General features: G+C 53.3%; 51 protein-coding genes and 3 pseudogenes (2 of these 54 running past the window's edge). 34 read left to right on the top strand and 20 right to left on the bottom strand.

Annotated features, from left to right (window positions below; genetic code table 11):
* Together CWI71_RS01250 and rpmE are read right to left on the bottom strand one after the other, a co-directional pair.
* Positions 1-58: the start of a malic enzyme-like NAD(P)-binding protein gene (locus CWI71_RS01250; protein ID WP_126753428.1), read on the bottom strand. 1,187 nt of this gene lie to the left of the window's left edge; only the first 58 of its 1,245 coding nucleotides appear in the window; the start codon lies at positions 56-58; the stop codon falls past the left edge of the window.
* A 269-nt stretch (positions 59-327) separates the two neighbouring features.
* Positions 328-549: a 50S ribosomal protein L31 gene (gene rpmE / locus CWI71_RS01245; RefSeq protein WP_126753427.1), complete on the bottom strand. Its 222-nt coding sequence runs from the start codon at positions 547-549 to the stop codon at positions 328-330.
* Positions 550-711: 162 nt separating this feature from the next.
* Here rpmE and priA point away from each other — a divergent pair, with 162 nt between their 5' ends.
* The 7 genes from priA to CWI71_RS01210 all read left to right on the top strand — a co-directional run bounded on the left by priA (position 712) and on the right by CWI71_RS01210 (position 8,891).
* Entirely contained in the window at positions 712-2,943 is a 2,232-nt protein-coding gene (priA, locus tag CWI71_RS01240) for a primosomal protein N' (RefSeq protein WP_126753426.1), read from the top strand.
* Positions 2,944-3,017: 74 nt separating this feature from the next.
* Positions 3,018-4,760: an arginine--tRNA ligase gene (gene argS, locus CWI71_RS01235; protein ID WP_126753424.1), complete on the top strand. Its 1,743-nt coding sequence runs from the start codon at positions 3,018-3,020 to the stop codon at positions 4,758-4,760.
* A 2-nt stretch (positions 4,761-4,762) separates the two neighbouring features.
* Positions 4,763-5,308: an SPOR domain-containing protein gene (locus CWI71_RS01230; protein WP_126753423.1), complete on the top strand. Its 546-nt coding sequence runs from the start codon at positions 4,763-4,765 to the stop codon at positions 5,306-5,308.
* An 82-nt stretch (positions 5,309-5,390) separates the two neighbouring features.
* Positions 5,391-5,927 carry an ATP-dependent protease subunit HslV gene (hslV, locus tag CWI71_RS01225; protein ID WP_126753422.1) on the top strand — a complete coding sequence of 179 codons (537 nt, stop codon included), beginning with the start codon at positions 5,391-5,393 and terminating at the stop codon, positions 5,925-5,927.
* Positions 5,920-7,251, top strand: coding sequence for an HslU--HslV peptidase ATPase subunit (hslU, locus tag CWI71_RS01220; RefSeq protein ID WP_126753421.1), 1,332 nt, complete (start codon positions 5,920-5,922; stop codon positions 7,249-7,251). The genes hslV and hslU overlap by 8 nt, the downstream gene beginning before the upstream one ends.
* A gap of 104 nt (positions 7,252-7,355) precedes the next feature.
* Positions 7,356-7,841, top strand: coding sequence for a ribonuclease E activity regulator RraA (gene rraA / locus CWI71_RS01215; protein ID WP_126753420.1), 486 nt, complete (start codon positions 7,356-7,358; stop codon positions 7,839-7,841).
* A gap of 3 nt (positions 7,842-7,844) precedes the next feature.
* Positions 7,845-8,891 (top strand): formimidoylglutamase, encoded by a 1,047-nt coding sequence (locus CWI71_RS01210; RefSeq protein ID WP_126753419.1) that lies wholly within the window; start codon positions 7,845-7,847, stop codon positions 8,889-8,891.
* On the opposite strand, the gene hutI is transcribed toward CWI71_RS01210, so the two are convergent.
* On the bottom strand, positions 8,873-10,081 hold the full coding sequence (hutI, locus tag CWI71_RS01205) for an imidazolonepropionase (protein WP_126753418.1): 1,209 nt from the start codon (positions 10,079-10,081) through the stop codon (positions 8,873-8,875). The two genes, CWI71_RS01210 and hutI, sit on opposite strands and share 19 nt — an antisense overlap.
* Positions 10,082-10,174: 93 nt before the next feature.
* Here hutI and hutC point away from each other — a divergent pair, with 93 nt between their 5' ends.
* From hutC to hutH, 3 genes are read left to right on the top strand one after another with little or no spacing between them, the layout of a single operon-like run.
* On the top strand, positions 10,175-10,870 hold the full coding sequence (gene hutC, locus CWI71_RS01200; RefSeq protein ID WP_126753417.1) for a histidine utilization repressor: 696 nt from the start codon (positions 10,175-10,177) through the stop codon (positions 10,868-10,870).
* A 39-nt stretch (positions 10,871-10,909) separates the two neighbouring features.
* Complete coding sequence (hutU, locus tag CWI71_RS01195; RefSeq protein WP_126753416.1) at positions 10,910-12,586, top strand: urocanate hydratase; 1,677 nt, start codon at positions 10,910-10,912, stop codon at positions 12,584-12,586.
* Complete coding sequence (gene hutH / locus CWI71_RS01190) at positions 12,586-14,121, top strand: histidine ammonia-lyase (protein WP_126753415.1); 1,536 nt, start codon at positions 12,586-12,588, stop codon at positions 14,119-14,121. The genes hutU and hutH overlap by 1 nt, the downstream gene beginning before the upstream one ends.
* On the opposite strand, the gene CWI71_RS01185 is transcribed toward hutH, so the two are convergent.
* Genes CWI71_RS01185 through CWI71_RS01170 form a run of 4 tightly spaced genes read right to left on the bottom strand, consistent with a single transcriptional unit; the run spans position 14,118 to position 16,591 of the window.
* The gene (locus tag CWI71_RS01185) at positions 14,118-14,369 is read right to left on the bottom strand and encodes a TraR/DksA family transcriptional regulator (RefSeq protein ID WP_126753414.1); all 252 of its coding nucleotides are present in this window, start codon (positions 14,367-14,369) and stop codon (positions 14,118-14,120) included. The genes hutH and CWI71_RS01185 overlap by 4 nt on opposite strands.
* Before the next feature lie 19 nt (positions 14,370-14,388).
* A complete protein-coding gene (locus tag CWI71_RS01180; RefSeq protein WP_126753413.1) occupies positions 14,389-15,288 on the bottom strand; it encodes a bifunctional GNAT family N-acetyltransferase/hotdog fold thioesterase in 900 nt (299 codons plus the stop codon).
* A gap of 3 nt (positions 15,289-15,291) precedes the next feature.
* The gene (dtd, locus tag CWI71_RS01175; protein WP_126753412.1) at positions 15,292-15,738 is read right to left on the bottom strand and encodes a D-aminoacyl-tRNA deacylase; all 447 of its coding nucleotides are present in this window, start codon (positions 15,736-15,738) and stop codon (positions 15,292-15,294) included.
* A complete protein-coding gene (locus CWI71_RS01170) occupies positions 15,698-16,591 on the bottom strand; it encodes a virulence factor BrkB family protein (protein WP_126753411.1) in 894 nt (297 codons plus the stop codon). Before CWI71_RS01170 ends, dtd begins: the two co-directional genes overlap by 41 nt.
* A 110-nt stretch (positions 16,592-16,701) precedes the next feature.
* Between CWI71_RS01170 and CWI71_RS01165 the strand changes: the two genes are divergently transcribed.
* From CWI71_RS01165 to CWI71_RS01150, 4 genes are read left to right on the top strand one after another with little or no spacing between them, the layout of a single operon-like run.
* Positions 16,702-17,424 carry an SDR family NAD(P)-dependent oxidoreductase gene (locus CWI71_RS01165; protein WP_126753410.1) on the top strand — a complete coding sequence of 241 codons (723 nt, stop codon included), beginning with the start codon at positions 16,702-16,704 and terminating at the stop codon, positions 17,422-17,424.
* An 11-nt stretch (positions 17,425-17,435) separates the two neighbouring features.
* Positions 17,436-18,080: a DUF2959 domain-containing protein gene (locus tag CWI71_RS01160; RefSeq protein WP_126753409.1), complete on the top strand. Its 645-nt coding sequence runs from the start codon at positions 17,436-17,438 to the stop codon at positions 18,078-18,080.
* Positions 18,077-18,589: an NADPH-dependent FMN reductase gene (locus CWI71_RS01155; RefSeq protein ID WP_126753408.1), complete on the top strand. Its 513-nt coding sequence runs from the start codon at positions 18,077-18,079 to the stop codon at positions 18,587-18,589. The genes CWI71_RS01160 and CWI71_RS01155 overlap by 4 nt, the downstream gene beginning before the upstream one ends.
* 6 nt (positions 18,590-18,595) lie before the next feature.
* Entirely contained in the window at positions 18,596-19,093 is a 498-nt protein-coding gene (locus CWI71_RS01150) for an MgtC/SapB family protein (RefSeq protein WP_126753407.1), read from the top strand.
* On the opposite strand, the gene CWI71_RS01145 is transcribed toward CWI71_RS01150, so the two are convergent.
* On the bottom strand, positions 19,090-19,716 hold the full coding sequence (locus tag CWI71_RS01145) for a TetR family transcriptional regulator (protein ID WP_126753406.1): 627 nt from the start codon (positions 19,714-19,716) through the stop codon (positions 19,090-19,092). The genes CWI71_RS01150 and CWI71_RS01145 overlap by 4 nt on opposite strands.
* Before the next feature lie 193 nt (positions 19,717-19,909).
* Here CWI71_RS01145 and CWI71_RS01140 point away from each other — a divergent pair, with 193 nt between their 5' ends.
* Genes CWI71_RS01140 through CWI71_RS01130 form a run of 3 tightly spaced genes read left to right on the top strand, consistent with a single transcriptional unit; the run spans position 19,910 to position 22,428 of the window.
* Positions 19,910-20,206: a DUF3081 family protein gene (locus CWI71_RS01140; protein ID WP_126753405.1), complete on the top strand. Its 297-nt coding sequence runs from the start codon at positions 19,910-19,912 to the stop codon at positions 20,204-20,206.
* Positions 20,207-20,227: 21 nt separating this feature from the next.
* On the top strand, positions 20,228-20,875 hold the full coding sequence (gene trhA, locus CWI71_RS01135) for a PAQR family membrane homeostasis protein TrhA (protein WP_126753510.1): 648 nt from the start codon (positions 20,228-20,230) through the stop codon (positions 20,873-20,875).
* A 2-nt stretch (positions 20,876-20,877) separates the two neighbouring features.
* Positions 20,878-22,428: a sensor domain-containing diguanylate cyclase gene (locus CWI71_RS01130; RefSeq protein ID WP_126753404.1), complete on the top strand. Its 1,551-nt coding sequence runs from the start codon at positions 20,878-20,880 to the stop codon at positions 22,426-22,428.
* Between the two features lie 9 nt (positions 22,429-22,437).
* Here CWI71_RS01130 and typA read toward each other — a convergent pair whose 3' ends face one another.
* The gene (gene typA, locus CWI71_RS01125) at positions 22,438-24,282 is read right to left on the bottom strand and encodes a translational GTPase TypA (protein ID WP_126753403.1); all 1,845 of its coding nucleotides are present in this window, start codon (positions 24,280-24,282) and stop codon (positions 22,438-22,440) included.
* A 99-nt stretch (positions 24,283-24,381) separates the two neighbouring features.
* The gene (locus CWI71_RS01120; RefSeq protein ID WP_126753402.1) at positions 24,382-27,093 is read right to left on the bottom strand and encodes a putative bifunctional diguanylate cyclase/phosphodiesterase; all 2,712 of its coding nucleotides are present in this window, start codon (positions 27,091-27,093) and stop codon (positions 24,382-24,384) included.
* Positions 27,094-27,218: 125 nt separating this feature from the next.
* Here CWI71_RS01120 and CWI71_RS01115 point away from each other — a divergent pair, with 125 nt between their 5' ends.
* The 9 genes from CWI71_RS01115 (at position 27,219) to CWI71_RS01075 (ending at position 39,302) form a co-directional block, all read left to right on the top strand.
* Entirely contained in the window at positions 27,219-28,181 is a 963-nt protein-coding gene (locus CWI71_RS01115) for an efflux RND transporter periplasmic adaptor subunit (RefSeq protein WP_126753401.1), read from the top strand.
* Positions 28,168-31,314, top strand: a complete 3,147-nt coding sequence (locus CWI71_RS01110; RefSeq protein WP_126753400.1) for an efflux RND transporter permease subunit — start codon at positions 28,168-28,170, stop codon at positions 31,312-31,314. Before CWI71_RS01115 ends, CWI71_RS01110 begins: the two co-directional genes overlap by 14 nt.
* Before the next feature lie 284 nt (positions 31,315-31,598).
* A complete protein-coding gene (gene glnA, locus CWI71_RS01105) occupies positions 31,599-33,011 on the top strand; it encodes a glutamate--ammonia ligase (RefSeq protein ID WP_198678702.1) in 1,413 nt (470 codons plus the stop codon).
* Between the two features lie 54 nt (positions 33,012-33,065).
* A complete protein-coding gene (locus CWI71_RS01100; RefSeq protein WP_126753399.1) occupies positions 33,066-33,650 on the top strand; it encodes a DUF4124 domain-containing protein in 585 nt (194 codons plus the stop codon).
* Complete coding sequence (gene glnL, locus CWI71_RS01095; RefSeq protein ID WP_241967571.1) at positions 33,637-34,740, top strand: nitrogen regulation protein NR(II); 1,104 nt, start codon at positions 33,637-33,639, stop codon at positions 34,738-34,740. The genes CWI71_RS01100 and glnL overlap by 14 nt, the downstream gene beginning before the upstream one ends.
* Positions 34,741-34,743: 3 nt before the next feature.
* Complete coding sequence (ntrC, locus tag CWI71_RS01090) at positions 34,744-36,144, top strand: nitrogen regulation protein NR(I) (protein ID WP_126753398.1); 1,401 nt, start codon at positions 34,744-34,746, stop codon at positions 36,142-36,144.
* A 76-nt stretch (positions 36,145-36,220) separates the two neighbouring features.
* A complete protein-coding gene (locus CWI71_RS01085) occupies positions 36,221-36,898 on the top strand; it encodes a response regulator transcription factor (protein ID WP_126753397.1) in 678 nt (225 codons plus the stop codon).
* Between the two features lie 9 nt (positions 36,899-36,907).
* Positions 36,908-38,257 (top strand): sensor histidine kinase, encoded by a 1,350-nt coding sequence (locus tag CWI71_RS01080; protein ID WP_126753396.1) that lies wholly within the window; start codon positions 36,908-36,910, stop codon positions 38,255-38,257.
* Between the two features lie 16 nt (positions 38,258-38,273).
* Positions 38,274-39,302, top strand: a complete 1,029-nt coding sequence (locus CWI71_RS01075) for an alpha/beta fold hydrolase (protein ID WP_126753395.1) — start codon at positions 38,274-38,276, stop codon at positions 39,300-39,302.
* Here the strand turns inward: CWI71_RS01075 and fieF are convergent.
* The 3 genes from fieF to CWI71_RS01060 are packed head-to-tail and all read right to left on the bottom strand — an operon-like array spanning position 39,229 to position 42,113.
* The gene (gene fieF / locus CWI71_RS01070) at positions 39,229-40,197 is read right to left on the bottom strand and encodes a cation efflux pump FieF (RefSeq protein WP_126753394.1); all 969 of its coding nucleotides are present in this window, start codon (positions 40,195-40,197) and stop codon (positions 39,229-39,231) included. The genes CWI71_RS01075 and fieF overlap by 74 nt on opposite strands.
* Positions 40,197-40,661 carry a tRNA (cytidine(34)-2'-O)-methyltransferase gene (locus tag CWI71_RS01065; protein WP_126753393.1) on the bottom strand — a complete coding sequence of 155 codons (465 nt, stop codon included), beginning with the start codon at positions 40,659-40,661 and terminating at the stop codon, positions 40,197-40,199. Before CWI71_RS01065 ends, fieF begins: the two co-directional genes overlap by 1 nt.
* The gene (locus CWI71_RS01060; protein ID WP_126753392.1) at positions 40,662-42,113 is read right to left on the bottom strand and encodes a type 2 periplasmic-binding domain-containing protein; all 1,452 of its coding nucleotides are present in this window, start codon (positions 42,111-42,113) and stop codon (positions 40,662-40,664) included.
* 149 nt (positions 42,114-42,262) lie between these two features.
* On the opposite strand from CWI71_RS01060, the gene CWI71_RS01055 reads away from it, so the two are divergent.
* Positions 42,263-43,930: a type 1 glutamine amidotransferase family protein gene (locus CWI71_RS01055; protein ID WP_126753391.1), complete on the top strand. Its 1,668-nt coding sequence runs from the start codon at positions 42,263-42,265 to the stop codon at positions 43,928-43,930.
* A gap of 9 nt (positions 43,931-43,939) precedes the next feature.
* Here the strand turns inward: CWI71_RS01055 and pyrE are convergent, their stop codons facing one another.
* From pyrE to rph, 3 genes are all read right to left on the bottom strand, one after another.
* Positions 43,940-44,584 (bottom strand): orotate phosphoribosyltransferase, encoded by a 645-nt coding sequence (gene pyrE / locus CWI71_RS01050; RefSeq protein ID WP_126753390.1) that lies wholly within the window; start codon positions 44,582-44,584, stop codon positions 43,940-43,942.
* 112 nt (positions 44,585-44,696) lie between these two features.
* A complete protein-coding gene (locus CWI71_RS01045) occupies positions 44,697-45,926 on the bottom strand; it encodes a hypothetical protein (protein WP_126753389.1) in 1,230 nt (409 codons plus the stop codon).
* Positions 45,927-46,012: 86 nt separating this feature from the next.
* Positions 46,013-46,726, bottom strand: coding sequence for a ribonuclease PH (gene rph / locus CWI71_RS01040; protein WP_126753388.1), 714 nt, complete (start codon positions 46,724-46,726; stop codon positions 46,013-46,015).
* Between the two features lie 143 nt (positions 46,727-46,869).
* Here rph and CWI71_RS01035 point away from each other — a divergent pair, with 143 nt between their 5' ends.
* The 3 genes from CWI71_RS01035 to CWI71_RS01025 all read left to right on the top strand — a co-directional run bounded on the left by CWI71_RS01035 (position 46,870) and on the right by CWI71_RS01025 (position 49,459).
* Complete coding sequence (locus CWI71_RS01035) at positions 46,870-47,733, top strand: YicC/YloC family endoribonuclease (protein ID WP_126753387.1); 864 nt, start codon at positions 46,870-46,872, stop codon at positions 47,731-47,733.
* Positions 47,734-47,924: 191 nt separating this feature from the next.
* Entirely contained in the window at positions 47,925-48,833 is a 909-nt protein-coding gene (locus CWI71_RS01030) for a DUF5655 domain-containing protein (protein ID WP_126753386.1), read from the top strand.
* Positions 48,834-49,033: 200 nt separating this feature from the next.
* Positions 49,034-49,459 (top strand): hypothetical protein, encoded by a 426-nt coding sequence (locus CWI71_RS01025; RefSeq protein ID WP_126753385.1) that lies wholly within the window; start codon positions 49,034-49,036, stop codon positions 49,457-49,459.
* Between the two features lie 368 nt (positions 49,460-49,827).
* Here the strand turns inward: CWI71_RS01025 and CWI71_RS01020 are convergent.
* Both CWI71_RS01020 and CWI71_RS12045 read right to left on the bottom strand, forming a co-directional pair.
* Positions 49,828-50,055, bottom strand: a pseudogene (locus CWI71_RS01020) (hypothetical protein); the annotation flags it as partial.
* 96 nt (positions 50,056-50,151) lie between these two features.
* A pseudogene (locus tag CWI71_RS12045) lies at positions 50,152-50,295 on the bottom strand (ATP-binding protein); the annotation flags it as partial.
* On the opposite strand from CWI71_RS12045, the pseudogene istB reads away from it, so the two are divergent.
* The 4 genes and pseudogenes from istB to CWI71_RS01000 all read left to right on the top strand — a co-directional run bounded on the left by istB (position 50,252) and on the right by CWI71_RS01000 (position 55,613).
* Positions 50,252-50,794, top strand: a pseudogene (gene istB, locus CWI71_RS01015) (IS21-like element helper ATPase IstB). The pseudogenes CWI71_RS12045 and istB overlap by 44 nt on opposite strands.
* 408 nt (positions 50,795-51,202) lie before the next feature.
* Complete coding sequence (locus CWI71_RS12040) at positions 51,203-51,562, top strand: hypothetical protein (RefSeq protein ID WP_198678701.1); 360 nt, start codon at positions 51,203-51,205, stop codon at positions 51,560-51,562.
* 50 nt (positions 51,563-51,612) lie between these two features.
* On the top strand, positions 51,613-52,395 hold the full coding sequence (locus tag CWI71_RS01005) for a nuclease-related domain-containing protein (RefSeq protein ID WP_126753383.1): 783 nt from the start codon (positions 51,613-51,615) through the stop codon (positions 52,393-52,395).
* Positions 52,396-52,496: 101 nt separating this feature from the next.
* Positions 52,497-55,613 (top strand): DUF3427 domain-containing protein, encoded by a 3,117-nt coding sequence (locus tag CWI71_RS01000; RefSeq protein WP_126753382.1) that lies wholly within the window; start codon positions 52,497-52,499, stop codon positions 55,611-55,613.
* A 42-nt stretch (positions 55,614-55,655) separates the two neighbouring features.
* Here the strand turns inward: CWI71_RS01000 and CWI71_RS00995 are convergent, their stop codons facing one another.
* Together CWI71_RS00995 and CWI71_RS00990 are read right to left on the bottom strand one after the other, a co-directional pair.
* Positions 55,656-57,365 carry a class I SAM-dependent methyltransferase gene (locus CWI71_RS00995; RefSeq protein WP_126753381.1) on the bottom strand — a complete coding sequence of 570 codons (1,710 nt, stop codon included), beginning with the start codon at positions 57,363-57,365 and terminating at the stop codon, positions 55,656-55,658.
* A gap of 86 nt (positions 57,366-57,451) precedes the next feature.
* Positions 57,452-57,671, bottom strand: partial view of a HEPN domain-containing protein gene (locus tag CWI71_RS00990; RefSeq protein WP_126753380.1) — the end only. Its footprint extends 428 nt past the window's final position; 220 of the gene's 648 nt are visible here — the last part of the coding sequence; its start codon lies beyond the right edge, outside the window; it ends in the stop codon at positions 57,452-57,454.

The following is a 57,671-nucleotide window of genomic DNA, read 5'->3' as shown; positions in this document are numbered from 1 at the left end:
TCTTTCCCGGGGTTGGATAGGCGTGGTAGTCGAGCGCTTGCTTGCGAAAATCAGACATGGATGTACGAACCCTCTTACTGAAACGTGACTGCTAGAGCCAACATTCATTTTGTGAATAAAAGCCATTGTAGAGGTTCAGACACGAATAACAAATCTTACCTGATGCCCAATAGGTGTGGCGAAGTTGCTGACAGGTAAGCAAATTGCAAAGTAGTTTAAAAATACACCGCTGTGGAAGGGGTGCTGACAAAGGGATAAAGCGAATGAGGGAAAGAAAAAAGGCGCCTTTTGGCGCCTTTTTCTGAATTTGGTGTTAAACCATCGTTTTTACGATGATTTCTTACCACCCAACACGCTGAAACGCTTGTTGAATTTGTCGATACGACCACCAGTATCCATAATACGCTGCTTACCAGTGTAGAACGGGTGGCACTCAGAACAAACGTCAAGGTGCAATTCGCCACCTTTAGTTGAGCGGGTAGTGAACGTGTTGCCACATGAGCAAGTTACGTTCATTTCTTCGTACTTAGGATGAATTCCTGATTTCATAAGGGTTACCTCAATTGGGCCGCATCGCCATCCGATCCAGTGCCGGACACCATACGTGGTTAATAACGAATAATTAGGGCGCGGATTCTACCCGAACCCGGGCCAATGATCAAGCTTAGGATCGCGCTTGCGCGCAAGCTCGCATGACCGCACAATAACCCTATGACCAAGGCCTCAGCTTCCCATCACACTGCTGTTACCGACGCCGCCGAACAGGTGGTCAGCGTTGCGGTTCCGGTACCTTTGGCGCGCAGCTTCGATTATAGCTGCGTGCAAGTGCCTGCGCGCGGGGTACGGGTGAAAGTGCCCTTCGGTAACCGTGCGCTGGTGGGTTTTAGCCTGGGAAGCCCGGCAAGTGAAGCAACAGCGGCCTCCGCCGAATACAAGTTAAAGCCTGTCGCTGAAGTGCTTGACGACGCGCCGCTCTTACCTGAGGCGGTATGGCAGTTATTACATTGGGCCGCTGATTATTATCAACACCCGTTAGGAGAGGTGCTGGCCCATGGCCTGCCGGTGCTGCTGCGTCAGGGCGAGCCGGCCAGTTACCAGACCACGCAGGGGTATCGTGTGACCGCAGCCGGCGCCGAACTCGAGCTGAATGAGCTGCGCCGCGCGCCGCAGCAGCAACGTCTGTTAGCAGCGCTGCGCAACCAGCCACTTCTGCGCCGCGACATTACCGCGCAGGAATTCTCTGGGGCGGCATTGAAAGCACTGCAGGATAAAGAGCTTATTGAGAGCTTCCAGCATAGCCCGCAAACTGACTCCGACTGGTCATTCGCAATAGGCAGTGAGCCATTGCAGCTGAACCCCGAACAGGCACTGGCGGTCGCCGCCATTGGTGCGGCGAGCAAGCCGCAGACCTACCTGCTTGAGGGCGTGACCGGGAGTGGCAAAACCGAAGTCTATTTGCAGGCCATGGCTGACGTATTGCGCAAAGGTAAACAGGTGCTGGTACTGGTGCCGGAAATTGGACTGACCCCACAAACCCTAAGGCGCTTCCAGAAGCGCTTTGCCGTACCTATTGTAATGTTGCATTCGGCACTGACGGATCGCGAGCGACTTGATGCCTGGCTGGAAGCCAAAAACGGCGGTGCTGCCATCGTGATCGGCACGCGTTCGGCGATTTTCACGCCTTTTCAGCGCCTGGGCATGATAATTGTTGATGAAGAGCACGACAGCTCGCTCAAACAGCAGGAAGGTTTTCGCTACCATGCCCGAGACCTTGCTGTGGTGCGCGGTCAAAAAGAGCAGGTGCCGGTCATTCTGGGTTCAGCAACACCGTCGCTGGAAAGCATTAATAACGTGGCGCAAAAACGCTATGCCCACCTTGAGCTCACCCAGCGTGCCGGCGGCGCACGACTGGCGCGGCAAACAGTGGTGGATATCAAGCAGCTGCCCCTCAAAGGCGGCTTATCGGTGCCTCTGATCGAGCAGATGCGTAAAGAGCTGGAGCGCGGGCAGCAGGTGCTGGTGTTTTTAAACCGCCGCGGCTATGCCCCGGCACTACTATGCCATGAGTGTGGCTGGCTAGCGCAGTGCCGTCGCTGCGACGCCTACTACACAGTGCATCAGCGCCAACAGATGTTGCAGTGTCATCACTGTGGTGACCAGCAACGCTTGCCGAAACAGTGTTTTGATTGCGGCTCAACGCAGCTTGTTGGCCGCGGCACGGGCACCGAGCAGCTGGAACAAACACTGGCGGAATTATTTCCCGACTATCCGGTGTTGCGCATTGATCGCGACAGCACCCGGCGTAAAGGCAGTCTGGCCAAGCATTTAACCGATGCTGCAGAAAACAAATATCCGATTCTGGTGGGCACGCAGATGATCGCCAAAGGCCACCATTTTCCGCACGTGACGCTGGTGGCGCTACTGGATGTCGACGGCGCGCTGTACAGCTCGGATTTTCGCGCCGCCGAACGTCTGGGACAACTCATTACCCAGGTGGCAGGCCGCGCTGGCCGGGCCAGCGCGCCGGGAACCGTAGTATTGCAGACCCATCATCCGGAACATGATCTGTTGCAGGATCTTATTCACAATGGCTACAGTGCCTTTGCCCGCTCGCTGTTGCGCGAGCGGCAGCTAACCCAGTTGCCGCCGTTTGCCCAATTGGCATTGTTCAGGGCCGAGGCGCATGATCCGCAGCAGGCGCAGGCCGCACTCAACGCCATTGCCGCCTTGCTGCCCGAGCACCCGGAGGTATTTGTGCTGGGTCCGATGCCAGCGGTGATGGAGCGCCGCGCCGGGCGCTATCGTTACCAGTTGTTGGTGCAGTGCCAGCAACGCGGGTTACGCCAGCAATTGTTGCAGCACACCTTGCCCAGACTCAGCAGCTTGGTTGAATTACGCCGCGTCCGCTGGTCGTTGGACGTAGACCCACAGGACTTTAGCTAGTAAAATGCTGCGGTTTTCCCCGAATTGCATATAAATGACAGTAAAAACCAGTTAATGATAAAGGTTGGACGTAAATGAAAGAGCAGTTGGAGCAATTATTGGCGGCCGCGGTGGCCCAGTTACAAGAGCAAGGTACCCTGCCGGCTGACATCAGCCCGCGTATCCAGCTTGACCGCCCGCGCGATAAAAGCCATGGCGACTTTGCCACCAACCTGGCGCTGATGCTGGCCAAACCCGCAGGCACCAACCCCCGTGCGTTAGCCGAAGCACTCATTGCTGCGCTGCCGGAAAATAGCCTGATTGCCGAAGCAAATATTGCCGGCCCCGGCTTCATTAACTTTGTCATTAGTCAGGATCAATTACTCGAGCAGCTAGAAGCTGCCTACCAGGACGCTCAGGTCGGTGTAAGTGCCGTCGATCAACCGCAACGCGTAGTGATTGATTACTCCTCGCCGAATCTGGCCAAAGAAATGCACGTCGGTCACCTGCGCTCAGCCATTATTGGTGACGCGGTCGCACGGGTGTGTGAGTTTCTGGGCCATACGGTCATCCGTCAGAACCACGTAGGTGACTGGGGCACGCAATTTGGCATGCTGCTAGCGCACATGGAAGAGCTGGAAGGTAACGAGCTGGCGATGGAGCTGAGCAACCTGGAAACCTTCTATAAAGCCGCCAAAAACCGTTTCGACGAAAGTCCCGAATTTGCCGACCGTGCGCGCGAGCTGGTAGTTGCCCTGCAATCAGGTGACGAAAAATGCCTGCGCTTATGGCAGCAATTTATTGATGTTTCACTCAGCCACTGTCAGGAAGTATACGACCGTTTGGGCGTGAAGCTGACCCGTGAAGATGTCATGGCCGAGAGTGCCTACAATGACGACCTGCCACAGGTGGTTGAAGATCTGCGTGAACAAGGGTTGTTGGTCGAAGATCAGGGCGCGCAGTGTGTGTTCCTGGAAGAGTTCAAGAATAAAGAAGGCGAAGCCTTGCCCGTTATCGTGCAGAAGTCAGGTGGCGGCTATTTATATGCCACCACGGATCTGGCCGCCGTGCGCTATCGGCAGAACGTACTGAAAGGCGACCACCTGATGTACTTTGTTGATCAGCGGCAGGGCCTGCACTTTCAGCAAATCTTTACGCTGGCGAAAAAAGCTGGTTTTGCCCGTGACGATCTGCAAATGGACCACTACGGTTTTGGTACCGTGATGGGTAAAGATGGGCGTCCTTATAAAAGCCGTGAAGGCGGCGTAACCAAGCTGGCCGATTTGTTAGATCAGGCCGAAGCACGTGCGCTGGCGCTGGTGCAGTCAAAGAACCCGGATCTGAGCATGGAAGAGCAGGCGCAGGTCGCCAAAGTGGTCGGCATCAGCTCAGTGAAGTACGCCGATTTGTCGAAAAACCGCACCAGCGACTACATTTTTGACTGGGACACCATGCTCAGCTTCGAAGGCAACACTGCGCCTTATTTGCTGTATGCCTACACCCGGGTCATGAGCGTATTTAACAAAGCGGGCGTGCAGCCCGACAGCCTGACCGGTGAGTTTGTACTAGAAGACGAGCGTGAACTGGCATTGGCGAACTTGCTGGTACGCTTTAACGAAGTAGTGCACAGCGTCGCCAACAAAGCCATGCCGCACTTTTTATGCGGTTACCTGTTCGACCTGGCTGGCGCCTTCTCAAGTTTTTACGAAGCTTGCCCGATTTTGCAGGCCGAAGATGATATGGTGAAACAAAGTCGCCTGAAACTTGCCGCCTTAACGGCAAAAACTTTACGTCAGGGCTTAGAGCTGCTGGGTATTGAAACGCTGGATAAAATGTAAGCATGGATTACGCCAACCGTAAACGACCGCCACAACGCAAGTCCGCAAAGGGCAAGAACAACCGCAAAGCACCTCAGCGTCAGGTGCCTTGGGGCATTGTGGTATTGGCGATTGTGTTGGTGGTGGCGCTGGTGCTGGGCTTACGTTTTATTGCCGGGGGCAATCCAGACGCCCCGGCGACCACGACCGAGGTGCCAGCCAGCACGCCGCAACCGACGGCGGAGCCGATTCCGGAAAAACCGGAAGAGCGCTGGCAGTACATTGAAGAGCTGGAAAACCTTGAGGTTGAAGTCGATGTGCCGGAGCGTGAGCTGGGTCCACCGAAACTGATGCAATGCGGTTCGTTCCGTAAGCAATCCGATGCCGAGCGTCTGCGCGCAGCTATTGCCATGCAAGGGCTCGAGTCAAAAATCTATCCCTCCAACGGCGGCACCTGGTACCGCGTCGTGTTAGGTCCTTATGAGACCAAACGCGCCGCAGAAGCGGATCGCCATACCCTGCAACGTGCCAATATTCATGGCTGCCAGATCTGGAACTGGAATCTGTAAGCTCGATTCTTTCTGGCGTAGCCATTGAAATTGCCAATTCCGCCCTCATTAAAGTTTGCATAGCAACGAAGAGGACGTAATTGTGACTACGATAGTTTCTGTCCGCCGCGGTGACAAAGTGGTCATCGGCGGCGATGGCCAGGCCACCCTTGGCAACACCGTCATGAAAGGCAACGTGCGTAAAGTGCGCCGGTTGCACAACGACAAAGTCATCGCTGGTTTTGCCGGCGGTACCGCCGACGCTTTCACCCTGTTTGAACGCTTTGAAGGCAAGCTCGAGCAGCACCAGGGCAACCTGGCAAAAGCAGCGGTTGAGCTTGCCAAAGAGTGGCGTACCGACCGTGCGCTGCGCCGCTTAGAAGCATTACTGGCGGTGGCGGACAAGCACACCTCGCTGATTATTTCAGGTAATGGTGACGTCATTCAGCCGGAAAACGATCTGATTGCCATCGGTTCCGGTGGCCCCTACGCGCAAGCAGCCGCGCGGGCGCTGATGGAAAACACCGATCTGAGCGCGCGTGAGATTGTTGAAAAAGCACTGACCATTGCTGGTGAGATCTGCATTTACACCAACACCAGTCAAACCATTGAAGAACAGGAGTCTGTGGCCGATGTCTGATATGACCCCCCGTGAAATTGTTGACGAGCTGAATCGTCATATTATTGGCCAGGACAACGCCAAGAAAGCCGTCGCCGTGGCCCTGCGTAATCGCTGGCGTCGCATGCAGTTAGAAGATGAGCTGCGCCATGAAGTCACGCCGAAAAACATTCTGATGATTGGTCCAACCGGTGTCGGTAAAACCGAAATTGCCCGGCGTCTGGCCAAGCTTGCGAATGCGCCTTTCATTAAAGTGGAAGCGACGAAATTCACCGAAGTTGGCTATGTGGGTAAAGAAATTGAGTCGATCATCCGCGATCTGACCGATACCGCCGTGAAACAAACCCGCGAGCAGATGATGAAAAAAGTACGTTTTCGTGCCGAAGAAGCGGCCGAAGAACGTATTCTGGATGCCTTGCTTCCGCCTGCCAAAGGTTGGGCCGATGAAGACAAGACTGAGCGCGAGCAAAGCAATACGCGCCAGGTGTTCCGTAAGAAACTGCGTGAAGGTCAGTTGGACGACAAAGAAATAGAGATCGATCTGGCAATGCCACAGATGGGCGTCGAAATTATGGCACCGCCGGGCATGGAAGAGATGACCTCGCAGTTACAGAACATGTTCCAGAATCTTGGCAAAGATAAAAGCAAGCCACGTAAGCTGAAAATTAAAGATGCCTTTAAGCACCTGGTCGAAGAAGAAGCGGCCAAGATGCTGAACCCGGAAGAGGTAAAAGAGCAGGCACTGAACTCCGTCGAGCAAAACGGTATTGTGTTCCTTGATGAGGTCGACAAGATTTGTAAGCGCGCTGACACCAGCGGGCCCGACGTGTCACGCGAGGGCGTGCAGCGTGATCTGCTGCCATTGGTGGAAGGTACCACAGTGTCCACCAAGCACGGCATGGTGAAGACCGATCATATTCTGTTCATTGCCTCAGGCGCGTTCCAGATGTCAAAACCATCGGATCTGATCCCTGAGCTACAGGGCCGTTTGCCGATCCGCGTTGAGTTGGATGCCCTGACCAGCGGTGACTTTGTGCGGATTCTGACCGAGCCGAATGCGTCATTGACCACGCAGTATATTGCCCTGATGAAAACTGAAGGCGTCAATGTGGAATTTACCGAAAATGGTATTCAGCGCATTGCCGAAACCGCGTTTCAGGTCAATGAGACTACCGAAAACATCGGGGCGCGGCGTCTGCATACGGTGCTTGAGCGCTTGATGGAAGACGTATCGTTCCGTGCCAGTGACCTGCAGGGTGAGACCATTTGCATCGACGCTGAGTATGTCGATATGCATCTGGGCAAACTCGCGCAGGACGAAGATTTGAGCCGCTTTATTTTATAGCGGCTCGAAGCCCCGACTTTTCTTTTGCGGCGGCTAAATAGGGGCTATACTGTGCCTGAAACAAACCTTCTCAATTCAATGATGTAACAGGCAGGGGAACGGCAATGGAATACAATACTTCGGAGCTTTGCGATCTTTACCCTGACATGGTCGACGTCGTCGAACCCATGTTTGTGCACTACGGTGGACGGGTGTCGTTCGGCGGCCAATTGGTCACGGTGAAATGCTTTGAAGACAAGGGTGTTATCGAAGAGGTGGTGCAACAATCCGGAACTGGCAAAGTTCTGCTGATTGACGGTGGTGGCTCAAGCCGCCGCGCCCTGATCGATATTGCTGTTGCCGAGCTGGCGTTTGACAACGACTGGGAAGGCATCATCTGCTATGGCGCCGTCCGTGATGTCGACGCGCTGGATGAACTGGACATTGGCATTATGGCGCTGGCTTCGATTCCTGTGGGTGCCACAGCTGAGGGCGTCGGTGAAGTTGACGTCGCGGTGAACTTTGGTGGCGTGACCTTCCTGCCTGAAGATCATATTTACGCCGACACCACCGGGGTCATCCTGTCGCCTGAACCACTTGATATTGAATAAGTTATGTACCTGACTGCCTGTGATCCCGCGGCGTGGACCACACCACGCCCCGGCGAAGTTCGTCTTGGCCAGACATTGCACGCACTGCCTGAGTGTGACTCCTTTGATGCCTACCGTCATGCCTTACAAAAAGCGCGCGAACACGGCGCCAAAATTGCCTTGCTCGGAGTGCCGGAAAGCATCGGCCCACGCGGCAATCTTGGCCGGGGTGGTGCGGAAACCGCCTGGCCCGCGGCGCTAAAAGGTTTATGCAATCTGCAGGACACTCGCTTTATTGCCAGTCATGAGCTATTGCTCGTCGGTCAGGTGGAGTGCAGCGATCTGCAGGAACAGGCCGCCGCGCTGCGCACCAGTGATGCAGGACAGGTGCAGGAGCTGCGTAATCTGTGTCAGCAACTTGATCAGCGTGTCATGCAAGCTTTAGTACCACTTTTTTGTGACGGCTACGAAGTCATCTTGATTGGCGGCGGACACAATAATGCCTATCCGCTGCTACGCAGCCTGAGCGAAGCAGTGGATGCCCAGGTAGCGGCCATGAACCTTGATCCCCATGCCGATTTTCGCGCCCGCGAAGGTCGTCATAGCGGTAATGGTTTTAGCTACGCCCATACCGACGGCTTTTTGGCGAATTACCATGTGGTGGGTCTGCATGAAGGCAAAAATAATGCCGAGAGTCTGCGCCAACTGGCCGAGGCTGGTTTTACCTACACCAGTGTGCATGAGCTGTATCGCGGTCATTGGCCGGAGCAGTTGGCAGCGCTGCGCGCGCAGGCCGATGCCTGGCAGCGGCCATTAGGCATTGAGATTGACGTAGACGCCCTGCAAGGGGTACCAGCGAGCGCCATTAACTTTAACGGTTTAAGCATCCGCCACGGGTATACCCTGGTGGCCGAGCTTGCCGCCTTGCCGACCACGCGCTACCTGCACCTGGCTGAAGCCGCGCCGAGTTTGCACCCGGCGGGACGTGAAGCAGGCGACATGGCCTGCGCGCAATTACTAAGTGAGTTAGTGCTTGCTTATCTTGAGGGCGTTCAGCGGCGCTTGCCGTGATGCCAGCAAGCGATAAGGCGGTCGGTGCCAAACTGATAAGTCAGGTCGGCCGCTGAAGTGCAGTCCCACAGACATAAATCGGCACGCTGGCCGGCAACCACCTGACCACGATCATAAAGTCCTAAAGCTTTCGCCGCATGCACGGTCACACCGCGCAGGCATTCTTCGGGTGTCATGCGGAAGAAGGTCGCGCCCATCTGCAACATCAGCTGCAGACTCAAAATAGGCGAGGTGCCAGGGTTGGCATCGGTGGCCAAGGCGATGGGCACCTGATGTTCACGCAATAACGCCAACGGCGGCTGCTTGGTTTCCCGCAGAAAGTAAAAAGCTCCCGGTAATAACACCGCTACCGTACCGCTTGCCGCCATGGCTTTGACGCCCTCTTCATCCAGATGTTCCAGGTGATCACAGGAAAGCGCCTGATAACGCGCGGCAAGCGCGCTGCCATGCTGATTGCTCAGTTGTTCGGCGTGAAGCTTCACCGGTAGCTGCAACTGCTGCGCGGCTTTAAATACCCGCTCGGTTTGTGCTGGCGAGAAGCCCACGTTTTCACAAAAGGCATCGACCGCGTCGACCAGGTCTTCGCCAGCCAGCGTTGGCAAGATAGTGTCAATAATATGGTCAATGTAAGCGTCGGGCGCGTCTTTGTACTCCGGTGGCAGCGCATGGGCCGCCAGCAAGGTCGTCTGTACGCTCACGTCATGCGCGGCGGCAAGCCGTCTGGCTGCTTGCAGTTGTTTGCGCTCATCGGCAAGCGACAGACCATAGCCTGATTTAATTTCAACGGTAGTCACGCCCTCGCGCATCAGTGCCTGCAAACGCGGCGTGCTGACCGCAACCAGCTCATCTTCGCTGGCGGCGCGGGTGGCCCGGACCGTGGCGGCAATGCCACCGCCGCTGGCGGCGATATCGGCGTAGCTGACACCGTGCAGCCGCCGGGCAAACTCGTCGGCACGTGTCCCTGCCCAGACCAGATGCGTATGACAGTCAATCAGCCCCGGCGTTAACAACTTTCCGCCCGCATCAATTACGGCGCAGCCGGTAGCGGCTGCCGGTGCATCGACAGCCGCTCCAACGTAGCTAATTATGCCTTGGTCGATCACCACCACCGCATCTTCCAGCAAACCATAACCGTCGCCCTGCGTGGTCGCGACCCGGACGTTTTCAATACGTTGTTGTGCCTGAGTCATACAACTTTCTCTCCCTTAATACTTGTATATACAAATAGAGTTGCCTACACTCTAGCATAATTTCACCACCTTCACCTATGGGTAGACTGGAATATGGCTAAATTTTCCGCAATCAAACAGCACGTTTACGGCAAAATCGCCTCAGGCGAGTGGCCCGAAAACCATCCGGTGAGCTCTGAGAATGCATTAGCGCTGCAGTTTAAGGTCAGTCGCATGACCGCCCGGCGCGCGTTACAGGAGCTGGCTGATGAGGGCATCGTCATTCGTACCAAAGGGTCCGGCACCTTCGTTGCGCCGATTAAGTCACAGACCTCATTCATGGCCATTCGCAATATCGCCGATGAAATCCGCGCGCGCCAGCACGATTATCACTCTAAGGTACATGTGCTACGCCGCGAGGCGGCGTCTGATCTGGTGGCCGAGATGCTCAATCTGCAACCCGGCGACACGGTATTTCACTCGGTGATCAGTCATTTTGAGAACGGTTTACCGGTGCAGGTGGAAGAGCGTTACGTGAATCCGGCATTAGCGCCGGATTACCTCAAGCAGGATTATCTGCATACCACGCCGCACGAGCATTTGTGCGAGGCGCAACCGCTGACCGAAGCCAGCCATGAAATTGAAGCGGTGACGCCTTCAAATCAGCTATGCCAGTGGCTGCAGTTAAGTAAACCCGAGCCTTGTTTACGTATTCACCGGCGCACCTGGAGCGCACAGGGCGTGGTCACCTATGCGGTGCTCACGCATCCAGGTTCACGTTTTAGTTTAGGCGGACACTTACAGTTTTAAGTCATCTTCTATGACGTTTATAAGAAAAGGACAACACACATGAGCTTTACCCGACTCGATACCAGTCGTACGATTCGTGCCCCTCGTGGCAGTGAACTCACCACCTGTAACTGGCAGGTGGAAGCTGCTAAACGCATGTTAATGAATAATCTGGACGCTGAAGTGGCCGAGCATCCGCACGCGCTCGTGGTGTATGGTGGCATTGGCCGCGCCGCGCGCAGCTGGGAAAGCTTCGACAAAATTGTCGAAGTACTGGAACGCCTGCAGCCCACCGAAACCCTGTTAATTCAGTCGGGTAAGCCGGTTGGTGTGTTCCCGACGCATGAAGATGCGCCGCGGGTACTGATTGCTAACTCCAACCTAGTGCCGGAGTGGGCCAACTGGGAGCACTTCAACGAGCTCGATAAAAAAGGCCTGATGATGTACGGCCAGATGACTGCAGGCTCGTGGATTTATATTGGTTCGCAGGGCATCGTGCAGGGCACCTACGAAACTTTCGTGGCGGTGGCCAAGCAGCATTTTGACGGCGAAACCAAAGGGCGCTGGATTCTGACCGGTGGCTTGGGCGGTATGGGCGGCGCGCAACCTTTAGCCGCAACCATGGCCGGATACAGCATGCTGGCAGTAGAAGTCGATGAGTCGCGCATCGATTTTCGTTTGCGTACCCGCTATCTTGATCACAAAGCCACCTCACTTGATGAGGCATTGGAACTGTTAAAGAATGCTGAGCAGAAAGGCCGTGCGATTTCCGTAGGTTTATTGGCCAATGCCGCAGACGTCTACGCTGAATTAGTAGAGCGTAACATTACGCCCGATGTTGTGACCGACCAGACCTCTGCGCATGATCCGTTACATGGCTATCTGCCGCAGGGCTGGACGCTCGACGACTATCAGGCCAAACAAGAAAGTGACCCGCAAGGCACGGTCATGGCCGCAAAAAACTCGATGGCAGTGCAGGTCAAAGCGATGCTGACTTTGCAGGAGCGTGGTGCGGCAACTCTGGATTACGGTAATAACATTCGCCAGATGGCCAAAGACGTGGGCGTTGAGAATGCTTTTGACTTCCCGGGTTTTGTCCCTGCTTATATTCGTCCGCTGTTCTGTGAGGGCATTGGCCCCTTCCGTTGGGTGGCGCTGTCGGGGGATCCGGAAGACATTTATAAAACCGACGCGAAAGTAAAAGAGCTGATCCCGGAGGATCCGCATTTGCATAACTGGCTCGATATGGCGCGTGAGCGTATCAGCTTCCAGGGCTTGCCGGCACGGATCTGCTGGATTGGTCTGAAAGATCGGGCGCGCATTGCCAAAGCATTTAACGAGATGGTGCAAAGCGGCGAGCTGAAAGCACCGGTTGTGATTGGTCGTGACCACCTGGATTCAGGCTCGGTTGCCAGCCCGAACCGCGAAACAGAAAGCATGCTCGACGGCTCCGACGCTGTCTCTGACTGGCCGTTACTGAACGCTCTGCTGAACACTGCTGGCGGCGCCACCTGGGTGAGCTTGCATCACGGTGGTGGCGTAGGCATGGGCTACTCACAACATGCCGGTGTGGTGATTGTCGCGGATGGTACCGACGCCGCGCGCGAGCGTATCGGGCGAGTCCTGTGGAACGACCCGGGCACTGGTGTGATGCGCCATGCCGATGCAGGTTACGATATCGCTGTAAACTGCGCTAAAGAACAAGGCCTTGATTTACCGATGGTGGAGGACAAGTAATGGCAGTATTTACCTTAGAACCAGGCCACCTGACGCTGAATCACTTGCGACAGTGGTGGCAGGCGCCGCAGCAAATGGGCCTGCATGAAGATGCAAAAGCCGCCATTACGCGCTCGTCAGAAACCATCCGCAAAGTGCTCGATGCGGGTAAAGTGGTCTACGGCATTAATACCGGTTTCGGCCTGCTGGCGAATACCCGTATTCCACCGGAAAAGCTGGAAGATCTGCAGCGTCGCATCGTACTCTCGCATGCCGCTGGTACCGGCGAGCTCATGGATGATACCGTGGTGCGGTTAATGTTGTTGCTTAAAATTAACTCACTGAGCCGTGGCTTCTCTGGCATCCGTCAGGAAGTGATTGATGCGTTGATTCAGTTGCTGAACGAAGAAATGTACCCCTGTGTACCGAGCAAAGGCTCGGTCGGTGCCTCAGGTGACCTGGCACCATTGGCACATTTGGTGCTGCCACTGATTGGAGAAGGCCGGCTGCGCTACCGCGGCGAAATCTTCGCGGCAAAAGAGGGCTTAGCGAAAATCGGCATGCAGCCAATGACGCTGGCACCGAAAGAAGGGCTGGCGCTGTTGAACGGCACCCAGGCGTCAACCGCGTTGGCGCTGCATGGGTTGTTTCAGGTCGAGCGGGTATTCCATAGCGCGCTGGTAGCGGGCGCCATGTCGGTCGAAGCGGCAATGGGTTCACGGGCACCGTTTGATGCGCGTATCCACGCGGTACGTGGTCAGTTAGGTCAGATTGCCGTGGCCGAAAGTTTCCGTCAGTTGCTGACCGATACTTCGGAAATTGCCGCCGAGCATGAACACTGCGACAAGGTGCAAGACCCTTATTCACTGCGCTGTCAGCCTCAGGTAATGGGTGCGATTTACGATCAGTTGCGTCATGCCAGCAGTATTCTTTCGCGTGAAGCCAATGGCGTGACCGACAACCCGCTGGTATTTCACGATAACGGCGACATTATCTCTGGCGGTAACTTCCATGCTGAACCGGTCGCCCTTGCAGCCGACACCATTGCCATCGCTGCAAGTGAAATTGGTGCCTTGTCAGAACGTCGCAGTGCTTTACTGATCGATCATCACCTGAGTAACTTACCGCCATTTCTGGTTAACAATGGTGGTGTGAACTCTGGCTTTATGCTGGCCCAGGTGACGGCCGCCGCGCTGGCCTCTGAGAACAAGACTTTGGCGCATCCGGCTTCAATAGACAGTCTGCCGACCTCTGCGAATCAGGAAGACCATGTTTCCATGGCCACGTTTGCTGCGCGACGGCTCACTGATATTGCACAGAATATCCGCGATATCGTTGCAATTGAGCTGCTTGAAGCTGCACAGGGCGTGGATTTCCGGCGCCCGCTGCGTGGTTCGCCGCTGGTGGAGCAGGCCCACGGTTTAGTGCGCGAGAAGGTAAATTACTATGACCAGGATCGTTATTTCGCGCCGGACATTGAAGCCGCGGCAGAGCTTATTTATAGCGGGCGGCTGGGTGAGCTGATTAGTAAGGGAGCCTTGTTCGAGGACGCTTAAGCGTCCTCATCTTCCTCATCTTTGAGTGCCTGACAGTCGACACATAAGGCGACATCAGGCTTCGCGGCAAGGCGGGCGGCGGAGATTTCGTCGCCACATTCCACACAGTAGCCGTATTCACCGCTACGCATGCGCTGTAGCGCAGCGCTGGCGGACAGCGCGGCAGAGGTTTCCGGTTGTTCAGTAATAATGGCTTCTAATTTGCTGCGGATGCGTAACAACTGCTGGGCGGATAAAGATTCACTCATGTTCACGTCCTTCTTCGTTCTATCGTTTGGCGAGTACAACAAACTGCCCGGTGAACTCGGCGACAGGTTTTTCGCCGTCGAATACTTGTGATTTAAGATTCACACGCGCGTTTTGTCCACTTTGTAAGCCGGAAAGGTCACCGTTCATGTCAATGAGCCTTGCCACCGCACGGGGTTCGCGGGTAATAGGCTTGTGGTAATGAATGTTACCGTCGGCCAGTACCACCGAGCCCTGCAGCTGTCGTTCGCGCAATTGTAAGTGCAATAGCCCCCAGCACGTCAAGGTAGCGAGCGAATAAATACTGCCGGCGAACATGGTGCCGTGCACGTTAATATTACGCGCTAACTGGGCATGGGTTTCAAATTCACGACCCGTGTACTGACTGATACGAATGCCCATGGTTTCTGAGATCGGTATCTCGTCGTGCCAGGTAGATTCAAGCTGCTGACACCAGTCAGGACGATAAATAATACGGTTTTGCTCGGTCAGCGTTTTACGTAACTGATGCTCAGCGCTGGGGTTACGAACGGTATCGGCTTCTTCCACCAGCAGGTAACCGCACTTCAGATAGAAACCAAGGGTGTTGTCGCGCGAGTTAATGACAATGTGACTGGCGCCTTCCTCGCGCGCTACTTGCTCAAGCGCATGCACAATCGCCACGCCATGGCCTTCACCGCGATGCTCCGGCGCTGAGGCCATAAAACGGATCTGGCCTTCGTCCGGACTGTTAAAATGCAGACGGCCGACTGCCACGGCTTGCCCGGCCTCGTTGACCACCATGCGATGATAGCCGACCCGGTCGTATTCATCCTGTTCTGATCCGCGCGGCCGCTGAAACGGTTCGCGCAGCACCCGGTAACGTAAATCAAAATAGGTTTGCCAATGTGCGTCATTGCTGGGGCTGATCACCTTATACATAACTTAGTTTTTCTCCGTATCGAGTAAAAAGGTGACCGGACCGTCATTGGTCAGGCTAACCTGCATGTCCGCGCCAAACTCACCGGTCGCGACGCGAATGCCAAGCTGTTCAAGCGCAGCAACGAAATGCCGGTATAGGGGCTCGGCCTGCGCCGGTGGCGCGGCGCTGGAAAAACTCGGACGGCGGCCGCTGTTGGTATCGGCCGCCAGGGTAAATTGCGAAACCACCAAAGCGCCGCCATCAATATCAGTTAAACTCAGATTCATTTTATCGTCGGCGTCACTGAACAACCGATAGCCAGCCACTCTTTTGGCCAGCTTGGTGGCAATCTCCTGATTGTCATCGGGTGTGATGCCCAACAGGATAAGCAGACCCTGCTCTATGCTACCGACCACCTTGTCATCAATTTCAACCTGCGCTTTCGTCACTCTCTGCAGTAGTGCTTTCATCATCTTCCTCAAAAAACTCTTCAATACTGGCGGTTAGCTCCGCGCCAATCAGGACAATAGTCCAGGACAAATAAATCCAGAGTAACAGGATGGGGATGGCAGCTAAAGCACCATAAATGGCTTTGTAGGAGGCAAAGTTGGTGACATAGATCGCAAATCCGGTTTTGCTGAGTTCAAATAAGATGGCAGCGAGTAATGCGCCCCAAATCGCATGACGAATTTTTACTACCCGATTGGGTAACATTACGTACATAAGTAAAAAGGCAATCATTGTGGTAAAGACCGGCACCACTGCCAGTAGCACCTTGCGTAGACCTGACACATAGCTTTCAGCAAAAGCAGTGAGCGACACCAGATAGGAACTCACGGCCATACCGGAACCAATTAAAATCGGACCTAAGGTAAGAATCATCCAGTACACTGCAAAGGCGACCGGTAAGCGCCGCGGGTGAGTGTTGCGCCAGATGCGGTTCATCGTGGTGTCGATGGTTGAGAGCAGGTTGACCGCGACGACAATTACGAAAATGGCACCAATAGCCGTCATTTGCGAGACATTGCTGATAAATTCATTTAAATACTGCTTAATTTCTTCACCTGAAGCGGGTAGCAGATTAGCAAATAAAAAAGCTTCGACCTCTTGCCGAAACACGTCGAACATCGGAAACGCGGAAAAAATAGAGAAGATCACCACCAATAAGGGGACCAGTGCCAGCATACTGACAAAGGTCAGATGCCCGGCAATAATGGTCACCCGATCATTAAAACAACGGCGCACGTAATACAGCAAAAATTGCCACGCGCACTGCATACGTTGTTGCCAAACCGAAGATTGTTTGTCGTTTTCCTGGCTCATTGTTGCCTCTGAAATCAATGCTTTGAGACTCACTATAATCCCAAACCGCTTCGTTTGCGTAAAGCTAGTAAAGAATTTACCACTTGCCTATAAGCGTAGCGGAGGTATTCATGACGGACAAAAAATCCGATAAACCGACGGGTCATTTACTGATAGTCGGTGCCGGCGGAGGTCTTGGCCAGGCGCTGGTCAAACATTATCTGGAGGCCGGCTGGCAGGTCACTGCATATAGCCGACAGAGCGCACCGCTGAAGAGTGAGCAGCTGGACTGGCAACAAATTGATGACTATGCGGCCCTTCGCGAGGTGTTACCCGACACCGATGCGGTTGACGGCGTGATTAGTACCATTGGCATGTTGCACAACGACGACTTTATGCCAGAAAAACATCTGGGTGCGGTCAACGCGACGCAATTAGAGCACTCCTTTAAAATTAACGCGATATTACCCATGCTGGTATTGCAGCAAGTATTGGATAAACTTCCGAAAAAGTCGTCGGCGTTCTTTGTTCAGCTCAGTGCCAAAGTCGGCAGTATCACCGACAACTATCTCGGTGGCTGGTACAGCTACCGGGCCAGTAAAGCAGCCTTGAATATGCTGCTGAAAACCGCATCCATTGAATTGGGGCGTAGTCATAAGAAACTGGTGATTGCGGCCATTCATCCGGGCACGACGGATACGCAGTTATCAGAACCCTTTCAGGAGCGCGTGGCGGACGACAAGCTTTACAGTCCTATGCAGTCCGCTGAACGTATCGCCGAGGTCATCGCAAATTTGACTACGGAGCACTCAGGCAAGCTGTTACACTGGGACGGAAGCGAGCTGCCCTATTAGGAGGAACCGCGATGCGATGGTTAGCAATCGTGGCGACCGTAATGCTATTAAGCGGTTGTCAGAGCGCCTATTACGGCGCGATGGAAAAAGTAGGAATTCACAAGCGCGATATCTTGGTTGACCGTGTCGATGAAGCACGGGACGCACAGGCCGATGCGCAGGAAGAATTTAAGTCAGCGTTGGAGCGGCTGGACGAGATGCTGCAAATTGAAGGTGGCGAACTCGAAGCCGAGTACAAAGCGCTGAATGATGATTATGAGGCCAGCAAAGCCGCTGCCGAGCGCGTGAATGACCGTATTGCGGCGATTGATCAAGTCGCTCAGGATCTCTTTGACGAATGGCGCAATGAGCTTGACGAGTACAGCAACGACAGTCTTCGTCGCCAAAGTGAGCGCTCACTGCGTGAAACCGAACGGCGCTACGCTGCGCTGTTGCAAAGCATGGAGCGCGCGGCCGCAACCATGGAGCCGGTACTTGAGAAGTTGCAAGATAACGTGTTGTACTTAAAACATAATTTAAACGCAGCTGCGGTGGATGCGATCCGGGGAGAGTACCGCAGCTTACAAGCAGATGTGGCGGAGTTGGTTCGTGAAATGGAAGCCGCCATTGCTGAATCTGATGCCTTTATCCAAGCTATGCAGGAGGGTCCTGAATGAGTTTATTAATTATTGCCGGTAGCAGCCGTCGCGCGTCGTTCAACCGTCGCTTGCAAGAGCGCATTGCTGAAGTCGCCGAGCTCAACGGTTTGCAATGTTACGCCTATCCGCCAAGCGAACTCGATGCCCCGCTCTATCAGGGCGACTACGAAGATGAGTATGGCGTGCCGAGCAATATCCAAAAACTGGCCACGGCTATCTCAGAAGCAAGTAAAGTCGTGGTGGTGACGCCCGAGTACAATTCGTCGATTCCGCCGCTCCTCAAGAACGCCATCGACTGGAGTTCGCGGCTGGAGAATAATCCCTGGACCGGCAAAAGCGTATTAATGGCGGGTGCGTCACCGGGGCAGTTCGGCGCAGCGCGGTCAATGACTGACCTGCGCAGCGTGCTCGCCAACGTGGGTGCCTGGGTGGCACCGAATGTTGTCAGTGTAGCTAAAGCAGATCATGCTAAAATAGCTGAAGTAGATGCTGATTTTATCGCGAAGTTTCTGAAACAAGGAGATTGATCGCCCGTGGACTGGCAACAGCTGCTTATTATTGAGCCCTACTCCTGGGCCGCCATCGGTACCGCCTTGCTCTGTGGTTCGTTGGTCGGACTGGAACGGCAGATGCGTGGGAAACCAGTGGGTATTCGCACCTCATCTCTGATCACCCTGGGTACCTACTTATTCATTGTCGGTGCCAGTTCGGTGATGACCGATGCGACCGACCCCTCACGCATTATTGGCCAGGTGATTACCGGTATTGGCTTCTTAGGCGCGGGCGTAATGCTGGCGCGCGATGGGGTGGTCGTTGGGGTGACCTCAGCAGCCACCATCTGGGTGCTGGCCTCAGTGGGTGTTGCCATTGGTCTTGGCTATCTCGATGTCGCTATCAAGCTGGCGGTGGTCGTGGTCGGTGTACTCTTTGGTGTCGACTTGCTGGAAGACTATTTTCAGTCGCTCACCCGTGGGGTGCACAAAAAATATACCGGCTGGAAAACCAGCTTTCGCCGGGACAAGCAGGGTTAACCCTGCTTGTTCACCTGTAAGCCCTGCAAATACGTATCAATGGTTGTACGCGCGGTGGTGCTCAAATCGAAATAATCGGTATCGAGCAGCCAGTTATAAAAGAGCCCGTCAATCAGCGCAAACATGCCCAATACCGCACGCCGGGCATCAGTGGTCGCGGCCACTGAACCTTGCTGTTGCGCCATTTCAATAAGCTTCACACACTCATCAATGCATTCGTTACGACCGCTTAAGTGACGCATATGAATCGGCAGGGTGTCTTCGACATACTCACACTTGTGACACAGAATATTCACCAGTGAGCGCATATGCGGGTCGTGCTCGACCTGGTGTACCACGTGCAGGCAACGCTCACGCAGCTGACGCAACGGCTCATCAGGTAACTGCGCCTGTAACTGATCGCGCATTTTATCGACCGGCAGGCTGACGCGCTCCATGAGCGCGTAAATCAGATCGAGCTTATTTTCAAAATGATGGTAGATAGCGCCACGGGTCACCCCGGCGGCTTCGGCAACCTGCATCATAGACGTATTCGATACCCCGCGCTCACTGAACAAGCGCTCGGCGGCATCCAGTAACGCATTTCGGGTCGTAAGGGCATCAGCTTTCGTGCGTCGAACCACGTTTCACCTCAAGTTAGACAAGTGGGTCAGATTATACCCTAAATTAATCAAACATTCATGTATGTATGTAATTGAATCTGCTGCCTGGTGATCCTCCTCCGCGACGAATACGAATCAATAGTAGGGTTGCATTTGGCAGGAAAAGCCCCCATTTTGAAGGTATACTGAAAAAAGAAAATCAAGGAGCTCGACCATGAAAAATGAAATAGATCAACGACTGGTACTCGATGCTTATGAGAAAATCCACGAGCATGGTAAAGCTGAGCAAGGAAAACACACCCTTGAGGGGATTACCGCGTATACCGATCATGACGGCTACACCGTTTTTCTGGAAGGCCACAATGTGACCATGAGGCTGGAATTTCATAATAAATACCATCTGGATTATGAAACCAGTCGTGATTATGATCTGTTTATGCGCAAACTTGAGCAAATAAGCCGCGATTATCACAAACCCGGCCGGCAAGATCCGGAAGAGCCGCATCACTAACGGAGAGGTCGTTTGAAGAAGATGAAAGCCTACAGCGTAGCTGAAGAAGTTGCCCATGCCATCACGCACGGCATTGGCGCGATTGCCAGTATTGTAGGCTTGGTGGTGATGCTGCTGTGGACGGCCGCCTATGGTGACAACTGGCATGTGGTCAGCGTGAGCATTTATGGCGCCAGTTTAATCCTGTTGTATCTGGCCTCGACGCTATACCACGCATTCCCATGGCCGCGTATCAAGCGCTTTTTTCAGCATGTTGACCATGCCGCTATTTATTTGCTGATTGCCGGCACTTATACGCCGTTTGCGTTGATTAATCTACGCGGCCCGTGGGGCTGGAGCTTGCTCGCCATTGTCTGGAGTATCGCCCTGGTTGGCGTCATTCTGGAACTCGCCGTCGAGAAACGAAAAAAGTGGTTATCCCTTTCGCTATACCTTGGTCTGGGCTGGATGGCGGTTGTGGCGATTAAACCCATGCTGGCCTTGGTCGATACAGGTGGCCTGTTATTATTACTTGCCGGCGGCCTTGCCTATAGTCTCGGTGTTATCTTTTACGTGTGGAAATCGCTCAAATACCATCATGCGATCTGGCATATGTTTGTATTAGCCGGCAGCGTTTTACATTTCTTCTCGATCTTTTATTTCGTGTTGCCGCATCCTGACGTGGTGTAAGCATGCTGGTCCCGGTCAACCTCAAGCTACGGTGGTTTGGTATCTATGCGGGCTTTGGCCTGCTGTTTTCGATCATTATCACCGCGGTACTGACGCAAACCGCGACGCGTCAGTTAGAGCAGCAAGTAGGCGCCAGCCTCGCCAACGTCGCTGAGCAGGCCAGTTATCAGCTGCAGCAGGGTATGTATGAACGTCTGCGTGACATGCAAACCTCAGCGCAACTCATTGAACAACCGCAAAACGAAGCGCAGTTCGACCGCTTACGACAACTCATTGCCGCACTTTACGATAGTTACGAAGACTATGCCTGGATTGGTATTACCAACCGCGCCGGCGAAGTGTTGATCAGCTCCAACGGTGTGCTTGAAGGTGCAAATGTCAGCCAACGGCCCTGGTTTAAAGAGGCACTTCAACAGCCTTACTTTATCGGCGACGTGCATGGCGCGCTGTTACTGGAATCGATTTTAAATCCTGATGGTTATGAGCCGCTGCGTTTTGTTGATATTTCACTGCCGCTGAAAGACCCTGAGGGTAACGTATGGGGTGTCTTTGGCAGTCATTTGAACTGGGAATGGACCGCCACAGTTGAGAGCGCCGCCATGCGCACCCTCGAGACATTACCCGGCAGTGACATTCTGCTTGTCAACTCTGAAGGAAAAATTCTGTTAGGCCCATTTGGTCTTGAGGGCGAACAACTGCAAACCACACTGACTGACGAAGTGAAAACGCAAGGGTATGGCCGTCAGGAGTGGCGCGATGGTCAGGAGTATTTGTTGGGCTATGCCAAAGTCGGCACCAGTGACGAGTATCGCGGTCCCGAGTGGCAGATCATTGTGCGTGAGCCTATTGAAGTCGCGTTACAGCCGGTTCTTGAGCTGCGCTGGAAGGCACTTGCGATTGGCGTTGCGGTTGCCCTGGCGTTTGCCGGCGTCGGCTGGGTCAGTGCAGGTCGCATCGCGCGGCCTTTTGCCAACCTCAGTACGCAACTGGAACAAGAGGTCAAAGAGCGCACCGAGGAACTACGCAAGACCAATGAAAAACTGCGCAAGTTAGCGACCACCGACAGCCTGACCGGACTGCTGAATCGCCGTGCGCTGTTCAGGCAAGCAGAGAAGCTCAAGCAACGGGCGCTGCGGCATGGCCAGAAGCTCGCAGTGGTCATGATTGACCTCGATCATTTCAAAAAGGTCAACGATGAATATGGTCATGCTACGGGCGACGAAGTATTGAAGAACCTGGCGGAAAAAATTCAACAGCATGTGCGCGAAGTCGACCTGGCTGCCCGTTCCGGCGGTGAGGAATTTACTCTGGTGCTGGACGGTAGTTCAGAAGCGGATGGCAAGAAGGTGGTGAGGCGTCTGGCTGACAAATTCCGTTCCCACGAGTTTTCCGCAGACGGGGAGACCTTCAGCGTCACGCTGAGCGCCGGTGTCGTGCAATGGAACCTTGACGAGAGCTTTGATAAGGCGGTCGATCAGGCCGATGACTTACTTTACGAGGCCAAAGAAAAAGGCCGCGACCAGGTGGTCGCGGCCTCTGATACAGCCGATTAAGAGTTTTTCTTAGCCTTCTTTCGAGCGGCTGGCGCGCTTACGTTCGTTCTCGGTCAACATGCGCTTACGGATACGAATCGATTTTGGCGTAATTTCAACCAGCTCGTCATCGTCAATAAATTCCAATGCCTGCTCCAGCGAGAAGCGCACCGGTGGTGTCAGCAACAAGGCGTCGTCGGTACCGGCCGCGCGAATGTTGGTCAACTGCTTACCTTTCAGACAGTTTACCGTCAAATCGTTAGAGCGGCTGTGAATACCAATCACCTGGCCTTCGTACACTTCTTCACCGTGACCCAGCATCAGACGACCACGCTCTTGCAGGTTAAACAAGGCATAGGCCAACGCTTTACCCTGGGCGTTTGAAATCAGCACGCCGTTAATGCGCTGACCAATCTTGCCGCCTTTGTACGGGCCGTAGTGGTCAAACGTGTGGTAGAGCAAACCGGTACCCGAGGTTAAGGTCATAAACTCGGTCTGGAAGCCAATCAACCCACGACTTGGAACGATAAAGTCGATACGCACGCGGCCTTTGCCGTCGGGGGTCATATTGGTCATTTCAGCTTTACGCAAGCCGAGTTTTTCCATGACCGAACCCTGGTGCTCTTCCTGAATGTCCACGGTCAGGTTTTCAAATGGCTCTTCTTTGGCACCATCAACTTCACGCAGAATAACTTCAGGACGCGACACTGCCAACTCGAAACCTTCGCGGCGCATGTTTTCAATCAGGACACCTAAGTGCAGTTCACCACGACCTGAAACGCGGAAACGATCCGGGTTGTCGGTTTCAGCAACGCGTAATGCTACGTTGTGCTTCAGTTCTTGCTGCAAACGCTCAAGAATCTGACGTGAGGTAACGAACTTACCTTCTTTACCGGCAAACGGTGACGTATTGACCTGGAAGGTCATGGTTACCGTTGGCTCGTCCACCGTCAATGGTGGTAAGGCTTCAACGTGACCCTGCGCACAAACAGTGTCAGAGATTTTCAGCTCGCCAAGACCCGTAAAGGCAACGATGTCGCCGGCGCTGGCGGAGTCGACTTCAATGCGATCCAGACCCAGATAACCAAATATCTGACCCACTTTACCGTTACGCTGTGAACCATCGGCACCGACAATCGTCACTGGCTGATTGAGCTTCAGGGTACCGCGCTTTATACGGCCAATGCCGATAATGCCCAGGTAGCTTGAGTAGTCCAGCTGCGACACCTGCATTTGTAACGGGCCGTCACGGTCTGCGTCCGGTGGTGACACACGCTCAAGAATGGTCTCAAACAGCGGTGTCATGTCTTCGCTTGGCGAATCCGGGTCAAGCGTGGCGAAGCCGTTTAACGCCGAGGCATAAACGATCGGGAAGTCAAGCTGCTCGTCGGTCGCGCCAAGGTTGTCAAACAGATCAAAGACCTGGTCAATCACCCAGTCAGGACGCGCGCCGGGGCGGTCAATTTTGTTGACGACCACAATCGGCTTCAGACCGTGCGAAAACGCTTTTTGGGTTACGAAGCGGGTTTGCGGCATCGGACCATCGACGGCGTCAACCAACAGCAGAACCGAGTCGGCCATCGACAGTACGCGTTCAACTTCACCACCGAAGTCAGCGTGCCCCGGGGTATCGAGAATATTGATACGGTAATCTTGATAATTAATGGCAGTATTTTTTGCCAAAATGGTAATGCCACGCTCTTTCTCAAGATCGTTGCTATCCATAATACGCTCTTCAACGCCGCCACGGCTCTCGAGGGTGCCCGACTGTTGCAGCAGCTTATCAACCAGGGTGGTCTTGCCATGGTCAACGTGCGCTATGATAGCTATGTTGCGTAACTTATTGATTTCTGTGCTATTTACAAACTTACTCATGAAGTAGATCTCAAAGACAGGCCCAAGCCTGTTAATTGGGGGGTGAAAAATGTGCGCGATTATACAGGTTTTTAGGAAAATAGGCTAAATTTCGTGCCGTCAGGTAAAATGAGGTTCTTTTTCAATCAGCGCGAGAAATTGTTCAAGAGGCATGGGGCGTGCGAAGTGATAGCCCTGCATGACGGTCACCCCGAGTTTACGAAACACGGCAACCTGTGCGGCGTTTTCAACACCTTCAATGATGATTTTTTTACCGAAGGTATGACACAGGCGGGTGACGGTTTGTACCAACTCGTATTTATCTTTATTAATCACGATGTCGGCAGCGAACATGCGATCAAGCTTGACCATACCGGCCGGAATGCGGTGCAGATAGGCCAGCGAGGAGTAGCCGGTACCAAAGTCATCAATAGCGACCTCGCAGCCCATATCCCGTAAACGCTGTAGCGCCAGAACGTTGTTCTGCGATTCAATGTCGGCAAATACGCCCTCGGTCAGTTCAAAGGTAAGATTTTTGGTGTCGCTGTGAGTTTGTTGCAGTAAGTTTTTCAGCACTCGCGGAAAGTCATAGCGCTGCAACTGCTGGATCGAGATATTGACTGAAATATCCAGCGCGCGCAGCGAAGCATGTGCCGCCCGATGGCGCAGCACCTTTTCCAGTACCTGTTCACCAAGTTTTATGATTTGGCCGGTGCGCTCGGCAACGGGAATGAACTCCGCCGGTGAGATGTAACTATCGTTGTGCTTCCACCGCACCAGACTTTCAGCACCAATAATTCGGCCGCTGCGGGTATCGATTTGTGGCTGATAAAAGATCTCAAGCCGATCGTATTCGAGTGCCTGTTGCAATAACCCGCGAATGCGCACCTGACGGCGGTAATCAAGCTCCATATAACTGGTAAACTCGCGCACCAGGTTGCCGCCCAGCCGCTTCGCTTCGGTCATGGCCATTTCCGCGCGGGCGATAGCACTGCCAAGTGCCTGTGCAGGCTCGGTTACTGTGGTGCCAATACTGGTGGTGAGCAAGATTTCGGTGTTATCAACCACAAAGCGTTCGTGAATGGCTTTAAGTAATTCACTTGCCAATAGGTGCGTTTGCACCTGAGCTTGTTGCGGCACGACAATGACGTACTCATCACCACCATAGCGACTGAAAATCGCCGTCTCGGGACAGGTATGGATGAGACGTTCACCCACCTGACGCAATACGGCATTTCCCAGCAGGGTACCAATACTGTCATTAACCGGCTTAAAGCCGTCGAGATTGAGAAATAGCACTGCGCAATTCGCTGGTAAAGCATTTGGTTCACCCAACTTTTCCTCAAACGCCCAGCGGTTGAGCAAGCCCGTCACGTGGTCGTGGCGCGCCTGATAGTGCAACTTCTGCCGCTCTTTACTAAGCCGTAATGAGCGATCATGACCAATAGCAAGTAAGAGGACAAATAACAGGCCGGCAAATAAAATCAGTTGGTTAATGGCAGCTTCGGCACGCATGGCGCGATAGTCAGTGATAAAGCTGACCAGTTGTACTTGGCCTGAGTCACCACCTTCTACTGAGCGCACCAGGTAATGCGGATAACGTTGTGTTTGGGTCGCGAAACTTCGCAGGCGCTGCTCGCTGGCAGGGTCGAGCGCGAATAACCTGTCGTCGCTGATTTTCCAGTAATTGCTGATACCGCTGACGCGTGCGGCTTCCGAGATACGTAAGAGTTCAGGAATATTGAAAAACGTAATCAGTTGCCCGCCGCGTAAAAACGAGTCGGTGACAGGTATCTTCATGACCATGGTCGGCGCGGGCGTTTCCAGCGTCGCACCTAGTACGGCATTGACGGGCTCTTGTGAGGGCGTTAACAACCATTCCCTGACCGCAGGGCGGTCGAACAATGGCGACTGCATAAACTGTTGCGCATAGGGATTACCGGCAACCCAGTTAAGTTGCCCGTCTAAAACCATAATGCCGTCGAAGGTGGGGAAATCGCGAACATAGTTTTCGATATCCGTAGTTAACAAGCGCAAGCTGGTCTCAGGCTGAATCTCAATACCAAGCCGTGTCGCCAGGCGTCGTAGTGCCAGAATGTGCGTCTCCATGCGTTGGCTCAATGTAGTGCTGACATTGAACAGTGCTAATTCAGCGCGTTCACGGTGGGAATTGATGTCATGAGAGGTAAGACTTGCCCACAGTCCGAAGGCAACGACAATACAAGCTACGCTGGTCAGCACTTCGGTGTGCTGCACCATTTTACTCAATGGCGGCAGTTTGACCCGCGACAGTAAATAACAAGCGATGGCCAGTAACAATAGTGCGTAACCGCCAAGGGCTTTAGCGCTGGGGTTATCGAACAGTGCCACGTCTGTGGCGTTGTTTGAGCTCATCCATAGCATCAGCTCCAGTACAACGAAGCTGATAAAGGCGCAAAGTGCGGTTAACTTTAAGAATAAGCGGCCGAGCCGATAGCGGGTAGGAATGGCCAGACTGACTGCGAAAACTGTTAATACAGCGGCGGAGATGACAGGGGGCATAGACAGCCAATGCTGCGGAACCGAGCCGAAGGGATTAAAAAGAAACAGAAAGGACCATGCCAACAACAACGCAACAATTAAACTAGCTAACTTGGCATAGCCCAACGCGCGCGCCAGCAAGCCGGCGCCCGCCAGCGTTGCACTGATTGCCAGACCAGGCGGCACAGCAGTCATAAACTCCTGATACTCAAAGAGTAATACTTCAATTGCGCCGGTGGCACCTACAGCAATGAGGGAGCAAGCGACCCCAAACAGTAAATGTTGCTGCAACGTATGATGCGTTTCTTTCATAAAGGCGCTTCTGGCAGTTATGTGGAAATGTTCAACTTAGCGCTAATCCCAGCGGGCTGCAAGCGTCTTGATATTTACTTTAGAATAAGCTAAATTAGCTCCAAATAAAGCTTCGAGGTAAAGTCATGCGTTGCGCTTCTTTTGTCAAACTTTTTTTAACAATATCGCTGTTGTCGGTGACCCCGCATGGTCTTGCCCAAACCGTAGCGGTTCAGGAAAAACTGCTTTCCGATTACCTGAAACTACAGGGTGTGGTCGAGGCAACCAACGCTGCCACGGTCTCAGCGCAAGTGTCCGGACGCGTTGAACAGGTACGGGTAGATGTCGGTGACCAGGTGGCCGCCGGTACAACCATTATTACCATCACCTCAGAAGAGCAGTATCAGGCGCTAATGCAGGCGGAGTCACAGCTGGCCGCAGCTAATGCGAACTTGATTGCCGCCGAGCAGGAATTTAAGCGCGTGTCGCGGCTGGTCGAGCAACGCTTGCTGCCAGGCGCTGAGCTGGATCGGGTGCAGGCGCAACTGGACAGCGCCAAAGCGCAGCAGCGCTCGGCGGCTGCAACCGTTGCCCGCGCGCAGGAACAGCTCTCATATACCGAAGTGAAAGCGCCTTATAGTGGCGTGGTCAGCGCGCGTCTGGTTGAGCCCGGCGAACTGGTACAGCCGGGTACGCCGCTTATGAGTGGCTTTGATCCGGCACAGCTGCGCATTCATGTCGATCTGCCGGCCGATGATGGCCGCGCCACCGCGCAGTTTCAGTGGGCACGTGTGGGCGAGATTGAACCCACTGCATTTCAGTTATTTCCAACGGTGGACCAGCAAAGCTCAACACAGCGCCTGCGGCTTGCGCTGCCGGCGGGCACGGATCTCTTGCCGGGGCAGTGGCAAACCGTCACGGTGAAAGTGGGTGAGCATCTCGGGGTGGTGATTCCTCAGGCGGCTGTTTACCATCAGGGCGAACTGGCGCTGGTGAAAATGGCCAACGGTGAGTGGCGTGCGGTGCGTTTAGGCGCCCAGTATGACGGCGAGGTTGAAGTTGTCAGCGGCCTTGCTGCCAACGAGGTAGTCAGCTATGGCAACAAATAAGTTAGGCATTGCCGGGCGGCTGGCGGCCTGGGGCGAGCGTTCACAGCTAACGCCACTGCTGGCTATTTTCGCGCTCTTGCTTGGCATCATGGCGGCACTTATTACGCCGCGTGAAGAAGAGCCACAGATTGACGTGACCATGGCAGACGTGATGGTCGCCCTGCCCGGGGCGCAGGTGGCGCAAATTGAACAGCAAATTGCCACCCCGCTGGAACAGCACTTTGCCCGCATGCAGGGCATTGAGCATATTTACTCGGTGTCACAACCCGGCCAGGCGCTGGTGACGGTGCAGTTTGCGGTGGGCGTGGCCCGCGAAAAAGCGCTGGTCGAGCTATTTGACAGCTTAGCCTCATGGCAGCTGCAGCATCCATCGTTGTCGCAGCCGCTGGTGAAAACCCGTGGCATTGATGACGTGCCAATTCTGGGGCTGACCCTGACCTCCCCTGAGCTCGACTTAAAGTCCGTTGCCGATACCTTGCGCGCGCCATTGCAAAATGTCGACGGGGTGCGTGATATTGCCGTGATTGGCGCTGAGCTTGAGCAGGTAAGCGTGACCCTGGATAGCACTGCGCTGCAACAGGTCGGTCTGGATGTAAACCGAGTCGCGCAAGCGCTGGCGAGTCAGAATGCCAGTGCGCAGGCAGGTTATCGTCTGCAGGACGGGCAGCAGCTTCAGGTGCAGGCGGGCAGCTTTATTGGCAGTGCGCAACAGCTACGCGAGCTGGTCGTTGCGGTGGTCGACGGGCGTCCGGTAAGGCTGGAGCAAGTGGCGACTATTCACCCTGGGGCCACCCGCGCCTCACGCTATGTCTGGTCGCGCGAGAAAAATGGCCAGGTGCAGCCCGCGGTGACCATGACGGTCACCAAGAAAACCGGCGAAAACGCCGTGGAGGTGGCCGAGCGGGTACTTACTCGGCTCAACACGCTGGAAGAACAATGGCTGCCGCCGGCACTGAACGTCGAGGTCACCCGCAACTACGGGCAGACCGCCGACAACAAAGCCTCGAAACTTATTCAGAAGCTGATTTTTGCCACCATTTCTGTAGTGGCGCTGGTGCTCTTTACCCTGGGTAAGCGCGAAGCTGTGGTGGTCGGTAGTGCTGTGGTGCTGACCCTGGCCACCACCTTGTTTGCGTCCTGGGCCTGGGGCTTTACCTTAAACCGCGTGTCACTGTTCGCGCTGATTTTCTCAATTGGTATTCTGGTCGATGACGCCATTGTCGTGGTGGAAAACATTCATCGCCATCTGGGGCTGGGTAAGTCACTTAAGCAGGCCATTCCGCCGGCGGTAGATGAAGTCGGCGGGCCCACTATTCTGGCGACCTTCACTGTCATTGCCGCCTTGTTGCCGATGGCTTTTGTCAGTGGCCTGATGGGGCCATACATGAGCCCGATTCCGATCAATGCCTCCATGGGCATGTTGCTGTCACTGATCATCGCGCTGACCGTTACGCCCTGGCTGGCGCGCCGTCTGCTGCGTGACCATAACAGTCACGACAGCCAAGGCCATGGTGCTCAGAGCAAAGCACCTGGCCGGTTGCACCGATTGTTTGAAAAGCTGATGCAACCGCTGCTGGCCAGCCGTAAAAAGCGCTATGCCATGGGCTTTGGCCTCATTCTGTTGATTGTTGCCATGCTGGGTTTGGCCGTAGTGCAGGCGGTGGTCATGAAAATGCTGCCCTTTGACAATAAAAGCGAAATTAAGCTGGTGCTGGATATGCCTGAGTACAGCACGCTGGAGCAAACCAATAAAGTACTGCTCGAGATGGCGCATAAGCTTGATGAGGTGCCTGAGGTCAGGGCCACGCAAATTTACGCCGGTACCGCAGCGCCCATCGGCTTTAACGGTCTGGTGCGGCAGTATTATTTGCGTAGCGCCGCGCATCAGGGCGATATTCAGATCATTTTAGCGGACAAAGAGGCGCGCGAGCGTGCCAGTCATAAGATTGCGCTGGCAATTCGTCCGCTGGTCGAGCCGATTGCCGCCGCAGCGGGTGCCAGTGTGAAGGTGGTGGAAGTGCCGCCGGGTCCGCCGGTGCTGGCGCCTATTGTTGCTGAGATTTACGGCCCGGGCGCAGCTGAACGCGAAGCTGGCGCGCGGCAGGTCATGCAGCAATTGCAGCAGACTGAGGGCGTGGTCGATATCGACAGTACGTTGGTGGCTGCCGGTCACGAGGAAGTCTGGCACATCAATTATGCCCGGGCGACGCAGCTGGGCGTGAACCCTGCGCACGCGGTCCAGGTGCTACAAACCGCGCTTAGTGGCATGCCGGTAACCTATCTGGCGCTGCCTGATCAGTTACAACCGGTGCCGGTGAAGCTGCACCTGCCCGCCGACTGGCAAGCGCAACTGGCGCAGTTACAGAGTCTGACGGTGACCAGTGCACAAGACCATGCGGTGCCGCTGGGCGCCATTATTGAGCGGCGTCAGGTGCCGATTCAGCAGCCGCGTTACCATAAAGACTTACGGCCGGTTATTTACGTGACCGCCGATATGGCCGGTGAGCTCGACTCACCGCTGTACGGGCTATTTGCCGCCGCAGGTAACATTGACCTGCCGCAAAGCTTTATCAGCCAGCCGGACGAGTGGGACGAGACCGCGCTGAAATGGGACGGTGAATGGCAGATTACCTACGAGACCTTCCGTGACATGGGCCTTGCCTATGCCGTAGGCCTGCTGCTGATTTACCTATTGGTGGTCGGTCATTTCGGCAGTTATGGCACGCCACTGGTCATTATGGCGCCAATTCCGCTGACGCTGATTGGTATTATGCCAGGGCATGCTCTGCTTGACGCGCAGTTCACGGCCACCTCTATGATCGGCATGATCGCATTGGCCGGCATTATCGTGCGCAACTCAATTTTGCTGGTCGACTTTATTCGTGACGCGGTCGCTAAGGGCAAAGCACTGAATGACGCGGTGATTGAAGCGGCAGCGGTACGCGCGCAACCGATTGTGCTGACCGCCATTGCCGCCATGCTTGGTGCCTTCTTCATTCTCGACGACCCTATTTTCAACGGCCTCGCCGTAAGCCTCATCTTTGGTATCGCAGTTTCGACGGTGCTGACGCTGGTCGTCATTCCACTGCTTTACGCATCACTGCTGCGGCGCAAGCAGCAAAAAGCCAGCTAAAGCCGTAATTCCTCCGCTCAGGCAAACGATGCACTACTACAGTGCATCGTTTTGCACTATAATAGTGCAAAAGTAAGCGTTAAGCGTCCGCCCAGCACGCATCAACCCTTAGAGACTCGCTTTTTGTTGTTATAAGCGATTGAAATATAGGGAATGTTTAAATTCTGGCACGGCGGTTGCAATACCACCCACCAACAGCAAATAGCGAGCAGCAAACAGCGCTCCACTAAGCTATACTTTTTCGTTCTACTGACATACAGACATTCGCGATTCCGGAGGAACACATGTCGACACCACAAGACGTAATGAAGTTTATTGAAGAAAACGAAGTAAGATTCGTAGATATGCGCTTTACCGATACCAAAGGTAAAGAGCAGCACGTCACCATCCCGGTGTCACAAATTAATGAAGAGTTCTTCGAAGAAGGCAAAATGTTCGATGGTTCTTCCATTGGTGGCTGGAAAGGCATTAACGAGTCCGACATGGTGTTGATGCCAGACTGCGACTCAATCGTGCTGGACCCATTCACTGAAGAAGTGACCATGAACGTGGTCTGTGACATTTTAGAGCCAGACACCATGCAAGGCTACGATCGTGACCCACGCTCTATCGCCCGTCGCGCCGAAGCTTACCTGCAAAGCGCCGGTATTGCGGACACCGCTTTCTTCGGTCCGGAGCCAGAGTTTTTCTTATTCAACGACGTGCGCTTCCACACTGACATGAGCGGTTCGTTCTACAAAATTGAAGCCGAAGAAGCGAAGTGGAACTCAGGCAAAGAATACGCCGAAGGTAACCTGGGTCACCGTCCAAGCGTGAAAGGCGGTTACTTCCCGGTACCACCGGTGGACTCTGCGCATGACGTGCGCGGTACTATGTCCATGGTGATGGAAGATATGGGTCTGGTGGTTGAAGCGCACCACCACGAGGTCGCAACGGCGGGTCAGAACGAAGTGGCAACCCGTTTCAATACCCTGACCAAGAAAGCGGACGAAATTCAGGTTTACAAGTACGTCGTACACAACGTGGCACACTCGTACGGTATGACTGCAACCTTTATGCCGAAGCCAATTGTCGGCGACAACGGGTCAGGTATGCACGTCCATATGTCACTGAATAAAGACGGCAAGAACCTGTTTGCCGGTGATCAGTACGGTGGTCTGAGTGAAACCGCGCTGTACTACATTGGCGGTATCATTAAGCACGCGCGTGCCATCAATGCTTTTGCGAACCCGGCCACCAACTCGTATAAGCGTCTGGTACCAGGCTTTGAAGCACCGGTCATGCTGGCTTACTCAGCGCGTAACCGCTCAGCGTCCATTCGTATCCCGCTGGTCGCCAGTGCCAAGGCGCGTCGTATCGAGGTACGCTTCCCTGACCCGGCAGCGAACCCGTATCTGTGCTTCAGTGCGCTGTTAATGGCAGGCCTTGACGGTATTAAGAACAAGATCCACCCTGGCGACGCCATGGACAAAGACTTGTACGACTTACCGGCGGAAGAAGCCAAGGAAATTCCAACCGTGTGTCATTCTCTGGAAATGGCGCTGGAAGCGCTGGACAAAGACCGTGACTTCCTGAAGCAAGGTGGTGTAATGACCGACGATATGATCGACGCTTACATTGCCCTGAAGCAAAAAGAAGTGATGACGTTGAAAATGACCACGCATCCAATTGAATTTGACCTGTACTACAGTGTCTAAGCGTTAGTAGACGCGGATAAACCGCGGAAAAAGCGAAAAACGAGGAGGCAACCCATGCTCACGACGATCAGTAAAACCCTGTTCATTGGAGTCCTGGCAAGCCTCCTTTTTTCGTTCACCGCGGCGGCGCAAGACAAGGTGTACAAGAAAGTGCTTGAAGACGGCACCGTGGTGTACACCGATGAAAAGCAAGAAGGCGCCGAAGAAGTTGAAGTTGAGACTGTGGTCAGTGAATTCGAGCCCGTCGAAAGTGCCGTTTTGAAACAGCCCGATGAGGAAGCGCAGGACGAGCAAGTTGCCGCTTCAGTAAGTATTGTCGCGCCGGCCCATGAGCAAACCATTCGCAGTAACCAGGGTATTGTCGATGTGATCTGGGCACCACAGACCCGCAACGTTGAAGGCGAGCTCAGTTACGAGCTGCTGGTCGATGGCAACATTGCCTACCAGGGAGACGCGAACGGTGCCACCTTAGAAGGGCTGAACCGCGGCGAGCACCGCCTGCGGGTACGCATGTATGACGAGGCGGGCGAAGAACTTGCGGTTTCGGACACCGTGGTAATTTATATGCACCAGGCAACTATCTACAACCCGGCGCTGAATCCGAACGTGAATAACGGAGGCACGGGTGGCCAAAACTGATTGCACCAAAATGGTGCAACCAGACTTTGACCAGTTGCTGACAGCCATCGTGCAACTTGATGCACGACTGCACATCCGTTACATGAACGCCGCTGCCGAAGCACTGCTGGATGGCAGCCGCAAGCGTCTGCTAAATGCACCGTTGTTTAGTCTTTTTAGTTTCAGCTCGCTGGAGCCTGAGGTGTTGCGCCATGCGATGCGCGATCAGCAAAGCGTGTCCGACAGCGACGTCACCTGGGTTTTTCACGACGGCCAGCGAATTACCATAGAATTTATTGCCCAGCCGCTACGCAATGATGACGGCGAGGCGCAGGTGTTACTGGAGTTTCGCCAGGTGGACCAGATCCGCCGCATCAACCAGGAAACCTCGCAGCAACAACAGTTACAGGCGGCGCATAGCATTGTCCGCGGTCTGGCTCATGAAATTAAGAATCCACTCGGCGGACTGCGTGGCGCTGCGCAGCTACTGGCCAGCGAGTTAGCCGATAAAGCGCTGCATGAATACACTGACCTGATCATCAGTCAGGCCGATCGGCTGCGTAATCTGGTCGATCGTATGCTTGGCTCGCACGAACTGCCCAAGCGCATGACCACCAATGTGCATGAAGTGATTGAGCGGGTGATTGCCGTGGCTGAGCTAAGCGCGCCCAAACGGATCCGCTTTGTGCGTGACTATGATCCCAGCCTGCCGGAGCTGACCATGGCTGCGGACGCCATTGAGCAGGCCATACTGAATGTGGTGATGAACGCCTGTGAAGCATTGGCTGAGCGCGAGCAGCAGGGGCAGATTAGCCTTCGCACCCGCGTGCTGCATCAGCAAACCCTGTACGGCCAACGCTACCGTCAATGCGCGGTGATTGAAGTGCAGGACAACGGTCCCGGGGTGCCCGAGCAACTGAAAGAAACGCTGTTTTACCCGATGGTCAGTGGTCGTGCCGGTGGTACCGGGCTGGGGCTGGCGATTACGCAAAATGCGGTACACCAGCATGCCGGTAAAGTGGAAGTCTTGTCGGAGCCCGGCGACACGCGGTTTTTATTGTATTTGCCCTATGTCGAAACACGGCAAAGTCATAGCAACGGGCAGGAGTAAGGCATGCAGAGCGAACAGCCAGTCTGGCTTCTAGATGACGATAGTTCCATTCGCTGGGTGCTGGAACGTGCCCTGCAACGGGCCAATATAAAAAGCCGCAGCTTCGCCGACGCCGCCAGTTTGTACCAGGCGCTGGAGCATCAGCAGCCAGCCGTATTACTGACTGACATCCGTATGCCCGGCGATGACGGCCTGCAGGTGCTTGAGTTTGTGCAGCGCCATTACCCTGATCTGCGTGTTATTGTGATGACCGCTCATTCCGATCTTGACTCGGCGGTCAGTGCCTTTCAGGGCGGTGCCTTTGAGTATCTGGCAAAACCTTTTGATATGGATGAGGTGGTGCACACCATTAACCGTGCGCTGCAACTGGAGCAGGCCCAGACAGATGCCAGCGACGGCCAGGGACAGATGTCCGGTATTATTGGCGCCGCGCCGGCCATGCAGGACGTCTTTCGGGCGATTGGCAGACTCTCGCATTCCAGCGCGACCGTGCTGATTACCGGTGCGTCAGGTACCGGTAAAGAGCTGGTCGCCAGAGCCTTGCACCAGCATAGCCCGCGTCAGGGCAAACCTTTTATTGCGCTGAACATGGCGGCGATCCCCGCAGATCTGATTGAGTCAGAGCTGTTTGGACATGAAAAAGGTGCCTTCACCGGTGCGACGCAGCGTCGTCGCGGCCGCTTTGAACAGGCCGACGGCGGTACCTTGTTTCTGGATGAAATTGGCGACATGCCACTGGCGGTACAAACCCGTTTACTGCGCGTGCTGGCCGAAGGGCAGTTCTATCCGGTCGGCAGCTATCAGCCGGTGCAGGTGAACGTACGCATAATTGCCGCGACCCATCAGAATCTGGACCAACGCGTGCAGGAAAAAGAGTTCCGCGAAGATTTGTTCCACCGGCTGAATGTGATCCGCCTGCAAATTCCGACGCTGGCCGAGCGGCGCAGCGATATTCCGCAACTGGCCCGGCACTTTTTGCAAAAGGTCGCTACTGAACTCAATGCCGAGCCCAAGCAACTGACCGCGGCGGCCGAGCAGCACCTGCAACAGGCTCAGTGGCCCGGTAACGTACGGCAACTCGAAAATACCTGTCGCTGGCTGACGGTCATGGCACCGGGACGCCTGGTTGATGTGGCCGACCTGCCGGATGATCTGCGCACTAACGAAACCTCAGGCGCGCAGCCTGACCAGGACTGGCAGAGTGTCATGCGCAGTCATCTTGAGCAGCGTTTGCAAAGCGATGAACACAACGTTTTAAATGAGGTCAGCACCACCCTCGAGCGGATTGCACTTGAGGTGGCGCTGGCAGTAACCGACGGCCATAAACAAAGGGCTGCTGAAAAATTAGGCTGGGGCCGCAATACCCTGACGCGTAAGCTCAAAGAGTTGGTAAAAGATACGTAAACAGACTATCTATTTAGGAGCGTCTTTACATAATGCTGAGTCTGTAAAGAGCTACAATAACAACACAGGGTAACTTATGAGCAAACTATTACTTGTTGATGACGATGCTGAACTAAGCAGTATGTTAGAGCAAATTCTCACCAAGGAAGGTTTTCAACTGACGCTTGCCGCCGACGGCGAAACTGGTTTAGAGCGAGCGTTAAGCGGCTCATATGATCTGATTTTGCTTGATGTTATGTTGCCTGGTATCGATGGTTTTCAGCTGCTGCAGCGGCTTCGTCAGCAGGGGCGCAATACCCCGGTGATTATGCTGACCGCCCGTGGCGACGATGAGGACCGCGTGGCAGGTCTGGAACTGGGTGCTGACGACTACCTGCCGAAACCTTTTTATCCGAAGGAGCTGGTGGCGCGGGTGAAAGCGCTGCTGCGGCGTAGCCCGAATACTAGCGTACGTCCGGAAAAAAGTGAGTACGCAGGCTTTGTGGTGGACCCAAGCCAGAATGAAGCGCGCTGCGACGAAACCAGACTCGAACTGACGCCCACTGAGTTTGATATTCTGCGCACCCTGGTCCGTGCTGGCGGCGAGGTGGTCAGTAAAGATGCCTTGTCAGTGGCGGCACTTGGCCGTTCGCTGGCACCTTTTGACCGCAGCCTCGACGTGCATATCAGCAATATCCGTAAAAAACTGCCTAACGAGCCGGAGCGTATTCAGACCGTGCGCGGCCGCGGTTACCGTATCGTCCAGTTTTCATAAGGCCCCTTGATGCGCTGGTACCACTCGCTTTCGCTGCGACTGTTATTGCTGTTCTGGATCCTGCTGTTTGCAGTGGCCAGCAGTGGTTACCTGCTGGCCCTGTGGTTCAGTAAACCGATTGCGCCCGAGCCGGTACCAGCAACCGTGCAGTCGTCACTGGCGCCAATACTTTCTGATGTCACCACCTTTCGCTCACTAACGCCCGGACGTTTGGTAGCGGGCGACTACCGGGTGGCGGCAAGTCTTGCGCCCAGTGGTCCAGAGCGCCTGCAATTGGATCGCACGCTAAGCGCCGCGCACCGGCGCATGCTCATGCAACAGCTGGAAGCCGATGAACCGCAACAAGTGCCCTTGGGCAATCGCATGCTGTTAGGGCCCTTTCGTCTTGAGGGCTATCGTATTCTGGTCACCCGTCCGATTACCGTTGATGAGCGCGAGCAGCAGGTTATTTCTGAGCAGCAAACCCAGCGCGTACAGACGCTGGCGCTGTTGGTCGGCAGCCTGGCCATTGCAATTCTACTTGGTGCCTGGCTGGTCATGCCGCTGCGCCGCTTGACCCACGCCACGCGTGAAATTGCCCGCGGCAGTGAACAGCCTGACCTGCGTCGTTTGCCCCGGCGTAACGACGAGCTCGGTGAGCTGGCACGTGCGCTGGCAAGTACCGCCCATGATTTGGCCGTCTCGCGCGACGCGCAGCGGCGCCTGCTGTCCGACGTCTCGCATGAACTGCGCTCGCCGCTCGCGCGGATGCAGGTGGCACTGATGCTGAGTCAGGACGAAGCTGACAGCCCCGAGCGAGGTGGTCACATGGCGCAGCTTGGTCGTGACCTGGAACGCCTGAGTACCATTATTGAAAGGATTCTGTCGCTGTCGCGACTGGAAAACGGCCTGGTGAAACTGCAGACCGAACCGGTAGATGTGCGCAAGCTGGTCGGCCAGCTGGTCAAAGATCTAACCTATGTAGACGCTAAGCACGGCGAACGTTTACAGGTGCGCGAAAGTGATGACTGGCCGGTACTTGAGAGTGACCCTGAGTTGCTGCGCCTGGTACTGGAGAACCTGGTGCGTAATGCCCTGCAGTATACCGACGATGCCGTCGAAATAAGTTGCGAAGCAACTGCCAGTGATTACACTATGATTATTCGCGACCACGGACCGGGCGTGCCGGCAGAGCATCTGGCGCAGTTGTTTACCCCGTTTTACCGGGCCGACCCGTCACGCAATCATAAAGCTGGCGTAGGTCTGGGCATGGCACTTAGCCTGCGTGCCGCCGCGGTACTTGGCGGTACCGTAAACGCCCGCAATCACCCCGAGGGTGGTCTGGAAATACAGGTGGTGATTCCCGCGCAAGCCACATGATAAGGAGCAACTGCCGGTGACCGAGACATTACAATTCAGTTTCGACAAACCGAGCGACGCCAATACCGTTGCCTGGCAGGCCTTTTTCAATGACATCGTTATGCCTTACTGGCAAGAGCACGTGCAGATGTTTGATCTGCAACGCCCGCACAATGTCACCTTACGCTACTTTCTGATTCAGCCCGACCGCGCCAAAGGCATTGTGCTGCTTAGTCCCGGCCGCATTGAAGGCGCGATCAAGTATCCCGAGCTGGTATGGGAGCTGGGTCAACTGGGCTACGCGGTGGCAATTCTTGATCACCGCGGGCAGGGGTTTTCCGATCGCCTGGGACCGAACCGACATAATGGCCATGTCGAGCATTTCGACGACTTTGTCGACGACTTCGCAGCTTTTGCCCGTGCAGTCGAAGCTGTTATGCACACAAAGTACCCGGCCGACTTGCCGGTACATGTGCTGGCGCACTCCATGGGCGGCGCGATTGCTGCGTTGTATCTGGCGCGCTATCCACATAAAGTGAAATCGGCGGTACTCTGCTCACCTATGTTTGGCATCCAGACCGGGCGTATTCCGCACTGGGCAGCGGTTGCCTTTGCGCATTCGGGGGCGTTTCTGAACCGTTTACTTACCCCGCGTCGGCCCTGGTATATATTTGGCACCGGCGACTATGTGGAAGTACCCTTTGCGCACAATGAACTGAGCCACAGTGCAGCGCGCTATCAGATGTTCCGCCAGTTGTATCAGCAACACCCCGAGGCACAGCTGGGTGGACCGAGTTTTCGCTGGGTGGCACAGGCGCTGTCGGCCAGTCGCCGCGCTATTGGTGAGGCCGGTGATATTCACATACCGGTGCTTGTGGTCCAGGCCGGTGGCGATCAGGTGGTGGACCCTCAGCGCCAATGTGAATTCGTCTGCGCACTATCGCATCCAAAAAGCCGGCTGCAAAAAGTTGCCGGCGCGCGCCACGAGCTGCTTATTGAGAGTGACGATTATCGTCAGCCAACGGTAGAGGCGTTTCTGCGCTGGATTCAGGGCGAGTATCGCTAGCTGATTCGCGGCTTTTCGCTACCACCGACAGCGGATCCATGTGAATAATGACATCGGTGTCGGGAAACAGCTCGCGTAGGCGTTTTTCCGCGCCATCGGCAATGGCATGCGCAGCATACAGCGACAACTCGTCTTCTAATTCCACATGACACTGAATAAAGCGGGTCGGCCCCGAGGCGCGGGTGCGCAAATCATGCCAGCCGTGAATGCCATCGGTACCTTGTAGTACCTCGACAATTTTCTCTTTATCGACGTCGGGCAACTCGCGGTCCATCAGCGCCTGGAAGGCTTCCCAGCCAATGCGAATGGCGCCCCACATCAGATAAACCGCAATCAGAATGGCAAACAACGAGTCGGCCCAATACCAACCGTAGGCACTTAACAGCAAAGCGGCAATGACCGCGGTGTTGAGCAGCAGGTCAGACTGAAAGTGCAACTGGTCGGCGGCGATGGCTTTGGACTGGGTATAGCGAATGGCAAGGCGCTGAATGAGTACCAGGCCTAAGGTAAGTACAATTGCCAGCAGGGACACGTAAACACCCAAGTCAGCGCGCTGCACCTGAGTGCCTTCAATCAGCTGTTGCGCACTGTGAACTAATAACAGTAGCGCCGAACCGGTAATCAGCGCCGATTGCACCAGGGCCGCCAGCGACTCGGCTTTACCATGGCCGAAGCGATGCTCCCGGTCAGCGGGCTGTAACGCATAACGTACTGAGAAGAAAGTAAATAGAGCTGCTAAGCCGTCAAGCATGGAGTCGGTGGCGGAGGCAAGCATACTGGCGGCATCGGTGGCCAGCCAGGCCCATAATTTAACCACGACCAGGGTCAGCGCCACCGTTACCGAAGCACGGGTGGCCAGTTTGACCCAAAAAGCGTAGTCACGTTGCTTGCTCACTATGCGCCTCCGGCAAAGCCGTTCTGGCGCCAGGCTTCATAACTGATAATCGCCACCGCGTTGGCCAGGTTCAACGAGCGGTTATTCGGCATCATCGGAATACGAATGCGCTGCTCTGGCTGAAATTGTGCCAGTACAGGATCGGGCAGGCCGCTGGTTTCTGAGCCGAACAACAACACGCATTCAGGCGGATAGCTGACGCTGGTGTAGTTACTGCTGCCTTTGGTGGTGCAGGCAAACATCGGCCGGCCAGCCATGGCTTGTTTAAAGGTGGCAAAGTCGGGGTAACGCTCGACGTGACTTAAATCATGATAATCAAGGCCGGCGCGGCGCAGCTTCTTCTCTTCAAAGTCAAAGCCCAGCGGCTCAATCAGGTGCAGCTGACAGCCGTTATTGGCAGATAAGCGGATAATATTGCCCGTATTTGCGGGCATGACCGGAGTATGCAGAGCAATGTGAAACATCTATTGCGGTCCTTGACGATGTTGGGAACGGGGCAGATTCTGTTCAAACCGACTACGGTGCAGCATTTCGGCGTCATACAGGGTGCGGATCTCACCACTTTCCACCAGGCGACGCAATTCTTTGTCGAACCAGTCGCGCATGCGCACCCCGCGTGGGTTATTGCGAAAATAGATATGGATAGGCAAAGCTTCGCGCAGCTGCACCATGACATAAGGCGAGTCACGCCAGTCCGGCACATTCTCACGGTAGCCTACCACCGCGCCCATGCGTCCCATATCGAGCATGGCAAAACAATCAAGATGACTATCGGCGGCGTAATAGGTATTGCCCGGCGGCAACAGATGGTCGTACTGATAGGCTTCAATATGACAAATCGGCCGCTTGTGCTGACCGCGATTGATTTCTGCAAGCGTCGCATCGTCGCGCGCAAACAGATAGAGCGCTTTATCAAAGTCGATATGGTTGCGCGAGGCAATGGAATGCGAGGGCACTTCCACGGTGTAGCCGCCAATGTAAACCTCAAAACGCTCATCAACATAGCCGCGATAGGCCCGGGTAATATTGTTCGGCTCAACCTCGACATCGGTCGACACCGGGCGGAAAACCATTTGCGCCAGCTGCCAGTACTGTCCGCCGCCGCCAAGGTTGGCCTGGTCATGCAACAAACCGCCGGTCATGCGAATAGGTCCGAACTGCGGTGTCTGGCTAAAGCTTTGCAGTGGCAGCAGCTGAGCGCCGGTCTCCAGACTAAGCGCGGCAATACGGCCGTTCTCGGCTTTGCGTTGTAAAATGGCTTCGACTTGCGGCACCAGATGCGCATAGCGCTTATGCAAGAAATGGTAGCCAGTGTTGCGGGTATAAGGCACCTGAATGGTGTAAGGACTGTCAATGCTCTTTAGCTGCGCCGCCTCAAAGTCGTTTAAAAGTACCGCCTGCACCCGGCCATTCTCATAGAGCATTTCCAGTTGCTCGAAATTAATGGCTTTAATACTTGGCTTGTTGGACGCCTGCGCGTCGATGACCTGCTCTACCGACTGCGTACCGCCAATGTAGGCGTAGCTGTCAATGGAGTCGAAATTACAAAGACCACACTTGCGGCGGTCCGCCACCAGCACGACGCGCGAGGTAAACAGTGGAAAGTCGACGCGGATCAGGTTGCTGTATTCTTCACCTAAGCGCGGAATACGTCCCAGCTCACCGGCAATTCGGCCTTTATTGGCTTCAGTCAGGCTGCGATCACGCGGCATCTCGATGAAGCGCAGGGTAATATCCAGCTCGGCATAGACTTCACTCAATAACTGCACCGCGAAGCGGGTAATCGGTGAGGGATCAGGGGTGCGGAAAACCATCTCGCCCGGGGTTTCGCTGCCGGCAACTAATGGCTGAGGCTGGGGCGACTGCGCATGCGCTGCTGGCAACACCAGAAAGGCGAGTAGCACGATACAGCGCATGAATGATTGTCGGGAGTTTGAATGCAACTTCTGCGCCTCACCTGGGGTCAAAAAACCATAACTTAGCTAGCCCAGAAGTATAGCAGCTCGGTTAGCGATGAAAAGTGTTACACTGTGCGTCATAACGCAAGTCGACGAGGAGTAAGTACATGCGCAAAGCGATGTTTACCTGCGCTCTGGCCCTGACCGCCGTATTTGGTGGTACGACGGTGCAGGCCCAGGAGAAAACCAATTTTTATCCGCTGGTATTGTTAGGCGAGCGGCTGGAGGTCTGTTCCAGTATGGCCTGGCAGCGCTGCAACGATACCGATTGGATTGATCGTGACGCCATGCGCTCCGATCGTTATTTAAACTTAAGTAACGTCTATCTTGAGCCACTTTTAGATATTAAGAACTGGGGTCCGCTGCGCAGCGAAGTGCGTGACGATGTCAAAGAAGCCATTGAACTGTTGCGCAACCGCGTCAATCAGGACGTTATTTCTGAGCGCGTGTTTTTGGAAGAATTTACCCGTCGCGCCACGCGCTATCTGTACGACCAGTTATCAGAAGCGGACTGGAATATGATCATTGATCATCTGGAAATGCGCGTGCCCACCGACGTGGAGTTTGGCGTCAATCTGATGGCCACCAAAGAGCAGGTGCAGCTGGACTTCCTGCGCGACATCGTGTCGCAGGCAAAGCAGGTGAGCGAAGGTGAGACACCGCACGTTCTGGTGGTGACCGCGGCGCAGCGCGACAGTCTGGACTTAGTCAATTATTACCTGCAGACCTTTGCCGGTGCAGGTGCCGATGCCTCCTGGCTGCCACTCGACAAAGCCGTGCTGGCCGCACGTGAGGACAATGCCTGTGAGGTGCTCGACGAATACCGTCCGGGTGAAATGGGTGCGTACCGTCGTGCCGCCGTGCATGCTGACTTGCACGTACGTCAGGTAGCTTTTTGTGACGCCGGCGACGCCTTAACGCAAATTCGCAATGCTGATGCGATTTACTTTGCCGACGGTAACCCTGACTTGCTGCGCCCGCTGCTGGTCACGCCATTTAACGAGCCGAACGAGCTGGCGGTGGGCATTGCCGAGCGCATTGCCGAGGAGCAACTGATTGTTGCCGCTGCCGGTATGTCGGCCAATGTTATGACCAGCCGCGCCATGGTGACCGGTGGTAGCAGTGCAGCCGCACTGCGTGAAGGCGTGCATGCAACACGGGCGCCAGGCTTAGGCTGTGATAAAGACGACACCTGCCCGCGCAACCTGCGTGAAGACAGCGCAACCTATCACCCGATGGGCGGCGCAGGTTTGTTCCGCTTTGGTACGCTTGACACCAATATGGGCGAGCAGGGCAACCATGGCCGCTTATTGCGGGTGGCGGCGACCAACCGCGTGCCTTTGGCGGTAGGTATTGATGCCGCGACAGCGCTGTTGGTGAATCTGCGTTCAGGTGACTTTAAAGTGACCGGCGAGCGCGGTGTGTTCTTTGCCGCTGGTGCGCAGCAAAACGAACTGGCGGTCGCTTCGACCTTCCATTACCTGATGGCCGGTTCGAACGGCAGCTTTGCCGGTACCGATTTGACTGAGGTGAGCTTTGCCGAAGACGCGCAAGTGGTGCAGGTGGAGCCAACCACCAACTTTATCAGCAGTCGTGGCCTGTACGACTCATTGCGCCTGCTGTGTCGCGACCGCGAAACCGTGGAAGTGAAATGGCAGCAATTCACCATGACCCTGATTGGTGGTGAAGGCACCGAAACCGCATTGGCCGGTGCCGAGTGCCAGGTGCAGAACGCGCGCATTGGCATGCAGTACGCGCCTGCCGAGCGTTTTTAAGCGGCTTTATTAAGCGACGCCGTACTTAGCGCGATACGCTTTGACAGCCTCGAGGTGCTGATGCATTTCGGGGCTGTCTTTTAAGTACTCAATCACATCGTTCAGCTTCACAATGCTGACGACTTTGGTACCGAAGTCGCGCTCGACTTCCTGAATAGCACTTAACTCACCCTGACCTTTTTCCTGGCGATCAAGCGCAATCAACACCCCTGCCAGTTGTGCGTCATTGGCCTTTACGATTTCCATCGACTCACGAATGGCCGTACCTGCGGTAATCACATCGTCGACCAGCATGACCTTGCCTTTTAACGGCGAGCCTACCAGGTTGCCGCCCTCACCATGGGTTTTCTTCTCTTTGCGGTTAAAGCAGTAAGGCACATCTTTTTGATAAGTGTCATACAGTGCAATGGCGGCCGCCGTGGCAATGGGAATACCCTTGTAGGCCGGACCAAACAACACGTCGTAATCAATACCGCTGTCTTGCAACGCCGCCGCATAGAAGCGACCCAGCCGCGCCAGATCCGCGCCCTGATTAAACAAGCCGGCATTGAAGAAGTACGGGCTGGTGCGTCCCGATTTTAGGGTAAACTCGCCGAATTTAAGCACACCGCGCTCAATCGCGAAGCTGATAAAGTCTTTTTGATATTGTTTCATAAGGAAACCTGACTGCGTTGTTGGTTGTTGGTTGTTGGTTATTGGATACTGGTTACTGTTCCGCCGATTATACCAAATCTTCGCAGTCAGGCCTTTAGATGGCTTTAACTTTTTAGTAGACGGTGAATTCGTGTAAGCCACCTTGTTTGCTATGGGCCTCATCAGTGGAAGCACCGGCAGGGCATATTAAACCGTAGCGACCTGGCTCGAGCTCGACCGATATGTTGTTTTCCGGCAGGTGGATTGGCAACTGTAAGAAAAAGTCATCAAGAGGCTTGCTAAGTCCATCGAAGGGATCCAATTTACCGTCCTGAATATTCTTACTTAATCCCAGAATAAAATTTAAAGCGTCTCGTGGGGTTTTTCCCTCACGCAGGCGTACAATAACTGCGGCATGCGCGCGGTCGTCAAGGGTATTGTTCACTATGCGTACGCGACCTGCGGGCACACGGTCGGGACCGGTCATGCCGTCTTCTGAGAAAGTCAGCACCATTTCATGGTCAATGTCGTCACGGGGAATGGCCGATGCAGTGTCTGACACTTTGAAAGTCTTGTTAATGCCGAAGCCGGCCGCCTCGTGAGATATCAAACCGTAATCGCCTTCTTTCAGATCAACCGACAAATAATGAATGTTTTCCGGGTCGCCCTGCTCAATACCACCCATAAAATTGCCTGGACCAGGTTCTTTGAGTGTTTCCAGGTACTGACGCGCGTCAGCCATGGTTACTGGGCCGTTTAAGGAAACTAAATGGACATCAGCAAAATTACCGGTATTGTTTTTGATTCGAATGGTATTGTGACCTGGTTTTAATGGGGCATCCGTTGAGACATCGTACATGGAAAGCGTCATATTGACGTTTTCCTCTGGCTCAGGTGCATTGCTGGGCTCTTCGGTGACTTTAAAATAGTGCATCATTCCCAGGCGGTAATGCTGGTGGCCCGCTGCGGTACGCGTACCGCAAAGCATAACGTAGTCGCCCGGTGGCATATAAATAGCGGTATCACTGCCATGCCCCGGCGAGTGCAAACCGGGACCGCCCTGAGGAATGCTCGGCGTTACCTGAAGCTTCTCGATAGCGTCTTTAAAGTCTTCGGGGTCGACACCATCGGGGCGTTTTCCGATAATCGCCACATGCATTTCTTCGCCCTTATTATGGAAGCGAAAAGTTACCCAACCCGATTTAATCTGCTTGGGCATGTCAAAGTGGTAGTCGCGGGCATTAACTTCGACAATGTAAGGATCGCCATTATCGACGGATGCGGCATGTGCCGTGGAAAGGAGGCTCAGGGCAGTAACTGCCAAGAGAGTTAGAAGAAAAAGCACATACTGAAGCGTTTTCATAGCTCGGCCTGTATTTCCGATGTTTGTTTTTAGTTAACAAAAATCTTAGACGACGAGCTATGAATTTGCCAGGCGGCTTCGTAGGTTTAAGCAAGTGCCTTCTTCTGCAGGTCCATGAGTTCGCGAATGGCATGACGCGCCAAATCGAGCATCTCGTTCATTTCTTCCAGTGCAAAAGGCTCAAGCTCGGCGGTGCCCTGAATTTCAATAAACTTGCCAGCTTCGGTCATGACCACGTTCATGTCGGTGTGGGCTTTGGAGTCTTCCGGGTAGTCCAGATCAGCCACCGGATGGCCTTCGAAAATGCCGACCGAGATAGCAGCCACCAGGCCTTTCAGCGGATTGGTCTTGACCAAGCCTTGCTTGCGCATCCAGTTCAGCGCGTCAACCAGCGCCACACAGGCACCGGTAATAGAGGCTGTGCGGGTGCCGCCGTCGGCCTGAAGCACGTCGCAGTCGATGGTGATGGTGTTCTCGCCCAGCGCAGCCAGATCAACACAAGCACGCAGCGAGCGACCAATCAAACGCTGAATTTCGACAGTGCGGCCACCTTGCTTGCCCCGTGCGGCTTCGCGGTCCATGCGGCTGTGCGTTGAGCGCGGCAGCATGCCGTATTCAGCCGTCACCCAGCCCTGCCCTTTGCCCTTTAAAAAGCGCGGCACATTGCGGTCGACACTTGCGGTACACAGCACCTTAGTGTCACCAAATTCAATCAACACCGAACCTTCGGCATGGCGGGTGTAATTGCGGGTAATAGTTACCGGACGAATTTGCTGGGCAGTACGACCACTTGGACGCATGGGCTGGCTCCTCTATTCTTTTGTATGCGGCTTGACTATGCTTGCTTCATAATTGGCCGGCGATTATAGCAGAAATTCAGGTAGCTGTATCCGCCCACGTTCGGTGGTAAACTAGCGCTAACTGAAAATGAAAGGAATGGCACATGATTCAAAGCATGACTGGCTACGCGCGCCACGAACTGAAAGCCGAATGGGGCACAGCAACGTGGGAGATGCGCTCGGTAAACCAACGCTTTTTAGAGACCTTTTTCCGCATGCCCGAGCAGTTCCGCGGCATGGAGAACCTGCTGCGCGAAAAGCTGCGTAAACAACTGCAACGCGGCAAAGTTGAATGCAACCTGCGGGTGAATATTGAGCAAAGCGCCGAGGGCGGTCTGCAACTGAACGAAGAGCTGGCCAAAAGCGTGATCTCCAGTGCCAACTGGGTCGCCAACCAAAGCTCGTCGTCGTACCTGAACCCGATTGACGTGCTGCGCTGGCCGGGTGTCGTCGCCCAGGACGAAGCGGACATGGACGCCATTCAGAACGAAATTCTGGCGGCTTTCGACGACACCCTGCGTGAGTTTATTGCCAACCGCGAAAGCGAAGGTAAAGCGCTGGAGCGCTTAATTGAAGAGCGCCTGGAAGGCGTGTCCGATCAGGTCGCCCTGGTACGCAAGCGCATGCCAGAAGTACTGGAGTGGCAACGTGAGCGCTTACGCACCCGCTTAGAAGACGCCAAAGTCGAACTGGACCCACAGCGCCTGGAAGCCGAAATGGTCATGCTGGCGCAAAAAACTGACGTTGCCGAAGAGCTCGACCGCCTCGACACCCACGTGATCGAAACCCGCAAAATTCTGCGCAAAGGCGGCGCCTGCGGCCGCCGCCTCGACTTCATGATGCAAGAGTTTAACCGCGAAGCGAATACCTTGGGCTCGAAGTCGATTAATGCTGATATTACCGCTGCTGCGGTGGAGTTGAAGGTATTGATTGAGCAGATGCGGGAGCAGATCCAAAATATTGAGTAGTGGTGAAGCTGCGGGGCTCGCAATAATGTTATCTTTTATTTAAGTGACCTTTTCGTAGGCGCACCTACGGGGTGCAGCGGCAACGTAGGAGACTAGAAGAGTAAGCAGGATTAGCTGATGCGTAGGATCTCCCACCCTAGAACCTGAACCAATATAAATTACTGAAGACGAAATTTACGTAAGGGATTAACATGAAATTGTACTCGGTTAACTCATCAGGTATCCAACGAGTTAAAAGCTCGCCTTTCAAGTTAGAGCGCTCTTTACAAAGCTTCTTTGAGAAGAACTTAAATGAGCTAATGGGGTTAACCTTTGTAAAAAGTGAACATACGATTAAAAACAAAAGAATTGATACACTTGCTTTTGACGAGCAGTCAAATTCATTTATTATCATCGAGTACAAGCGCGGTAAAAATAATAGTGTAATTGACCAAGGCTTTAGCTATCTAAGTTTAATGCTTGAAAATAAAGCAGAATTTCTTGTCACGTATAACGAACACTTCAACAAGCACATGAAAATGGCCGAGATTGACTGGAGCCAAACACGTGTTGCTTTTGTTTCCCCATCGTTCACTCAGAATCAAATTCAGGCTACAAACTTTAAAGACATTGGCATTGAGCTTTGGGAAGTGCAACGTTTTGAAAATGGGACTGTTGCAGTGACTCAGATCAAGCAAAATGGTTCAGCAACGAGCATAAAGGCCATGACACCTAAAAATGGCTCGCTTGATAAAGTAGTCAGCGAGATCAAAACGTACACAGAGACAGATCATTTGAACGATATTTCTGATGACATGCACGAGCTGTACGAAAAGTTTAGGGACTCCATAGTGGATTTGTCTGACGATATCGAAGTTAGGCCTCAGAAAAACTATATTGCGTTGAAAAAGAATGGAAATATCGTTTGTATAGAGATAAAGAAGAACAAACTTAAGCTATATCTTGGCGCTAAGGTTGGCACCTTAGATGATCCCAAAAATTTAGCGAAGGACGTGTCGAAGATTGGACATTGGGGGACCGGTGATTATTTAGTTGAAGTGCAGGACGATAGCCAGCTTGAATATATCTTGAGCCTAATAAAACAGTTGGTTACAGACTAATACTCAGGCTCGCCTGCGAGAGCTACATCTAAATCATTTCCAGCTGAGAACCCTCTGATGGGAAATGTTTGATTGCCGACCCCAAGCAGAAACATTCGTCTCCCAGAGAGCGTTACGAATTTAATAAGGCTGTCAGAGATTATACAGATGAGCATTAGTGGGTAGAGAAACCGTAGGATATTACTTGAGACAAAAACACAATGCTTTATGCAATTAATGATCGAGTAAATCGCGCTATTCATGAGCTTCTTGATGGTGCAGCTGTGGCTGTTGTTTATCCAGAGGGTAATAAAAAATTCGCAATATCGGTGCCATTTGTTCAGTGTAAGGAGCTGAGTCATGGGCTGTTGATCACCAGGGGGTTCGACGAGTACTTGCCAAGCAGTACCCTGCATCTGATCGAAGGCGAAATCCAAATCGACAGTGGTAAAGGTACGATTGTCGTCGTTAAAGACGGTCAATTAATGGCCGAAATTAGAAAAGCTGATCGGGAAGACGCTTCTGCATTAAGATCATGTATGGAACGTTTAACTCAACAAGACCGGTCGCGTCGTAAAACCCATATTGAGTTTTTTATAGCGCAGGCTGAAGACTCAGAAAAGTTTTGGGATATAGATGAAAATTGATAATGCTACGAATGGAGTAACTGGATCGTTTGAGTAGCCTGATCTAGCTATTGTCAAAATGGGGTTCTACCCAGCTTTGTATACATATCCTATATTAAAGTTAGAGGTGGGGAACCTTGCATAAGAGTTATCTTAGATGACTTTCAACGAATTTCAGCATTATTTAGCCATAACTGGGTTAGTGTAAGAAAGTTGCATAGAAGACTTTATATGCAAGCTTTAGATTTAAAACGTTGCATATGGGTTTTCTTGTGAAAGTTTTAACTACAAATGCTCCTATAAAGTTCTGACCCAGCAATGTTACAGCTCATTGCACTTCCTTGTTTTAGGCCCACTATCGATTGGACTAAGAGAGGGGGCGGTGTTTTTCAACCGAATTGTCCAAAAAACCTGTTTCGAGCAATCGCAGTATTACGCTTAATTTCCTCGACATTGGAGGGATTCAGCGCAACGTCACCAACGGGGGTCCAGTCTCTGGTGTTGCCTGACCAGCGCTCCGGACGGCTGCGTTTTTGTTGCTCATATAACGCGGCGCGTGCCGCCAATATGGCGTTATCTTCACCACGGTGCTGGCTACCCGGTGTCACAAAGTTAATACTGTCAACACCAACTTAAAATGTCCGGTTTTCACCAGATTGAAATGTCCGCATATCGCCAAGTTAATTTGTCCGGTTTTCAACAGTGAGAACCGGCTACGTAGTATCTAAATTGATGTCAGTCTCCTCTTCGGTTGTGTGGCTAGCTGTGATGATGCCAGCTTTACGTTTGTCTTTTAGTCGATAACTCTCACCCTTGATATTCAGCGTAGTTGAGTGGTGCAGCAGCCGATCTAAGATAGTAACCAAGCGCCAAATCAATGGGTTACTCGACTTTAGTTTTATCGATGAGCGCCAGAACGTCATTTCTATCGGCCCCCCGGGCGTGGGCAAGACCCACCTGGCCATTGGGATCGGTCATGAAGCAATCCAGGCCGGATACAAAGTCGTGTTCAGAAACGCATTGACGCTCGTTGAGGAACTAGAGCTTGCCGAAATGAAGGGAGAACTCAAAAAGCGGCTTACACAGCTAAGCAAATACGACCTCATCATCATTGATGAGTTGGGTTACTTACCCATGTCGCGTAAGTCGCGTTATAACTTGTTCCAGCTGATCAATAGCTTATATGAATATCGGTCTATCATCTTGACGACGAACAAAGATTTTACCAGCTGAGGTGAGTTCTTCCATGATGACAATGTTGCCGTACCGATCATCGATCGGATCATCCATCACTCACACATATTTATGCTCGGAGGAGAAAGCTATCGACTGAAGGAAAAAGTCAGCAAAACCTGATCGCAGGTGGGTCAATTTTATTGGCCAAAAGTGGATCAATTTTAATGGCCATTGACACTTGATCCTCGAAGTGCAGTTTGCGCTTGAGCCGATAATGAACCGCGAGCTACCTCCGGCACAGGTCGAAACCCGGCGCGAGTATAGCGAAAATTAACAAATTTTGCTTTTCCTGCGGAGTATAACGACGACGGCGTTGTTCACCAGTGAAAATTTCTATACGCTCCATAAACACTCCTTAAAGATAGGTCTACGCCTATCGCTTAACAAACGAGTGTCCGTTTTGAAAAGGGGCTAATATACTGCGCATGTTAATATTGCGTAATATTTATTTGTGGTTTAATGTTGTTTGCTGTGCGTATAACCACTACTAAATATAAGTCGCTATATTAATAAAATTGGAGAGTATGTATGAAAGCGCTAGCAATTATCGCCCTCATTTTCGGTGGACTTTCTATCTTTATCCCGGTAGGAGGAGTGTTCATCGCCATGCTTTGTAGTGTGCTGGCTTTAATATCTTTTCGATCTCAACCAACTCTGTCAGGGATAACCTTTGGAATAAATATCATTAACACAGCCTTTCTGAGCCCAAGCATTTTATTAAGTGATGCCGCATCATCGGGAGCCTTTGATACGGCCCGACATGTAACGGAATCACCAACCGAAACTGGAGAGCTATACTGGGCGTACGTAGGCTTTCACATAGTCTTACTAATCATTGCTGGCGCATGGCGCTTGACTCGGGGAGCTCCTAGAGCGTTGAATGTTTAAAATGGTTTGGCGTGAGGTGCGTTTGAACGAGTGCTTCTGGGCGATTATCGATGCTTAAAAATTCAAGAGCTAAAAAGTCTCCTTTAAAGTCTAAGCCATTACGCAACCCCGGCCAGTCATTAGAGAAACGTTTAATAGATACCTTGTTGGACGATGTCTTGTTTTTTTACATGATTGCCACAGTGGCTGTCGTTCTGGCCATATATGAATGGTATCGATGGTATTTTGAAACTCTACCCAGTCCAATTTTAGTCTCGGTGGTTGCTCTGGGGATTGTGGCAATTGCTGCTTGGAAAATGGTTCGTGGCTTGCGCGCTGTCAATAAAATAAAACTAGGCATTGCCGGCGAAAAAGCCGTAGGCCAATTCCTTGAGCGACTTCGTGTAAACGGTGCACAAGTATTTCATGATATTGAAGGTGAGAAGTTTAATCTTGATCACGTCGTCATACACTCCTCAGGAATTTACGTCATCGAAACCAAAATGATGTCCAAACCGGAAAAAGGAAAGTCAGAACTGGAGTTCGACGGAGTACAGGTTAAGCATCATGGCAAACCAATCAAAGGCGACCCGGTGACACAAGTGAACGCGGCCAGTTATTGGCTTGGTGAGCTGCTCAGCGAGTCGACCGGACGAAAGTTACCGATTCGCGGTGTAGTGGTATATCCGGGCTGGTACATCAATAGCCCTGATACACGCCGGACCAAAGTCTGGGTATTAAATCCAAAAGCCTTGCCAGCTTTCATCGAAAACCAACCCAAGCAAATCGAGCCAGAAGACGTTCATTTATACGCTTACCACTTGAGTAGATTTATACGTTCGAACAGGGCATGACTTTTATAGCGGCTCATTTTTTTAGGACTTTCATGCGCTTGCTCAAGTAACCTAAACCTGGCACCTTAACCTAAGTATTACTCAGCTAGGGACAACATTTAATGAAGCAGGGATTTTATGAGCTTTTAAAAAGCGAGGCGCTACAAAAAGCTATTGAAGAGTCTGGGCTTGTCGAAGTGAGCGAGAGGTTAGATCTAACGACCAGTAGCCGTCACCTTGCCGAAGTGCTTACCGAAGAAATCTCCGATGCGTTAGCTGAGCTGCAGCATGACGGTGGTCGGCAAGACGAGCGACTATTTCGACAGATCGAAATTTTAAATGATCTTATTGTTTACGCACGTCAGTTAACAGGTGGCAAGGCGTCGTCGCGTTATCAAAAACCGCCTGAAATTTTAAGAGCGCTTCATCATCCGACTGAGACTCTAAATTTGCCGAGCGTCGGAATGGCACAACCCTGGCTCTTTACATCAGGAAAGGATTCTCCTGCGCTCTTTCACGAGCTTCAAGCCGAACTCTCAAGCTGCCGGCACGTCGACATTCTGATGAGCTTCATTACTGTCTCCGGTGTACGTAAAATCATTAATCTCCTTCGTGAAATAACAGCCGTAAACGCACAAGAGGTTTCGCGAACCAGTCTACGCATAATTACAACGACCTATACGGGCGCGACCGATTTAAAAGCGGTCGATATGCTTGCTGAGCTTCCAAATTGTGAGGTCAAGGTTTCACTGGATGGACGTAGGAATAGGCTTCACGCGAAAGCATGGATCTTTGAACGTGATACAGGATTTGGATCCGCTTATGTAGGTAGTGCTAACCTCTCCGGTGCAGCCCTCATGGGTGGCCTTGAGTGGACTGTAAAGTTCACAGAAAATGGGCAGGAGTTCCTTTACCAAAGAGCCCGTGCGCATTTCGAGACGCTATGGCAAGACGAAGAGTTTCAGCTTTATGATCCAAGTAATCAAACGCATGTTCAAGAGCTGCGCCAAGCTCTAAGTCGAGAGCGTGGTGGCCCGCAGTACGACGATAACGTCATTACGACATTTTTTGATATTCAACCTAAGCCTTTCCAACAAATCATCCTTGACCAACTAGCAAATGAACGTGCTCATGGGCGTTACCGCAATCTTCTTGTCGCTGCTACTGGCACTGGTAAAACCGTTATGGCAGCGTTCGATTACAAACGACTTTGTCAGCAGGAGGGAGGAAAGCCAAGGCTACTGTTTGTGGCGCACCGTGATGAAATTATTCGCCAATCGATGCTCACGTTTCGGCATGTTTTGCGTGACAGCAATTTTGGTGACTATCTTGGAGGTGGCCATGAGCCAGAGTCACATAACCATTTATTTGCAACTATTCAGAGCGTGAACAGCCGTAACTTGGTTGAGCAACTTGGTGTAGATTATTGGAATGTGGTGATTATAGATGAGTGCCACCACGTAGAAGCCTCCACCTTTAAACGGCTTATCGAAAACGTTGCTCCCAAATACTTGCTCGGATTAACCGCAACGCCAGAACGGGGGGACGGCCTAAACATTCTCCACCACTTTGACTCTCGGCCCGATGGAACGCCAGCTGCGCAAATGCGCTTATGGCATGCGCTAGATCAGCAACTGCTTGCACCCTTTGAGTATTACGCTTGTGCTGACGGAGTCGATTATTCAGAAGTGAATTGGCGTGCGGCCAATGAAGTAGCACAGTTAGAACACTTGCTTACTGGAGAATCGGCTCGTGCAATGGCTATCGTTCGCGCCTGGCATGAGCATGTTAGTGATATAGAAAGCTGCCGTGCTTTGGCTTTCTGTGTGTCAGTGGCACATGCTGAATATATGACAGAGTTTTTCCTTAAGCATGGGATTAAAGCTGCCATCGTTACTGGCCAAACCCCTTCAGCCGAACGGAAACGATTGCCTAAAATGCTCGAGCAACGGGAAATTAATGTCATTGTCACCGTCGATCTCTACAATGAGGGCGTCGACCTACCCTTTGTCGATACACTCCTTTTATTACGTCCGACACAAAGTGCGACCTTATTCCAGCAGCAAATAGGGCGAGGGCTACGCTTATTCGAGGGAAAAGATAGCTGCCTAATCCTTGATTTTGTGGGCCAATATTCGTCTGACTTTCGCTTTGATGTTCTTTACAGCTCCATCACTGGCCTTTCTCGCCGTCAAATTATTGATGGTGTTGAACAGGGTTTTGGACAGCTACCCCCTGGCTGCTATTTGCAACTGCAAAAACAGGCGCGTGAGCAAATATTAAGTAGTCTGCGACAAGCGGTAAATCTAAATTGGCGCCGGTTGCAAATGGAGCTACATAGTTACCGCACCCGACATGGGGCACAAGATGTATGTTTGGCTGAATTCGTACGTGAACAGGCGCTAGAATTTGAAGATATTTATCGAAAGAGTGGGGCGTCTGGCTGGACCCGGTTGAAGCGCGATGCTCAGCTAATCGAGGGCGACGCTACAGACGAGGAAATTCGCATAAACCGTCGATTTAAAGATGTATTGCACATCGATGACCCTGATTACCTGGCCGTCATGCGAGCTATTGGCCAACGATCGCTAGGCCAAGATAGTCTCTCTAAAAAACGTGCATTAATGTTGGCGTATCAAATTCGGGGTGGCCAAGGTATCCAGTCTGTTGCGAGCTTTTTGCAAGAGCTAGCGGAAACACCGGCGTTACTTACTGAGTTAATCGAGTTAGCTGACGCGCTTGATGCCGCTACCAACGAGCAGTTCCAAACTGTGCCCGAGCTCGAATCGACAGGATTAAAGCTTCATAGCGCCTATAAAATTCGTGAAATTCTAACTGCGGTCGATTACTACACCGAAAGTAGTTACTCTCCTTTTCAAGCAGGCGTTTGGCGTGACCAAGAAGCTAAGCTTGAGTTACTTTTTGTCACACTAGACAAGCAAAATGCATTGCATGAAGGAGTGGCCTACGATGACTATGCGATCAGTCGCGAGTTATTTCACTGGCAGTCGCAAAATACGGCTGCGCCGCATACTGCGGCGGGACGTCGTTATCTTGAAAGCGAAACTAACGGCTGGCGCTATCAGCTGTTCGTTCGACTAAATAAAGAATCTGCTTATCGAGCCTGTGGGCCTGTTACCTTTGTGAAAAGTGAAGGTGAACGGCCGATGAATATTACTTGGAGGCTCAAACATCCTCTATCGGCAAAGTTATTTCAGGAGTACTCGGTGGCTCGATGAGGAGCCGGGAAGTGCACCAAAAATGATCTTTTATAGACCTAATTAAACAATTTCCCAATCCTGCAACTGCTGAAAATACTTAATCCGGTCCCGCTGCAATGCAAGCGCCTCAAACACATCGTCATAGCTTTGATTGCCGGGCGCGAGGTTTGGCAGTGCAAAGTTGGCCTGGGTAAAGAACTCATCGCGATGCTCTTGCCAGGCCTGACGCCACCAGTGAACAATGTAATCGCGCGATTGCAGCAACGTGCGAGGCGTCGGCAGTTTATCTGACTTGTTGGCGTTAATCACCGTTTTGGTGGGCAGCAGGTTCCATAGGTCGTTATTGGGCCAGCGCGAGAAGGGAAACGCGTGATCAATGGCGTAGCCGAATTTACGAATGGCGCTACCGGACCAGCAGCACCGCACCTGATCTTGAACCATTAACTGCTCAACACGGCTGCGTACCCGGTGGGTGGTACGCTCGGGATTTTCCCACGCCAGGGCCGTCAGAAAATCAACCCGCGACAGTTGTCGCTGCTGGTTCTGCGCGTAGCTTGCCATCAGGTTGCTCCACTCATTTACGAGTGCAGGTTCAATCCACACACTGAAGCGCGAGAGCGCGTCCCAGATACTGCGTGGCACATTAAACGTGCCCAACGATTTGAAAAAGTCATAATTGAGTACCAGCGCACCTTTCGGTGCCTGGCTGCGCTGTAACTCAACCTGAAACACCTCAGTCTTGGTGCCCGGCAGGGTAATGTACTTCGCCGGCATGTTCTTAATGGTTGCGGCGATATCTTTAAGGGTGCGATACACATGGGGCGCTGCTTCGTTATCACGATAGCAGGCACCAATGTAAAAATCGTTCGCGGTAAACGTCGTCAACTGTTGCCAGCCGTTTGCTTTAACAAAGCCAAGGCCCTTGCTACTGCTGCTTTGTTGAAAGCTATGCTGATCAATCAGTGGCTTATAGAGCTTTAGCCAGTAAAGCGCAACAAGTCCCATGGGCAGTGACACATGCGTGTTGGTTTGCTCCAGCACGGCGCCGGGGTGGCCTTCGGCAATGCGCAGCAAGGTTCTGAGCAACGCCACTTTATAGGTGGATGACTTGTTGTCATTCACCACGATATTACGAATAAGCGGAAAAGCGCCGGTTCCGTCATCGGGCAGGGTCAGCACTACGGTTTGCCAGCTCACATTCTGACGTTGCAAGGCGTCATCGCGTTTTTCGAGCAACTTGAAGCTCAGCCCCTGCTGCTGCGCAAACAGCGCCAATTCATCGGCAGAAACCGGATGCATGGTGCGCTCGTCAGGGCTGGCGCCGTGGCGCAGCGACACTACCATTTTGCCGTTAGGTTTAAGCAGTGAGCTGAGTTTGCGGAAGCTGCGTTGGCGCGAAGACGGTGGAATGTGCATCCATACCGCGCTTAGCAGAATTAAATCAAACTTTGTTTGTAGCTTTTGCACCTGACTAAGTTCGGGCAGGCTGTCGTCGAGCCAGTGAATGGGCTGACCGCTACCGTAGTTGCCGCCAGCATAGTGCTGCGCGTGTTCGCGAATACCTGCAGCGGGTTCAACAGCGACTACACTTAAACCTTTGCTGGCCAGATAGCGGGCATCGCGGCCGGAGCCGGCGCCGACATCCAATGCCATTCCCTCGGAGGGAATCACATCCAGCCAGTCATGATGAACCTCTTCAAAGTCGAGGCTGTCGTACTGGTCTGCCAGCGTTTCGGCATGTTGAGTGTAGTAATTTATGTTGTCATCCATTCTGAGCTCAATCCGTTTTCGGCTGCTTTTTTGTCCGAATATCGCTCACTATAGTGACTTTTTTTGCGCAATGACATCTCTATGGCTCACACCACCGGATACGAAGCCTGACCCCAAAGCGTATTAGGGTTATCCATCATAATATCGATAATCGCTGGCACCAGGCTGCTGAGAAAAGCACTACCGTCGCGTATTTGCTCGCGATTGGCTGAACTTTGCCAGGTGGCGCCACCGTGAATGAGTTGGCTGCGTAATGTGTATAGACGCTGCAACACAATCGACAGAAGTTTCGCTGTGTCCTGCTCG

It is taken from the genome of Pseudidiomarina insulisalsae (genome assembly GCF_003987065.1).
GTDB classification, from domain to species: domain Bacteria; phylum Pseudomonadota; class Gammaproteobacteria; order Enterobacterales; family Alteromonadaceae; genus Pseudidiomarina; species Pseudidiomarina insulisalsae.
This window is presented reverse-complemented; position numbering and strand designations above follow the sequence as displayed.

What these genes read in the sequence shown, in the direction of transcription:
- CWI71_RS01165 (WP_126753410.1), top strand. Translation starts at nt 16,702, where the DNA reads ATGACGGACAAAAAATCCGATAAACCGACGGGTCATTTACTGATAGTC.
- hutC (WP_126753417.1), top strand. Translation starts at nt 10,175, where the DNA reads ATGGCTAAATTTTCCGCAATCAAACAGCACGTTTACGGCAAAATCGCC.
- CWI71_RS01025 (WP_126753385.1), top strand. Translation starts at nt 49,034, where the DNA reads ATGCTTTATGCAATTAATGATCGAGTAAATCGCGCTATTCATGAGCTT.
- CWI71_RS01210 (WP_126753419.1), top strand. Translation starts at nt 7,845, where the DNA reads ATGTACCTGACTGCCTGTGATCCCGCGGCGTGGACCACACCACGCCCC.
- CWI71_RS01230 (WP_126753423.1), top strand. Translation starts at nt 4,763, where the DNA reads ATGGATTACGCCAACCGTAAACGACCGCCACAACGCAAGTCCGCAAAG.
- CWI71_RS01110 (WP_126753400.1), top strand. Translation starts at nt 28,168, where the DNA reads ATGGCAACAAATAAGTTAGGCATTGCCGGGCGGCTGGCGGCCTGGGGC.
- ntrC (WP_126753398.1), top strand. Translation starts at nt 34,744, where the DNA reads ATGCAGAGCGAACAGCCAGTCTGGCTTCTAGATGACGATAGTTCCATT.
- rph (WP_126753388.1), bottom strand. Translation starts at nt 46,726, where the DNA reads ATGCGTCCAAGTGGTCGTACTGCCCAGCAAATTCGTCCGGTAACTATT.
- CWI71_RS12040 (WP_198678701.1), top strand. Translation starts at nt 51,203, where the DNA reads ATGAAAGCGCTAGCAATTATCGCCCTCATTTTCGGTGGACTTTCTATC.
- CWI71_RS01005 (WP_126753383.1), top strand. Translation starts at nt 51,613, where the DNA reads ATGCTTAAAAATTCAAGAGCTAAAAAGTCTCCTTTAAAGTCTAAGCCA.
- CWI71_RS01035 (WP_126753387.1), top strand. Translation starts at nt 46,870, where the DNA reads ATGATTCAAAGCATGACTGGCTACGCGCGCCACGAACTGAAAGCCGAA.
- rraA (WP_126753420.1), top strand. Translation starts at nt 7,356, where the DNA reads ATGGAATACAATACTTCGGAGCTTTGCGATCTTTACCCTGACATGGTC.
- CWI71_RS01160 (WP_126753409.1), top strand. Translation starts at nt 17,436, where the DNA reads ATGCGATGGTTAGCAATCGTGGCGACCGTAATGCTATTAAGCGGTTGT.
- argS (WP_126753424.1), top strand. Translation starts at nt 3,018, where the DNA reads ATGAAAGAGCAGTTGGAGCAATTATTGGCGGCCGCGGTGGCCCAGTTA.
- dtd (WP_126753412.1), bottom strand. Translation starts at nt 15,738, where the DNA reads ATGAAAGCACTACTGCAGAGAGTGACGAAAGCGCAGGTTGAAATTGAT.
- CWI71_RS01030 (WP_126753386.1), top strand. Translation starts at nt 47,925, where the DNA reads ATGAAATTGTACTCGGTTAACTCATCAGGTATCCAACGAGTTAAAAGC.
- CWI71_RS01085 (WP_126753397.1), top strand. Translation starts at nt 36,221, where the DNA reads ATGAGCAAACTATTACTTGTTGATGACGATGCTGAACTAAGCAGTATG.
- hutU (WP_126753416.1), top strand. Translation starts at nt 10,910, where the DNA reads ATGAGCTTTACCCGACTCGATACCAGTCGTACGATTCGTGCCCCTCGT.
- rpmE (WP_126753427.1), bottom strand. Translation starts at nt 549, where the DNA reads ATGAAATCAGGAATTCATCCTAAGTACGAAGAAATGAACGTAACTTGC.
- CWI71_RS01115 (WP_126753401.1), top strand. Translation starts at nt 27,219, where the DNA reads ATGCGTTGCGCTTCTTTTGTCAAACTTTTTTTAACAATATCGCTGTTG.
- hutH (WP_126753415.1), top strand. Translation starts at nt 12,586, where the DNA reads ATGGCAGTATTTACCTTAGAACCAGGCCACCTGACGCTGAATCACTTG.
- hutI (WP_126753418.1), bottom strand. Translation starts at nt 10,081, where the DNA reads ATGACTCAGGCACAACAACGTATTGAAAACGTCCGGGTCGCGACCACG.
- CWI71_RS01170 (WP_126753411.1), bottom strand. Translation starts at nt 16,591, where the DNA reads ATGAGCCAGGAAAACGACAAACAATCTTCGGTTTGGCAACAACGTATG.
- CWI71_RS01185 (WP_126753414.1), bottom strand. Translation starts at nt 14,369, where the DNA reads ATGAGTGAATCTTTATCCGCCCAGCAGTTGTTACGCATCCGCAGCAAA.
- priA (WP_126753426.1), top strand. Translation starts at nt 712, where the DNA reads ATGACCAAGGCCTCAGCTTCCCATCACACTGCTGTTACCGACGCCGCC.
- trhA (WP_126753510.1), top strand. Translation starts at nt 20,228, where the DNA reads ATGAAAGCCTACAGCGTAGCTGAAGAAGTTGCCCATGCCATCACGCAC.
- CWI71_RS01060 (WP_126753392.1), bottom strand. Translation starts at nt 42,113, where the DNA reads ATGCGCTGTATCGTGCTACTCGCCTTTCTGGTGTTGCCAGCAGCGCAT.
- CWI71_RS01100 (WP_126753399.1), top strand. Translation starts at nt 33,066, where the DNA reads ATGCTCACGACGATCAGTAAAACCCTGTTCATTGGAGTCCTGGCAAGC.
- CWI71_RS01055 (WP_126753391.1), top strand. Translation starts at nt 42,263, where the DNA reads ATGCGCAAAGCGATGTTTACCTGCGCTCTGGCCCTGACCGCCGTATTT.
- glnA (WP_198678702.1), top strand. Translation starts at nt 31,599, where the DNA reads ATGTCGACACCACAAGACGTAATGAAGTTTATTGAAGAAAACGAAGTA.
- CWI71_RS01120 (WP_126753402.1), bottom strand. Translation starts at nt 27,093, where the DNA reads ATGAAAGAAACGCATCATACGTTGCAGCAACATTTACTGTTTGGGGTC.
- CWI71_RS01045 (WP_126753389.1), bottom strand. Translation starts at nt 45,926, where the DNA reads ATGAAAACGCTTCAGTATGTGCTTTTTCTTCTAACTCTCTTGGCAGTT.
- CWI71_RS01180 (WP_126753413.1), bottom strand. Translation starts at nt 15,288, where the DNA reads ATGTATAAGGTGATCAGCCCCAGCAATGACGCACATTGGCAAACCTAT.
- typA (WP_126753403.1), bottom strand. Translation starts at nt 24,282, where the DNA reads ATGAGTAAGTTTGTAAATAGCACAGAAATCAATAAGTTACGCAACATA.
- CWI71_RS01000 (WP_126753382.1), top strand. Translation starts at nt 52,497, where the DNA reads ATGAAGCAGGGATTTTATGAGCTTTTAAAAAGCGAGGCGCTACAAAAA.
- CWI71_RS01130 (WP_126753404.1), top strand. Translation starts at nt 20,878, where the DNA reads ATGCTGGTCCCGGTCAACCTCAAGCTACGGTGGTTTGGTATCTATGCG.
- hslU (WP_126753421.1), top strand. Translation starts at nt 5,920, where the DNA reads ATGTCTGATATGACCCCCCGTGAAATTGTTGACGAGCTGAATCGTCAT.
- CWI71_RS01065 (WP_126753393.1), bottom strand. Translation starts at nt 40,661, where the DNA reads ATGTTTCACATTGCTCTGCATACTCCGGTCATGCCCGCAAATACGGGC.
- CWI71_RS00995 (WP_126753381.1), bottom strand. Translation starts at nt 57,365, where the DNA reads ATGGATGACAACATAAATTACTACACTCAACATGCCGAAACGCTGGCA.
- CWI71_RS01140 (WP_126753405.1), top strand. Translation starts at nt 19,910, where the DNA reads ATGAAAAATGAAATAGATCAACGACTGGTACTCGATGCTTATGAGAAA.
- CWI71_RS01155 (WP_126753408.1), top strand. Translation starts at nt 18,077, where the DNA reads ATGAGTTTATTAATTATTGCCGGTAGCAGCCGTCGCGCGTCGTTCAAC.
- pyrE (WP_126753390.1), bottom strand. Translation starts at nt 44,584, where the DNA reads ATGAAACAATATCAAAAAGACTTTATCAGCTTCGCGATTGAGCGCGGT.
- CWI71_RS01080 (WP_126753396.1), top strand. Translation starts at nt 36,908, where the DNA reads ATGCGCTGGTACCACTCGCTTTCGCTGCGACTGTTATTGCTGTTCTGG.